We start from the raw sequence: 45,168 nt of genomic DNA, 5'->3' as shown, positions 1-45,168 counted from the left end.
CAAACTCTCAAATATAATTTAAAAAGTTGTCCATCGCTCAGCTAATCATTATCTGAATATCTGGCTTGGTTGTTTGTGTTTAATTCTTTTAAAAAGAATTTTTATAATTAACCTACTGTTTAATTTTCAAAGTTCTTGTCTGCTCTCTTGAGCACATATATAATAATATCATCCTTATTTTCATAAGTCAACACTTTTTTATTTTTTTTATTAATCCATTAAATCCAATTTATACCTTTCTATTAAATCCACTAATATATCTGCATATATAGCTTCTCCAGATTCGTTCTTTTTAGTACTATACCCTGCATTTTCCAACGATTGAGCTTGTTCTTTATAATCATCACTTAAAAACAAACCACCTTCTTCGTATCTTTTGTTTTCTTTTAAAAACTTAGCATGATCTTTTATCGAATCCTCTAAAGAGTTGTATTTTCTAAATTTCGCAACAACCTTATCGCTATAATTTTCTGTTGTTATGACTTCTGTAACTTTACCATCCCAACTATCATCTGCTTTTATTCCAAATAAATTATTACTCTCCTTTGTTAATTCTGACTGCCCCCATCCAGATTCAAGTATAGCCTGTGCTACAGTTATCGATGGCAGTACTCCATATTTTTTATAACTTATTCTAGCTCCTTTTTCAATTTGCTTTATAAATTGAAATTTTTCTTCTTCCATTTTTACATCTTCTCTAGTTATAATTTCATATTCATATTTATTATCATCAACACAAATATATAGACCTAATAAAATGCATGACACTATAATTATTATTTTAGAATTTTTAGCTATTTTCTTTTTTGTCTTCGCTTTAATTCTGAATTTTTTTCTAAATTTTTTCCTTATTTTCCTCGCCATAGTTACCTCCTTTTCGTAATTCATATTATATATAATTGATTATATATTTTAAAATCAAAGGTTTGCTATATTTATTTTATAATATACACTTAATTTATTATATTATATGAAAAAGCTCATTTTAATATTAAAATGAGCTTTTTCATATATTTTTATTTAGATTTTAACTGTATCCATGCTTCATCGTATAATCTTATTTTATCTCCTAAATCCCTAAAAGTCTCAGTCTTATTCATTACATCTTTTGATGGATATGCAACTTGATTTTTAGTTACTTCTGGATCTAATAATTCAAGAGCTCCTATATTAGGTGTGGAATATCCAATATATTCAGCATTTATTTTTGCAATTTCTGGATCTAATAAGAAGTTTATAAACATCTCAGCTTCTTTTTTATTCTGAGCTGTTTTAGGTATTGCCATGGCATCTACCCATTTATTAGTACCTTCTTTAGGTATTGCATATGCTAAATTAGGATTTTGCTCCATTAAAGTAACAGCATCTCCTGAGTATATTATACCCATAGCAGCTTCTTCTCCTAAAAGTCTGTCCTTACCTTCATCATTCACATATGCTAATACTAAATCCTTTTGCTTCATTAATTCTTTCATAGCTTCTTGAATTTCTTTAGGGTTAGTTGTGTTCATACTATAACCAAGTTTTTTCAAGGCTATTCCTATAGTATCTCTAACAGAATCAAACATCATTATATTACCTTCATACTTTGGATTCCATAATATATCCCAACTATCTACTTTTTCATGTACCATTTTTTTATTATATAAAATACCAAATGTTCCCCACATGTAAGGAACACTATATGCACTCTCTTTATCATACACAGGGCTCATGAAACTTTTGTCTATATACTTTATATTAGGTATATTTTTAAAATCTATTTTTTGAAGTAAGTTTTCCTTCTTCATTTTTTCTACCATATAGTCAGATGGAAATATTAAATCATAATTAGTACTTCCACTTTTAACTTTTTGGTACATCATTTCATTTGTATCATAAGTTTCATATTGAACATCTATACCTGTTCTTTTTTCAAATATAGGTATAAGACTTTCATCTATATAATCTCCGACATTATATACATTTAAAACTTTTTTTGAATCTGTTGCTCCACAACCTGTAAGCATAGATGAAACCAAAGCTCCTATAGTAATTAGTACTGATATTTTTTTAAATTTCATATTATTCATCGCCCCTTACTATAGATTGTTTTTTGTTTGATATTAATAATAATATCAATACCACAGTAAACATTATAGTAGATAATGCATTTATTTCTGGTTTTATACCTCTTCTTGCCATTCCATATATTTCTATTGAAAGGTTACTAACTCCATTTCCTGTATTAAAGAAACTTATTATAAAGTCATCAATCGACATAGTAAACGCAATTAAAAATCCAGATATTATACCTGGCTTTATTTGAGGTAATACAACTTTTCTCAATGCATACATAGGTGTTGCACCTAAATCCATAGCAGCTTCTTCTATATTTTGAGGAAGCTGTTTTATTTTTGGAAGCACTGATAGTATTACATAAGGTATACTAAACATTATATGAGATAATAGCATTGTCATAAATCCAAATTCTAAGTTTAAGAAAACAAATAAACTCATTAAAGCTACAGCTGTAACTATATCTGGATTTAATACAGGTAAGTAATTTATGTTTAATATTAGCTTTCTTTTTTTACCTCTCATTTTGTGTATTCCAATAGCACTTATTGTACCTACAATAGTTGCTACTATAGAAGATATTATAGCAACCACTATTGTATAGTATAGCGCATTCATTATGCTATCATTATGAATAAGTTGTTGATACCATTTAAATGTAAATCCACCCCAGTGGGCCATAGATTTAGAATCATTAAATGAAAATACTGCTAACGCCATTATCGGTGCATATAAAAACAAAAAAACTAGCGTTAAATATATATTAGATATTAACTTCTTTAAAATAATAACCCACCGCCTTCTTTATCACTGTCATCCTCAAATCTAGACATAACAGCCATAGATATTAATATTACAATCATCATAAATATCGATATCGCTGATCCAAAATTCCAATCTCCAACTACTGTAAATTGTTGTTCTATTAAGTCTCCTAATAACATGAATTTACCACCACCTAGTAATCTAGATATAGCAAATGTAGTTACCGCTGGCATAAACACCATAGTTATTCCTGATATAACACCCGGTACACTTAATGGAAATATAACTTTAGTGAATACCTGGAAGCTATTTGCCCCTAAGTCTTTTGCTGCATTTATTAAGTCATTATCCATTTTAGATAATGATGTATATATAGGTAATACCATAAATGGTAGGAAGTTATATACCATTCCAAGTAATATTGCAAAATTTGTATAAAGTAATGTTACAGGTTCTACACCAAATAAACCTAAGAAAGAATTTAATATCCCATTTTTACCTAAAATAGCAACCCATGCATAAGTTCTTAAAAGAAAATTCATCCACATAGGAAGTATAAATAATAATATTAAAGTATTTCTTTTGCTTATATGAGCTTTCGAAATTATATATGCAACCGGATAACCCACTAATAAGCATATAACTGTTGATGTTCCAGCTAGTATTATAGATCTTAAAAATACCTTTAAATAAATAGGATTAATTAATCGTTGGTAATTCTCTAAAGAAAACACCATTTTATTTCCATCTTCAATTGTAAAACTGAAAAACAATACAAGTATCAGAGGTATAACTATAAATAATGCACTCCATATAATATATGGGTACGCAAGAAAGGATTTATTTTTTTTCATATTTATTCACTCACTTTTCTCATTATATGAATATCTTCTGGGTATATATCTAGTCCTAGCTCTTTTCCTATTTGTGCACTTTGTGTGTTGTGTAGTATCCAAACTCTTCCATTTTCATTCACTTCAATTTCATAATGAACGCCCTTGAATAGCACAGATGTAACTTTCCCTTTTAACATTCCTTTATCAGGTTCTACCATTTTTATATCTTCTGGTCTTATTACAACTTCAATATCTTCATTTTTATCAAAGTCTTTATCTACACACTTAAATATCCTTCCACAAAATTCAACTAAGTAATCTTCTAACATAACTCCATCAAATATATTGCTTTCTCCTATAAACCTAGCTACAAATGAATTTTCAGGTTCATTATATATATCTTGTGGAGTACCCATTTGCTGAATTTTACCTTTATTCATTACTATTATCTTATCAGACATAGTAAGAGCCTCTTCTTGATCATGAGTTACAAATATAAATGTTATTCCTAGCTTCTTTTGTATCTTTTTAAGTTCCATTTGCATTTCTTTTCTTAGTTTTAAATCTAGTGCTCCTAACGGTTCATCTAATAATAAAACTTTAGGTTCATTAACTAAAGCTCTAGCTATAGCTACCCTTTGTTGTTGTCCTCCACTTAAAGAATCCACTTGTCTTTTTTCAAATCCCTCAAGCGCAACTAATTTTAGCATTTCTTTTACTTTCTTATCTATTTCGTCTTTCGGTAGTTTTTTAATTTTCAATCCAAAAGCTATATTTTCATATATATTCATATGAGGAAATAAAGCATATTTTTGGAATACTGTATTTATTTGCCTTTCATACGGTGGTATATCTGTAATATTATTCTCTTCAAATAATACCTTTCCATCATCCGCATATTCAAATCCTGCTATTATTTTTAGTGTTGTAGTTTTACCACATCCACTTGGTCCTAATAATGTTAAAAATTCATTCTTTTTTATATCTAAACTTAAGTTATCTAAAACTTGATTATCATCATAACTTTTAGATAAGTTTTTTAGCTCTATTATATTTTCTAACAAATATATCACCTCTTTCTTTTAAAATGACGGTGGAGTACTCACCCAAATAACTTTCGCTTCTGTTTTTCCTGCATTTGATATATAATGATTCGCTCTAGGTTTAAAATAGAAACTTTCACCTTTTCTAACTTTATTTTTCTTATCTCCTATGTGTAAGTAAATAGAACCAGCTAACACATATCCAAATTCTTCACCTTCATGTGGTTTCTCTTCTTTGTACTGTCCGCCTGGAGATAAAGTTATTATTATTGGTTCCATCTCATTTTTTTGAGAATTTGGAACTAACCATTTAAATGTATATTTTAATTCTTCATCTTCAGTCTCAAACATATCTTCTTTAGTGAAGCAAATTTTTTCATTATCCATTTCATTAAAAAACTCTTTAAGATTAGTTCCTAAAATTTCTAATATATCTATAAGCGTAGCAATGGATGGTGATGTTAAATTGTTTTCTAATTGAGATATAAATCCTTTAGAAAGTTCACACCTATTGGCTAACTCTTCTTGCGTTAACTGCTTTTCAATTCTTAATCGTTTTATTTTTTCACCTATATCCATGGTCCACCTCCTAATTTCACTCATTTTTACTAAACCTTTTGTTTAAAATTTCTAAACAACAAATCATATTATATAAAATTCAAGCATATATTTCAATAGTTTTTAAAATTTTTTTCACTATTTATATAAGTAAAGAAACTAGTATTTCAAACCTTTTGTAGATTTAATGTTTTTTTACTGTTTATATTAATATTTATAAAGTTTAGTATGCCTAATTATAGTTTTTCATTCGTATTTTACTATTTTATTCCTTTTATAAAATTTAAATAAAATAAAAAACCTGTCTAACAACAGGCTTTTCATCTTTAAATTATATAAATTTATAGTCTTTTTTATCTAACTTACTTGCCGCTTCTTCATCTAGAATCAATACAACATCGGAGTGAAACTGAAGTATAGAAGACGGTACTTCTGGAGTGACAGGTCCATGTACTGTATTATATATGGCATCAGCTTTACCTTCACCTGAGGCTAAAAGCATTATTTTTTTAGCTGAAAATATTGAACCTATCCCCATAGTTACAGCTTTTTTAGGAACATCATCTATTGAGTCAAAAAATCTCGCATTCGCTTTTATTGTAGATTCTTTTAAATCTACTAAATTAGTATATCTTGCAAATGCATCTGATGGTTCATTAAAACCTATGTGTGCATTGTTTCCTATTCCTAAAACTTGTATATCTACACCATCTATATTTTTTATAGCTTGATCATAGTTTCTACATTCATCTTCTACATCTTCATTCATTCCATTAGGTATATTTATATTTTCTTCTTTTACATTTATATAATTAAATAAGTTTTCATGCATAAAGCAATAATAGCTTTGATTATTATCTCTTGGAAGTTTATAATATTCATCTAAGTTGAAAGTTTTAACATCAGAAAAATCTAATTCCCCATTGTTATACATATTAACTAAATTTTTATACATTCCTATAGGCGTACTCCCTGTAGCTAATCCTAATATAGAATCGGACTTTAATATTACTTGACTTGCTATCATTTGAGCTGCTCTTTTACTCATTTCGTCATAATTTTTACAAACTAATATTCTCATATTCATCCTCCACCATCTATTATATATTTATTTAAATATTATTTCTCCATTTGATATACTCATAGTGCAGTTTAAATCATTATCAAATATAGCTATATCTGCATCTTTTCCTATATCTAAACTACCTTTTTTATTATCTATACCTAATGATTTAGCTGGATTAAGTGATGCTAAATGTACCGCCTCATTTATATTTAAATTAGTATTTTCATAAAAATTCTTTACCATTGAATTTAAACTTGAGACACTACCTGCTAAAGAACCACTTTCTAGTCTAGCTGCTCCATCTTTAACTATAACAGCTTGCCCTCCCAAGCTATAAGTGCCATTTTCTAATCCTCCAGCTTCCATTGAGTCAGTTATTAAGATGATTTTTTCTTTACCTTTACTATCTAATATAAATTGGAATAGATCCTTTGTTATATGGATAGTATCACATATAAATTCACAATAGGCATCTGTAGTTAATGCTACCCCTACAACCCCTGGATCTCTGTGATTTAAACCTGTCATTCCATTAAATGTGTGAGTTATATTACTTGCTCCTAATCTTATAGCGTCTCTTGCTTGTATAAATGTTGCCGCACTATGACCTATAGATAATACTATGTTTGTATTTTCTTTTATATCCTTAGTAAATTTAAAATCTATATCTTCTTCTGGAGCATATGTTATAACCTTAATTACATCCTCGTATTTTTTTACAAATTCATAACTTGGATTAACTATATAATTTCCATTTTGAGCACCTTTATATATTTTGTTTATAAAAGGACCTTCTAAGTGAGCTCCCAAAACTTTAGCTCCATCTATTTCTCTACTCATACCTCTTTTTATTGAATTAAGAGCCTCTTCAATTGATAATTCATCCATAGTCATAGTCGTTGGTAAATAAGAAGTTACCCCATGTCTAGATATGGATTTTGATATTATATCTATCGCTTCATCGCTACCTTCCATAGTATCTTTACCCATATTACCGTGTATGTGTATATCGATTAATCCTGGTGACACTAATTTTCCACTTGCATCTATAATTTCACAATCTTTTGGTGCTTGATCTGTTATATCTATTATTTTTTTATCAAATACAAGTACTTTATTTTCTAAAATCTCATTTCTTAAAAGAATCTTTCCATTTATTATAGCTTTCATTCTTATCTCCCCCCTATGCATTTAGTAATATTTCATATTGATATTTATCACTTCTAAATATAGATATCGTATACTCAACTGGTATATCTCCATCTATATATGAAGTTCTTTTTAACTTTAAAGCTAATGTTCCTATATCCTGTTGTAATAATTCAGCTTCTTGATTTGATAATATAATAGGCTCTATTATTTGTTCAGCCCTTTTCATTTTATAGCTGTAATTTTCACTCAGTATAGAATATAGCGAATTGTTGTTTTTTAAATCTGATTTTAAATTCAAACATATACTCTTTGGTATATAACTTATTTCTATTCCAAATGGTTCATCCTCTATATACCTTAACCTTTCTACTCTATATATCTTTTGATTCTCATCTTCTATTTTTAATTCTTTCCTTATATATTCATCGTTATTATCTTCCTCAAAAGATAATATATCTGTTTTTATATGAATTCCTTTTTCTTTCATAACTTCAGTAAATCCCTTCATGCTAGAAAACCTATTCCTTTGTTTCGCAGCTGATACGAAAGTACCTTTTCCCTGTACTCTATATAAAAAACCTTCATTTACTAAATTCACTATAGCTTTATTAACTGTCATCCTGCTTACATTTTGAATATTACAAAGTTCTCTCTCAGGCATTATTGAGTCTTCAGCCTTAAGTTCACCCGAGCTAATCATATCTCTTATTATATTCATAAGTTGTATATGTAAGGGAATTTGACTATTTTTATCTACTAACTTCAATTTTATTCACCACTCTTTTCATTATGGTATATACCAATTTTGGTATATACCAATTATACTATCATTTATATTTTACTTCAATACTTTCTATTTATTTGTTATAAAAATTTACTTATATTACAATTTATTTATAAGATACCCATAAATATGGTATTATAATAGAATATATAATTTGAAATATTAAACAAAGAGGTGAATAAAATTGATAAAAATAGGTGATTTCAATAAATTAACAATAGCTAGAAAAGCTGAATTTGGTTTCTTTTTAGATGCTAAAACAGGAAATACTAAAGATGATATTTTCATGCATAGAAAATTTACTAATTATGAAGTTTTAATACCAGGAGATGAAGTTAATGTATTCGTATATAGAGACTCTAAAGATAAACTAGCAGCTACTTTAAATGCTCCTTTAGCTAAAATAAATGAAGTGGGATATTTCGAAGTTGTAGATGCTACTAACATTGGTTACTTCATAAATATAGGTTTAGAAAAAGATATATTAGTACCTTTTAGTTCTAAACACTACGATATCAAAAAAGGTGGTAAATATTTATTCTACTTATACTTAGATAAGTCAGATAGAATAGCAGCTACTACTAAAGTAGATGAGCATTTAACTACTGATCATGAGTATAACATTGGAGATAATGTTAAAGGTGTTGTTTACGGCTTCCAAACAAACGATAGTGCTATGATTTGTATAGATAATAAATATGCAGGAGTTATACTTAATAATGAATATTTCACTGAGCTTAATATAGGCGATCAGTTAAATTTAAATGTTATTAAGATTTATGAAGATGGTAAATTAGGCCTTACTCCAAGACAAGGAAGAGAGCAAGAATTAAATGAACTTGAAGAAAAAATAATAAACCATTTAAATAATGCATCTAGAGGATTTATGCCTTATAACGATAAGTCAGATCCTGCTGATATAGCATCTTTATTTAACTGTAGTAAGAAAAACTTTAAACGTACTTTAGGTGTACTTATGAAAAAGGGATTAATTACACAAAATGAAGAAGGAACTCGTTTAGTTTAATAATAAAACAAAAAATATTACCTTTAAAATAAACCCTAGAAAGTTGACACTAGAAAAAGAGTGTTTACTTGCTATAGGGTTTATTTTTGTATAAATATATATAAAGGAGCTGATCACTCTTTTTTATTTATTTTCTACAATTTCACCGCTATATATATTTATTTTATGAATACCCATACTTTGATTATGTTCATGTTTTTCATTTTGATGAATATCTTCTTCATCTTCTATTTTTATATGTACATCTACTAAATATTCATCTCCAACTAATTTTATATCTTCTTCAGTATTAGATACGCCATCTCCATATTTGGATTTTAATACTCTTAATGCATTTTCCTTTGATATAGGTTCCATATTTTCCTTATTATAGTTATTTTCTTTAATATATTTATATTCATTATCAACCTTATCTTTAAATTTAAATATAAAGAATGATGCTAATAAAATAATTATAAACACTAATATAAAATATATTTTTTTCATATAAATTCTCCAAATCCTAATAAATGCTAAATATTATTTTTTAATAATTATATCATATATGTAACTAATTGCTCTAAATTTATAATTATATTTTGATATATAAAAACACCCCAATTGTTAGATTTTAGTCCAACAATTGGGGTTTAGTACACATTTCTAACTCTCTTTTTATTTATTATAATCCATAAAAGTTTAATTCATCTTTATAAATATTAATTTAAATTTTTTTAAATTGAGGTAAATATTCCTTATGAGCTTCCATCATCTCATCTAATATTATTTTAGCTAAATCATCTGATGGTATTAATGGATTTATGCAAAGTGCAAGATATGCAGCATCATAATCTCCATATACAGCAGCTTTAGCAGCCAATAATTCAAATGATTTAATTTGACTTACTAATCCATCTACAGCATCTGGTAAATACCCTATCGATAATGGTTTAGGTCCATTCTTAGTTATAACACTACTAACTTCAACCCCTTGATTATCTCTAAAGTTTCTTATAGCTCCATTATTCAATGTATTAACAACTTGAATATCCTGTTTATCATTATATATAGAACTTATTAAGTTACATGCCGCATCACTATAATATGCTCCTCCTCTTTTTTCTAATTGAGGTGGTTTTATATCTAAATTTTCATCTTTATATAATTCAAATAACTGGTCTTCTAATTCTTTAACTACCTGACCTCTAGCTTTTCCTTTTGCAAATTCTCCTAGCTCTTCTTGTAACATTTCTTTAGTTTTATAATAATATCTGTGATATGGACAAGGAACCAGCCCTAAATCTTTAATAAACTCAGCATTAAATTCTATAGCCTTTATATTTTGTACTGTTAATTTGGAATGTACAAATTTATCTATAGCCTCTTCAGTAACATCTACTCCATCTAAAGATACATTTAATCCATAAACCATATGATTAAGACCAGCAAAGTCCATTTTTATTCTATCATTTTCAACTTCAAATAATTTAGCTATTCCATTTCTCATGCCTATAGGTACATTACACAAGCCTATATAGTTTTTAAAATTTGTGTATCTAAATACTGCTTCAGTTATTATTCCCGTAGGATTAGTAAAGTTTACTATCCAAGCTTTAGGACATAACTCCTCGACATCTTTTATTATATCAAGTACTACAGGAACAGTTCTTAATGCTTTAAATAATCCACCTGCTCCATTAGTTTCTTGACCTATAACTCCATGTGATAAAGGTATCCTTTCATCTTTAATTCTAGCTTCTAATAATCCCACTCTTAACTGAGTAGTTACAAAATCAGCATCCTTTAAAGCTTCTCTTCTATCTAAAGTTAGGTGAATCTCCATATCTACTCCAGCTTTTTTTACCATTCTTTTAGCTAGATTGCCCACTGTCTCCAACTTATCTTTCCCTTGCTCTATATCAACCAACCATAATTCTTTTACTGGAAGTTCTTCATATCTTTTTATAAATCCTTCTACAAGCTCTGGAGTATAACTAGAACCTCCACCTATAGTTACTATTTTTAGTCCTTTTTTCATAATTTGAGTCTCCTATCGTGTCTTATAATTCTAAATCGTCAAAACTAAAGTCATCATCATTTCCCTGAGCTGGAACTAAAGTTCCTTTTCTTTTCTCTATTTTTTCTGATGCTATTACAAACGGTATATAAATTACTATTGATATTAATAGATTAACAGCTGCTAAAGCTCCTCCACTCCAGTGACCTGTAGCCATTACTCCCCCAATTATCGGAGGTGTAACCCATGGTATTTTAGGCATTATTACCGGCATGACCCATCCAATTTTTATAGCCATATAAGCAACTGCCGAACATATAACCGGAGCTAATACGAAAGGTATCATATATATTGGATTTAATACTATTGGTAATCCAAATATAACTGGTTCACTTATATTGAAACATGATGGTGCTAACCCTAAAGCTATCATATCTTTACGTCTTCTACCTGCTATTATTAAAGCTATTATTAATCCAAGTATCATACCTGATCCACCTAAATATACAAATGCATCAAGGAATGACCCTGCAAATACATGATACCCATGTGTAGCTCCAGCTTGAGCTAAAGCCGCATTTTCTGCCCCTAAATCCATTAATAAAGTTTCAGTTACAGGCATTGCTATATTTGCCCCATGAAGCCCGATAGTCCATAATGCATGTATAAAGAAAGTTATTAACATTGTTGATCCAAGTGAATCTGCTACTCCTTTAAGTGGTGCTGCTAAATATGTTGTTAGTAAATCATTTAAGAATAATCCACCTGTAAATTTCTTGATTAGAACTCCTATAATTCCAAATACTGCTATTGTTAACATACCTGGTATAAGCTTAGCAAAAGATTTCGCTACTGCCGGTGGTACACCATCAGGCATTTTTATAGTCATTTTCTTTATTCTAGATAATCTAACAAATAATTCGGTTGAAAGTAATCCGATTACTATAGCTGAAAATAACGCTGAGTTAGATACATATCCAGAGGGGATAAATCCACCTGCAGTAATCAATTCTCCAGCATCTGTTTTTATATTGGCAACTTGTGGAGCCATTATAAAGAAAATAGCTAAAGCTATAAGTCCTGCTTGTAGTCCATCTTCATCATAAGATTTAGCAAGATTATATGCTATAGATACAACTAAGAATAACGCCATAGTGGCAATTGATCCCCACCATAAATCTCCACCTAGCATAGTCCAGTTTTCACCAAATATTTTTGCCATAAAGTTTTTATAAGCATCTACTGGTAAATTATTTACTAATGTAGCTACAGCTCCTATCATAGTTATAGGTATCATCGCTACGAAACCATCTCTTACAGCTACCAAATGTCTTTGTGCACCTAATTTTCCTGCTACTGGGATAACATACTTATCCATAAATTTCATTATTGCTCCCATAATAATCCTCCTTTTAAATATTTTTAAATTCTCTAAAACGTTTTCTTTAGATTTGTAATTTTATTATTTAGTTATTATTCCTTATATATAAACCCTATTTAAATTTGATTCATATATATGTTATTTGTATTGTTATATATATTATAATTTAAATGTATATACATTTCAACACCTTTGTAAAAACATTTTCCTAGTTTTTTCGTAAAATAAAACTGCACCTGATTATTCAGATACAGCACTTAAAGTTAATGTATATCCATAATGATATGTATGAGAATATTCAAACACTTCACTACTTTGTAGTTTACAGATCTGACTTATATAAAGTAATGCCTCTGGCTTTGTCAAATCTAATAAATTTATTAATTCATCATTAGCTAAAACTGAACTAACTTCTCGTTCCGACATAGCAATTTTATATCCACAAATTTTCTCAACATAATTGTATAAGGAACTTTCACAATGAGATTTTTTTAAATTTGGAAATAATTTTACTGGCATATAAGTTTCCATATAAGAAAGTTTTATATTATTAGCTAATCTTATTCTCTTTATTTCCCACACATTTTCTTTTTCTGTAATATTTAACTTTTTCATAAGTTCTTCATCAGCTTCTACAATATTAAGTTCTACTAGTATGTTAGAAACTTCATATCCCTTACTTTTCATTTCCTCTGTAAATCCACTTACAGCAGAAATATTATCATAGACCTTATTCGCTAAAACAATACTCCCTACACCTCTTTGTCTAGTTATATATCCATCTTTGACTAAATTATTCAACGCTGATCTTACAGTCATTCTAGTAACATTAAACTCTTCACTTAACTGTTTTTCCGATGGAATCAGTTCACCCTGCTTTAAAGTTTTAGATTGTATTAAATTTTTAATATAGCTCTCTATTTGTTTATAAATAGGTTCATTCATTTACATTGCCCCTTTAAATTTTTCATTTGTATATATATTATATACTAATGAATATATATTTAATTATAATATATATATATATATCCTTTTTTCTATTATATCTAAAAAAGGATATCTGTTAAGATATCCTTTACAGTTTCTATCAAAGATTATATTCTGGCTACACCTGATTTTATTGCTGCTGTTTTTATAGCTTCTGCCACATTTTTTGCTACATCTCTATCAAAAGCTTTAGGTAATATATTCTCTGAGTTTAAATCTTCTTCATTTATAGAGTTTGCTATTGCATGTGCTGCTGCTATCTTCATTTCTTCATTTATTTCACTAGCTCTAACATCTAATGCTCCTCTAAATATTCCAGGGAAAGCCAATACATTGTTTACTTGATTTGGGAAATCACTTCTACCAGTTCCAACTATGTACGCTCCACCTTCTTTTGCTATATCCGGCATTATCTCTGGTGTTGGGTTAGCCATTGCTAATATTATAGATTTCTCATTCATTGATTCTACCATTTCTTTTGTAACACAATTAGGTCCTGAAACTCCTATGAATACATCCTTATTTTTTATAACATCAGCTAATAATCCTTTTTCATTATGAATATTAGTAACATCTAGCATTTCTCTTTGAGCCCAATTTAAATCTTCCATGTTTTCTTCTAAAGCTCCATTTAATCCACATAAGACTACATTTTTAACTCCCATACTAAGAAGCATCTTAGTTATAGCAAGTCCAGCTGCTCCTGGCCCATTTATAACTATTTCTAAATCCTCAACTTTTTTGTTTATTAATTTTAGTGAGTTTATTATAGCTGCTGATAAAACTATAGCTGTACCATGTTGGTCATCATGAAATACAGGTATATTCAATTCTTTTTTTAACTTTTCTTCTATTTCAAAACATCTAGGAGCACTTATATCTTCTAAGTTTATTCCTCCAAATACCGGTTCCATCAATTTCACAGCATGTACTATTTCATCTACATCTTTAGTTTTTAAACAAATCGGAAATGCATCCACATCTGCAAACTCTTTAAATAATATAGCCTTCCCTTCCATTACAGGTATAGATGCACTAGCACCTATATCCCCTAGTCCTAACACAGCAGTTCCATCACTTACTACCCCAACCATATTTCCTTTTGAAGTGTATTTATATACTAAATCTTCATCTTTAGATATTTCAACACATGGAGCTGCAACTCCTGGAGTATATGCTATTGATAAATCATCTTTATCTTCAACTTTAACTTTACTACAAACAGTTATTTTACCTTTGTTTTCTTCATGTACTTTTAATGCTAATTCTGAATAGTTTTTACTCATAAGTTCGACCTCTTTCATATAGTGATTTTTAATTATCTATTTAATTCATAAATATTATTACCATTACAATCTATCGCTACTATTACCAACAAATCTTCAACCTCTAATCTTCTAATTGCCTCAGCGCCTAAATCTTCGTATGCAATTACCTCAGCTCTTTTTATAGAATTTGATATATAAGCACCTGCACCACCTATTGCAGCTAAATATGCACAAGTATTTTTTTTCATAGAATCTATAACAGTTTTATTTCTTTTTCCTTTTCCTATCATTAACTTCAATCCTCTATCTAATAAAGGTGTTGTTAAATCATCCATTCTATAACTTGTTGTTGGTCCAGCTGATCCAATAACTTCGCCTTCTTTATTCGGAGTTGGTCCTACATAATATATAGCTTGTCCTTTTAAATCAAAAGGTAAGTCTTTACCTTCATTTATACATTTTATAAGTCTTTGATGAGCTGCATCTCTCGCAGTGTAAATTACACCACTCAAACTAATCATTTCTCCACATTTAAGTGCTTTTATAACGTCATGGTTTATTGGAAGAGTTATTTTTTTCATTGTATATATCCCCCTTATATTATAACTTTTTTATGTCTTGATGCATGACAATTTATATTTACTACTACAGGAAGTCCAGCTATATGAGTTGGAAATGTTTCTATATTTACAGCAAGTGCTGTAGTATTTCCACCTAAACCTTGTGGTCCTATACCTAATTTGTTTACCTCTTGTAAAATTTCCATTTCTAATTCTTTTATTTTTTTATCTTCATTATGTTTACCTATATCTCTTAACAATGATTTTTTTGCTATTTGAGCACATTTTTCAACAGTTCCTCCAATACCAACACCTACAACTATAGGAGGACACGGATTCGGTCCCGCTTCTCTCACTGTTTCTATTATAAATTCTTTAATACCATTAATTCCATCTGATGGCTTTAACATTTTTAATTTACTCATATTCTCACTACCAAAACCTTTTGGTGCGAATTCTATAATTATATTTTCTCCTTCAACTATATCATAGTGTATTATAGCTGGAGTGTTATCTTTCGTATTGATTCTATCTATTGGACTTACTACAGATTTCCTTAAATATCCTTCAGTATATCCTTGTCTTACCCCTTCGTTTATAGCATCAGTTATATTTTGTCCTTCTACATGAACATCTTGTCCTATTTTTATAAAAAATACAGCCATACCTGTATCTTGACATATAGGCATCTGCTTTTCCTCTGCTACTTCACAGTTTTTAATTAATATATTCAATATGTTTTTTCCTAATTCATTGTTTTCTTTTGTCTCATATTCTCTTATAGATTTTTTTACATCTTCACCTAAATATATATTTGCTTTTATACAAATTTCTTTTATTACTTCAGTAATTTGTGATGATTTTATAATTCTCACGAACTTAACCTCTACTTTCATATTTAATATTCGACTATATATAAACTTTATCATTTTTTATTTGTTTTAACAATAAAAAAGCATATACTGTCCGTAAGTATATGCTTTATTGGGGATATATGAGTTTTATGGTTGTAAGAGATATTTTAAGTTTTGGGGGAGATTAATTACCTCTTATATTATAAGTATTTACCATTTTTTGATTTATATACATATTTTAAAAATTATTTTTTAGATATATACTTGTTATCTTTTATGTAATATCTCCATAAATAATCTTTAGCTTCCTGAGCATAATCAATATTCACACGCTTACTTTCTATAATTTCAATTTTTTCATCATTGTCGTATCCATTAAGGCTATCTACAATATATAATTCATCACCCAATATACTTTTTAAATTCAAGTCTTTTTCAATTTTAAGAGCTTTGCATAACTTGCCAGGACCATTGCATATATTCTTTTTTTGATACATAGTTAAATCCACATAATTTTTAGAATATCTATTTTGTGAAATGTTATCAATATTACTTATAGGTTCTACCGCTCTAATTAATACACACTGTGGTATATCTTCAATACTAGCTGAAATGTTTAAACAATAATACATCCCATATATTAAGTAAACATATATATGACCGCCATCTTGATATAAAGGTTTTGTTCTTTCTGTTCTTTTATCTCCAAAAACATGGGCAGCTTTATCTTCGATTCCCATATATGCTTCAGTTTCAACTATTTTAGTAATAATTTCTTTATCATCGTATCTTCTAACCAAATATTTTCCAAGTAATTCTCTCGCAACAGTTATCGCATCTCTTCTAAAAAATTCAATGTTCATATTATCACGTCTTTCTATATTTTGTAAGTAATTTATATTATATCTTCAAATTCACAATTTATAATTTTTTGTAAGTCGACAGGACTTATTTCAACCTGATATCCTATTTTTCCTGCGCTTACTATTATATCATCTAAGTTTTCAGCCGTTTTATTTATAAAAGTTTTATATAATTTTTTCATACCTATAGGAGAACATCCTCCTCTAATATACCCGGTTAATTTATTAATGTCACTTACATGTATCATCTCGATTTTTTTTTCATCTGCAACCTTTGCAGCTTTTTTTAAATCCAAATTTTCATGTACAGGAATTACATAAACATAAATATTTTTGCTAGTTCCATGTGTAACTAATGTTTTATAAACTTCATTGACATCTTTTCCTATTTTGTTTGCAACTGAAATACCATCTACATGATCATCTGATATATCATATGAAAATATATTATACTTAACTTTCTTAGAATCTAGTATTCTCATTGCATTTGTTTTTACCGCTTTAGCCATAATTTATCACTCCCTAATTCGTTACTATACTTAATTATACCCTTAGTATAAATTTTTTTTCTAGATTTATTTGTGTATATTAAAAATCTAGTTAAGATATTTTCTTAACTAGATTTTAATAGCAATTGCTTATTCTAATTTAATATTATTTCCAAATAACTATTTTTAAATTTTAATCTATATATCTAGTATAATTTTTCAACCAAATTTTCTCATCTACATTTAAGTATGGTGATAATTCATTATAAACCATTTCATGGTATTCATTTAAATATTTAATTTCATCTATATTCATGTATTTAGGATTTATGGCATCTAGATCTATAGGTGCAAATGTAATTGGTTCAAAGTACATAAATTGTCCATACTCATTTTTATTACCTTTCTTAGTTACCATTTCATTTTCGATTCTTATACCATGTGACCCTTCAACATATATCCCTGGTTCATTTGTTGTTACCATACCTTCTTCTAGAATAGGATTTTTAATTTTATCTTCTCCTATTTTCCAATAAAAACTATTAGGTCCTTCATGTACATTTAATAAAAATCCTATTCCATGCCCTGTTCCACATTTATAGTCCATGTCACACTCCCAAAGTGGTCCTCTAGCTAAAACATCTAGATTTACACCTCTTGTTCCATATAAAAACTTAGCCTTCGATAAGCAAATCATACCTCTAACCACAGCTGTAAACTGTTGTTTTAATAGTTCGCTTATTTCACCTAATGCTATAGTTCTAGTTATATCTGTAGTTCCATCATAATATTGTCCTCCAGAATCTACTAAAAATAAACCTTCTTGTTCTAATTTATATTGACTCTCTGAAGTAGCACTATAATGCATCATAGCTGCATGATCTTTATACCCAGCTATAGTATTAAAACTCGGCTCTATAAACCCAACTTGCTCTCTTCTTAAACTTTCTAATTTTTCACTTGCACTTAGTTCTGTTATCTCAATTTTTCCAATATTATTTTTTAGCCAATACATAAATTTTGTAACTGCTACTCCATCTTTTATATGGCTATTTCTAATATTTTTAAGTTCTATTTCATTTTTTATGCATTTCATATATGTAGTAGGATTAGAATTTTCTATTTTATTTGTATCTTTAGGTATATTCTTATATATTAAATAGTTAATTTTAAATGAATCTATAAGTACAGATTCTTCGGATTTAATTTCTTTAATAAATTGGTAAACTTCTTCATATTTTTTTATATTTATATTCACCTCATTTAATTCATTTAAAACATCTTTATTTAATTTATTTTCATCTATAAATAAATATATTTTGTCTAAGGTAATAACTAAATATGATAAAACTACAGGATTATACTCCACATCTCGTCCCCTTATATTTAATAACCAAGCAATATCATCTAAGCTAGTTATAATATGCACTGTGGATTTTAATTCTTTCATTTTTTCTCTAATCCTACTTAATTTATCAGCAAAACTTTCTCCACTATACTTAATATCTATTAAAAAGGCTTTTTCTTTTGACATGCAAGGTCTTTCATTATAAATTTCATCAACCAAATCAAATTCATATACAATTTCTATATCTTTAGAAATTAACTTATCACTTAAGTTTTTGCCTTGATTTGCAGATACTACCCTTCCATCAAAACCTAGTTTACTCCCCTTTGGCATTTTCTTTTCTAAATATTGCGGAATTGTTAATACTCCATTTTCAAACATTTTAAAAAGCTTAATTTGGCTATTTTCTAATTCTTTTTCTGCTTGTATAAAATATCTTCCATCTGTCCAAAGCCCACATTCTTCCATAGTTACGATTAATGTACCTGCTGAACCTGTAAACCCAGACATGTATTCTCTTAATTTAAAAAAATCACCTACATACTCACTCTGATGATAATCTGATGATGGTATCATATATGCAAATATGTCCTTTTCTTTCATAAGACTTCTTAGTTTATCTAGCCTTTTATTAATCATGATATTCTACTTATCCCCCTTAAGTAATTTTATATTATATAAATTTTATAATATCTTCTTTAATTACCTCTTTTAAATTTTCAAAAGTTCTTTTAATTTGAACTGGTCTTTCACCTAAAATAAATATTTTATCTGCTAAAAATAAAGCTTCTTCTATATCGTGCGTTACAAATACAACTGTTTTTAACTCAATGTTAAAAATTGATTTTAATTTAATCATTATCTCATTTTTTATTTTTACATCTATTGATTTAAACGGTTCATCCATAATTATATAATTTGATGGTTTAATAAAAGCCCTAGCTATATTTGCCCTTTGTCTTATTCCCCCACTAAGCATTTGTGGGTATACATTTTTATATTTTTCTATTTCAACTAAACTTAAATATCTATTAACTACTAAATTTAATTCCTCTTTATCATAAAATTTCATTCCTACTAGTTTCATGTTTTCTTCTAACGTAAGCCACTCTATCAACCTATCTTCTTGAAATACATAACTAACTTCACTTTTAGGTAATATGTTAAACTTTTCATCATCACTTTCACTGATTCCAGTAATTAAATTTAACAAAGTGCTTTTACCACACCCCGATTTACCTATAATGCAATTAACTTTATTTTTATTAAAATCCACGTTAAAATCTTTATATATAACTTTATCTTCATAATGTTTATTTAAATTTTCTATTGATAAAATCATTTTTTTCTCCATTTGTAATTTATTTTAACAATATGTTTTTGCATATAATTTAATAGTATTGATATCATTCCAATTACTATAATCCATGCAAAAATTGCCGCAGTATTAAAATTTATTTTTTCAACTTGTATTATAGTTCCTATTCCATAAGCTGGTTGCCCATATATTTCACCTGCAATTACCACTTTGAACACTAATGAAAATGTAGAAATCAAAATAGGCACTAAGCTCATTTTTATAGAAGGTATATATATTTTTTTTATTTTTTCAATTAATTTAATATCATATATATATACCATTTCAATTATATTTTTATCTATATTATTTAAAGCTCCTAAAACAGCTTCATATAAAATCGGTAATACTATAGAAATACCAATTATAAAAGGTGCTTGTTCCTTGTCAAACCATATTAAAATTAGCACTACTAAAATCATAGTGGGTATAGATTGAAATATATTATTTAATGGTATTATCATGTTTTTAAACGTAGAATTTAAGTACGATAATGATCCTATTAATACGGCTCCACAACATGCTATTATAAAACTTATACATGACCTAACTATAGTTAACGACACATTTAAATAAAAACTCTTGGTTTTTATAATTTCACATAAAATCATTAAAACCTTACCTATAGTTGGCAAGTATATGTCATTATCTATTTTTAAAGCTACCACTTCCCATATTATAAGAAATACTATATAAGACATAAATATCTCTATGTTATTTTTCAATGTATATTTTTTCATCTGGCAACTTTCCACCTAATGTTTTGATATCGTATTCTGATAACACCTTGTAATAATCTTCATATTCTTTTATAGCATCTTCTGATTTAATAAACTTTAAATTTGCTTTTTCTATAGATTTACTTATCATATCTTTTTTAGTAGTAACTCCAATTTTTTGCGCAAATTCTCCAGCCTTCTCAGGATTTGAATTTACGAAATCAATACTTTCACTAACCTCATCTAAAAATCTATTTACAAATTCCTTATTATTTTTAACAAAATTTGATTTTATAATTATAGTAGCTTGTGGATATCCGAATTCAGACCCAGTTATATCCTTATATTCCTGATTTAAATTTTTTATTATTTTAAAATCAGGGTTTATACTCATTAATGCACTTAAAGCTGGTTCTGGAACTATAGCATTATCTACTTTTTTACTTGAAACCATAGTAACTAATTCACTTGCAGAACTTACATATGTAAAATTTATATCTTCACTATTAATACCATTCTCTTTAAGTACAAATTTAGTAATTATATCTGGAGTTAATCCTTTACCGATATTAGCTACTTCTTCTCCCTTTAATTGTCTCATTTCATTTATATCCTCAGTGGATACAAGGTAAAATGACCCTAAGCCTGTAGTACCCCCAATTTTATAATTGCCAGTTTTATTATAAGCAATAGCTGCCATGTTAGATGGTACTATTGCTATATCTACATCTTGTTTCATTACAGTTGTTGAAAGTGCATCTGGCGTCTTTTCTATACTATATTCTACATCATATCCATCTTTTATATTTGTTTTTTCAGCTATAATTTTAGATATAGATACAGCCGGTAAACCATCAGGAACACTAACTTTAACTTTTTTACTTTGTTTATCTTCTTGCTCGATTTGTTTTGTATTACTACAACCTACTATAAAGCTACTACTCATTAAAATAAATAAAATTATACTTACTATTTTTTTCAATGAACTCACCCCTTAAATGTATTATCGCTATAATAGTAGCATATTAGCTTTGCTAATTCAGTATTTTACTGTAAATTCAGATAATTATGATTTTAACAAATAAAAAAAGTTACAACGTAAGTATATTGTAACTTACGTTGTAACTTTTTTATTTATATACTATATAAATGGATTATAGAATCTACTTCCATTACTAAATGTTATATATAATGATGCAATTAAAATAGTTATAGCTAAAATTATAACTATATAATCACTACTTTTGAACTTTTTAGCATTATACCAAGTACGCTTCCTCTTATTCCCAAATCCTCTAAGTTCCATAGCACAGCTTATAACTTCTATTCTATCTAAACTAGAAAAAATTAAAGGCATCAATATTGACGATATGTTTTTAAGACGCTTCGTAAGTCTTTCTTTATTAGACATATCTATACCTCTAGCTTGTTGTGCATAAGATATATCATGGTAATCTCTTTGAATATCTGGTATATATCTTAAAGCTATTGCAACTGCATATGCAATTTTATAGTTTAAACCTAGTTTGTTTAAAGATGAAGCAAATTCACTAGGGTCAGTAGTCACTATAAATAATAATGCCATAGGTATAGTTGCTAATATCTTCAAGTTAAAGTTTAATTGATAAAATAATTGTTCAGAAGTTATTGTATATGGCCCTATCAATTTTAATAAATCTGTTCTAGTTCCATATATTTCAACACCTTGATATGGTCCTAATATAAATATAGCAATATTATTTAATAACATAAAAAATAAAATAAAGTATACTATAAAAGCTACATCTCTAAATTTTATTTTAGATATTTTAAATGTAATAATACTAAAAATCAACATAGCAACTAGGACTCTAGTATCATAAGTTATCATAGATGCAATAGACCAAGCTATAAAAAATATTAATTTTGTTGCACCTGTTAATTTATGGATAGGTGAATTTTCTTTTATATATGATAGCATCGTTGTCTTCATACTTGTCTAATCCTCCTATCATAATCAATAAATTTATTTACAAAGCTACGAGGATTATCTAATCCACATTTAACAGCCAATTCATAAACTGATGTTTCCTTTAAATTAGCTTCTTTAATAACTTCTTTATTAGTTAATATATTAGCAGCAGTATCATCATCTAACTTCATTCCATCAGATAAAACAATAGCTCTATTCGTATATTCAAGCATTAAATGCATATCATGTGTAATCATTATGATTGTTACACCTTTTTTATTTAAATCTAATAAAAACTCCATTATCTCATTATAATGTTTAAAATCTTGACCTGCAGTTGGTTCATCAAGAATTATTATTTCTGGATTTAATACTAATATAGAAGCTATTGTAACACGTTTTTTTTGACCATAACTAAGAGCTGATATCGGCCAGTTTCTATATTCATATAATCCACAAACCTTTAACGTATCATATACTCTCTCTTTTATTTTTTCTTCTTTAATTCCTCTAAATCTAAGACCCATTGCAACTTCATCAAATATCATAGTTTTAGATATCATTTGATTAGGATTTTGCATAACTATCCCAATTTTTTCTGCACGTTCTTTTATAGAATCATTGGTAATTTCTCTATTATTTAAAAGTATTTGTCCATTTGTTTGTTTGTAAAAACCACAAATCAACTTAGAAACAGTAGACTTCCCTGCTCCATTTTTACCTACTATACTTACCATTTCACCTTTATGGATTTTAAAAGATACATCTTTTAAAATCGGCTTTTTCTTTTCATAGTGGAAGGATATATTTTTAAGTTCTAATAATAAATCACTATCATTATCATTTTTATATAAATCCTGATCTTCATCCCATTTTTCAAGAATTTTTTTACAATCAGTTACTTGGATTGTGTCTATTCTCCCAGGTTTCATTTCTTTATTTATCTTTACTCCTGCATATTTAAGTGCTGTAATATATAGAGGTTCACGAATACCATTTTTATTTAATAAATCTGATGAAATTAATTCATCTGAATTCATATCAGCTACTATTTCGCCTTCATTCATAACTATTATTCTATCTACATCACAATGTAGAACATCTTCTAGTCTATGTTCTATTATAATTATTGTTTTCTTGGTTTCATTCTTTATTCTATCAATAAGTTCTATAGCACTTTTCCCAGTCGCAGGATCTAAACTAGCTAATGGCTCATCAAATAATAATATATCTATATCATCCACAGTAACTCCAGCAAGGGTTACCCTTTGTTTCTGACCTCCAGATAAGCTATATGGCGAAGAATCAAGTTGATTTTCTATTCCAACTAATTTTGATACCTTATCTACCATAGACTTCATTTTCTTTTGAAGTGTACAGTCATTTTCTAGCTTAAAAGCTATATCTTCAGCAACTGTTAATCCTATAAACTGGCTATCTGGATCTTGAAGTACCGTACCTACAACTTTTGATATTTCAAAAATACTCATATCCTTTGTTTCTTTTCCCATTATTTTCAAACTACCTTCACTAGTTCCTTGATAATAAAATGGTGTTAGTCCATTTATACAATGAGCCAATGTACTTTTTCCAGAACCAGATGGTCCTACTATCAAAATTTTTTCACCTTCATGTATTGTAAGATTTATATTCTTTAAAGTAGGTTTAGCTTGAACTCTATATTTAAAAGTAAAATCTTTGAATTCTATTATTTTCTTCTTCATCTGTATCTCCTTTTATAGTTCTCTATCTAAACTTCCTGTAGGTATCTTCGTTTTAGCATAACTTTTAATTATAGCAGTTCCTAAAATAGCTACCGTTAGTATATTTCCTGTTCCACCTAAAAAACCTTGTAAGTATACTTTAGATGCAGGCTCTGCATAAATTACTATATCCAGCGTTGGAGCTACTACAAACCAAGCAAGAGCATTTGCTATAATTTGAGTTATATTAAATAAAATTATGTCTTTTTTGTTAAACTCTCCACCACTGATATTAATTTTTTTAGATATAAGACCTATTACTAAACCAACTACTGCCGATGCTATAACCCAACTAAACCATGGTGACCCATAGAAAATGGCATCTTTTAAACAATGGCCTATAAGACCTATCAAAAATCCTGCTAAAGGGCCATACATTAGTGCCATTAATGCTAAAAATGCATATGCAGTTTCTATATTTGTATTTGGAATCCCTGTAGGTATAGAACCAAAACGACCAAGTATCATAAATACTGCAGATCCAATTCCAATTGCAACTATAGTTTTTATAGTAAGTTTATTTCCCATGCACTCCTCCTCCTTTTCTTTTTTAATATATATTTATATCGATTTAAAAGGAATTTTTATACTTATTATATTGTATAATATTCCCTATAATTTTAATTTTTTTCGATTTTTGTCATAAGTTTTATTATAAGTAATTTATCGAAACTTGTCAATTTGACTACAAACAATAAAAGAACCTGCTTAATTTTAATTAAACAGGTTCTTTATCTATCTTTTCTTTCTTTTTGGTTTACTTGAATTATTGTTTCTACCACTTTTTTCAGTTCTAGAATTATTGTCTCTAGAACTTTGGCTTCCACGCTTTCCTTTATTATCTTCTTTTCTCTTTCCTCTAGAAGATTTATTTGATGAAGCTTTATTTTTATTGCCGTAATTATTATTTCTTGGATATTCACCTTTTGGTTTTATTAAACATCTTGGTCCAAATCCGATTAAGTCTTCTCTTCCAGCTTCCACTAAAGCTGCATGAACTAAATCATAATTTCTTGGAGCTCTATACTGAAGCAATGCTCTTTGCATAGCTTTTTCATGTTTAGATTTTGGAGTATATACAGGCTTCATAGTTAATGGATCTATTCCTGTATAAAACATTGTTGTTGATAATGTTCCTGGTGTTGGGTAAAAATCTTGCACTTGCTCTGGTTGATACTTTGTATCTCTTAGATATTCAGCAAGTTCTATAGCCGAATTTAATGTTGACCCTGGATGCGAAGACATTAAATACGGAATTATATATTGCTTTTTACCAACTTTTTCACTTAATCTAAAGAATTTATCTCTAAACTTATCATATGTGTTTCCTGCTGGTTTTTGCATATGTTCTAGTACTTCTTCCGCAATATGTTCTGGTGCAACCTTTAATTGTCCACTTACATGATGTTCAACAAGTTCCTTAAAGAACTTATCATTTTTATCCGCCATTACATAATCGTATCTTATACCTGAACGTACAAATACTTTTTTAACTTTAGGTAAACTTCTTACTTTTCTTAAAAGTTCTAAGAAATCTGTATGATCTACTTTTAAGTTTTTGCAAGGTTCTGGATGTAAACATTGTTTGTTTTTACAAGCACCTTTAGTTATTTGCTTTTTACAAGCTGCATCTCTAAAATTGGCTGTAGGTCCACCTACATCATGTATATATCCTTTGAAATCCTCTAATTCAGTTATATATTTAGCTTCTTCTAATATAGATTCATGACTTCTACTTTGTACAGCTCTTCCTTGGTGGAATGTTATCGCACAGAATGAACAACTTCCAAAGCATCCTCTTGAACTTACTATACCAAACTTAACTTCGTCTATTGCTGGTATTCCACCCATAGCTTTATACATTGGATGATAATCCTTCGCATAAGGAAGTGCATAAACTTCATCTAATTCTGCTCTATTTAGTGGCGGTTCTGGCTTATTTTGAACTAAATATTTATCTCCATGTCTTTGGATTATAGCTTTTCCTCTATATGGATCTTGTTCATCATATTGAACTTTAAAAGCTTTCGCATACTCTTCTTTACTTGAAGAAACTTCTTTAAATGATGGTATCTCTACATAATCTTCATATATCTCATCTTTGCTATCTGCTATATAACAAGTACCATTTATATGTCTTATATACTTTGGTTCAAATCCATCATTTAATGCATTTGCTACTTCTACTATTTGTCTTTCACTCATACCATAAACTAACAAATCAGCTTGACTATCTACTAACATAGATTTTCTTACTCTATCACTCCAATAATCATAATGAGCAAATCTTCTTAAACTGGCTTCTATTCCACCTATTACTATTTTTGCATCTTTATAAGCTTCTCTTATTTTGTTACAGTAAACTATAACTGCTCTATCTGGTCTAAGACCCATTTTAGCTCCTGGAGAATACATATCTTTATCTCTATGCTTTTTACTTACTGAGTAATGATTAACCATAGAGTCCATATTTCCAGAGTTAACTAAAAATCCTAATCTTGGTTCACCTAACTTCATAAAATCATCAGTACTCTTCCAATCAGGTTGTGCTATTATACCAACCTTATATCCTGCATTTTCTAAAACTCTAGATATTATTGCAGTTCCGAAACTATGATGGTCTACATACGCATCTCCTGTTACTAAAACGAAGTCTACCTGTTCCCAGCCTCTATCAATCATATCCTGTTTGCAAACTGGTAAAAATTTATTCGTCATTCAATCACCTACTTATATGTCATTTATATTTATTATTAACTAGTTTTAATAAGTCAAATCAGTTTTACTATCTAAGTTTCTATTATACCATTAACTTAGTAACTATATATATGATTTTTTATTTCCAAATTAAAAAGTGCTAATTCTTTTAATTAGCACTTAACTTAGAATTTTATCTTAAAACCGTTTTAGGTTTAACATTATGTTCTGAGCTTTTATAAAGTTTATTAGTTTTTAATAAATATAAATAAACGCCTATTAATAATAAGCCTTTAATCACACTTGATATACTTATACTCCACCAAACTCCACTTAATCCTAAAATCTCTGGTCTTGATAAAAAATATGCCATTGGAACTCTTGCTCCAGTTAATATAGTCAGTATTATTGATGGTATATAAGTTCTACCTATCCCTTTAAATGCTCCTGATGTTATTATTTCTACACACATAAATAATTGTGAATATCCTAATATTTTAAGATAACTTGCACCTTCATTTATTGTTTCAGCTTCATTTATAAATACTGTAAATATCTGTTTTCCTCCCAAAATTAAAATTAAGGTTGTAACTATCCCTAATGCAGTACCTATTGCTAGTGTTATTTTAAAACCTTTATTTATTCTATCATACTTACTCGCTCCATAATTTTGACCCACAAAACTACTAAGAGCCACTGCAATTCCATCAGCTGTCATCCATGAAATTGCTTCTATTTGAGCCCCTACTTTTTGTGCAGCTATTGCAACTGGTCCCCAGGATGCTACAACTACACCAAGTAGCATTGCAAATATAGTAAACATGCCACCTTGTATAGCCACAGGAAGCCCCAATCTACCTAAAGACTTATAATAATTTAGCTCTATATTCTTAAATAATTTTAATTTAAAGTGTTCATCTTTTCTCTTTATAATCATCAATATAAAACAAATCGTTACGACAAACTGAGAAAACACTGTGGCTATAGCAGCCCCAGCTACACCAAGTTTGGGAACTGGACCTATTCCAAGTATTAATATCGGATCTAATATTATATTGGTTATAAGTCCTATAGTATTTATTCTAAATGGGGTTTTGCTATTTCCCATACCATTAAATATAGCTGTTAAAACTGGATTTATAAAATAAAATATCATTCCTATTGCAACTATAATTAAGTATTCCTTAGCCATTCTTATGACATCTACATCTCCTAAGTTGAAAAATCCAATTAGACCTTTATTAAATATTAAAAGGACTAAAGTATACATTAAAGCTAAAATAATATTTACTTCTATCGCAGCTTTTATATATGACTTAGTTTCTTTTATATCATTTTTTCCCATACTTTGGGCTACCTTAACTTCTCCACCAACTCTAGATATAGCTATAAATGCCATACCTAACCATGGAAAAAATCCAGCTGTTCCAACAGCTGCTACTGCGTTACTTCCTGCTTTTCCTACCCATATCATATCAATCATATTGTAAGCCATTTGTATAAATGACGTTCCCATTATAGGTAGTGACAATTTTATTAATTTTTCTGTAATTCTACCTTCTGTTAAGTCGACTCTCCCCTGCAAACTTGCCACCTCTCTCTTTATAGAATTTTCTGAAATTTCTCATTTACTATATTAATAATAGCTATATGTCATAAATTTTTCCATATTTATTTTTAATTTTATTTCATTGTGTAAATCTTACTATTATGGGAATAAATATATTATTAGATTTCTTATTTTTTAATGGAGATGAGTTTATGGGCAGTATTATTATATTTATACTAGCAGGTATTTTAGCCGGTATAGGAATAGGGTTAGTAGGACTATCAGCTGCATCAATTATTACACCTATGCTAGTAGCTATTTTAGGATTTGATGCATATAAGGCTATAGGTATAGCTCTAGCTTCAGACGTATTAGCCGCTGGTTCTTCCTCAGTTACATATTTCAAAAATAAAAATATAGATATAAAAAATGGAATCATAATGATGATATCTACTATGATTTTTACATATATATTTAGTTATTTTGCTAAGTATATTCCAAGTAATACGCTTGGTTCGTCATCTATGATAATGACTATATTACTAGGTATAAAATTTTTAACAAAACCTATAGTAGCTTCTAATAAAAAAATACAAACAATTAAAAATCCTAAAAAACAAATAGTTCTATCTATATTTTGGGGTGCATTAGTTGGAATAGTATGTGGTATATTGGGTGCCGGTGCCGGAGTTATGCTCCTTTTGGTTCTAACTAGCATACTAGGATATGATTTAAAATCAGCAGTAGGAACTAGTGTATTTATAATGGCGTTTACTGCTTTTACCGGAGCATTTGCACATATTATACATGGAGGAACTAACTTTAAAGCATTAATCATATGTAGTATATGTGCTTTAATTTCATCTAAAAGTGCCTCTAAATTTGCTAACAAAACAAATAATGAAAAACTTAATAAAACTTCAGGTGTATTTTTAATAGCATTTGGTGTAATCTTACTTCTAATAAAATTTTTATAATAAATCTTATTTAAAAATAGGTATTATTTAAATAGATAAAACTACTTAAATAATACCTAAAATTTTTATAGAGATTTATATAATTTATCAAGTCTATTATTTATAACCTTATATTCACTAACCATTTCATTTAAATGTTGGAAAATACTTTTATCTAAATTTTCATTTTTATATGAATTAATCATATTATTACCACCTTCTATCCCCATATCTACGGCACTTATAGCATGCTCTAAAACTTCTTTATCACTATCTATAAACATATCTTTTAGTTTTTCAAACATACTAGCCATTTCACCTGCTATCCCTAGTGAGTCAGCTGGTTCTCCACCAAGCTTTTTTATATATGAACTTACTTTTTCATCTTGTTCTCTAAATATAAACATAATACGACTTAATTCATTTTTAACTTCCTGACTTTTAGCTTTATCTTGATACACTCTAAAAGTATCTGCTCCCATATGGATTCCTCTTAAAAATTTGTTTAACTCCATTATCAATTCTTTATTTTTATCCATTCAAATCACCTCATCATTAGTTTCCTTCTAAATGCTAACTTTATTCATTTATATTAGAATATATTACGCTCAAATTTTCTACATCTATTAATCATAAATTCCATAGTATTTAAAAACTCATCAACCTCATCACATGTATTATAAAGTCCGAAACTTGCCCTAACCATTCCTGCAGCTTTACAATCACGAGTTAATAAATCTTGAGCCGCTTGATCTGTTATACCTAATAGTCTTCTAACATACGTATGAGCACAAAATGCACCTTGCCTAACAGCTATACCTCTAATATACGATAGTCTATCTGCGACAACATCAAAATTTATTCCATCTATATTAAAAGGAACTACTCCTAATCGTTCTGTACAATTAGAATTTCCGTATAAAACTACCCTATCTATATCTTCTAAACCCTTTATTAACCTGTTTTTCAAAATTTCTTCATGTTGTTTAATATTCTCTAATCCTATCTCCTTTAATTTGTTCATGGCAGTATATAAAGCTACAACGCCTAAATAATTAGGTGTTCCTGCTTCAAATTTAGCTGGCAAATCACTCCAATATACATCATAATCAAAAACTAAGTCTACAGCTCCTCCACCTTTTAAAAATGGATCCTTATTCTCTAATCCATCTTTAAGCCCTATAACCAATCCACTTCCATATGGAGCATACATCTTATGTCCCGATAATGCTAAATAATCTATAGAGTCACCATCTCCAGTTCCTTTCATATTTATCTCTCTATGAGCAGCTAATTGAGCAGCATCTACAATAATTTTAGCGCCATATTTATGTGCCGTTTTTGCTATTTCATTTATAGGATTTAGATATCCAGTAACATTCGATGCACCTGTAATTGCAACAAATTTAACCTCTCCATTATGTTTTATTAATTCTTTCTCTATATCTTCTACTTTAAGTTTTCCTTCTTCATCAACTTCTATATATATTAAATTTGCATTATATCTCCAAGGTAAATCATTAGCATGATGTTCCATTCTAGTAGTTATTACTTTATCATACTTACTATTTAACAGTGTGTTTGCTAATAAGTTTATTCCTTCTGTTGTATTTTTAGTGAATATAACTGTGTATCGCTCATCATTATCTAAATTGAAAAATTCTTTTACATAGTCTCTACATTTTTCATACACTCTAGTTGAATACTCTGATTTTGGTCCTTTTCCTCTTCCTATTGATCCATACATTTGCATATGCTTAAAAATTTCTTTATCAACACATTTTAATGGAGGTGTAGTTGCTCCATTATCAAAACATATAGGAGTTACATAAGCTCCATCTGCTAATTTTATAGTCAAATCTACCCCATCAAACATATTTCTATAATTCATTTGATTTATAGCCATTTTTATTCCCCCTATATAAAAAGTTTATAAATATAAAAATAGTCATTATTATTCTTTTATATTTATATTCGAATTTATATTATAATGTTCATTTAAATATTTTTTGAAAATCTACATATAATAATAATGCATCTTATTTCCCTCTCATTTTCCTAGTTTAAAAGCAATAAAAAAAATCCGTATACTTTAATATACGGATTTTTTTATTATCTATTTTAAATTTTTAAATTTTTCTTTGAATAATTCACCTAAAGATCCTAACGAATCTTCAGTTTCTAAAAATTCAGAGTAATCTTCTTCTGGCTCTTTTGTAGCTTCTTTTAATGAGACTACCATTCTCTTATCTTTATTTTTTATATCTATTATCATAACATCTATTTCATCTCCAACGTTTATAACATTAGATACTTTCATAACTCTTTCTTCACTTAACTCAGATATTGGTAAGAAAGCTTCCACTCCAAGTTTAACTTCAACAAAAGCTCCTCTTTCTATAAGTTTTAACACTTTAACATTTACTATATCCCCAACTTGCATCTCTTCTCTTACAGAATTCCATGGATCATTATTTATATCTTTTATCGCTAATCCTATTTTTTTATTTTCTTCATCTATCTTTATAATATATACATCTACTTCTTGACCTTCTTTAACTATATCTTCAACTGAATCTACTCTATGCCAAGCTAGTTCATTTATATGTGCTAGACCTTCTATTCCACCTAAATCTATAAATGCTCCATAACTCATTATTTTACTTACTTTCCCAGTTCTCTTTTGACCTACTTCAAGTGATTCAAATAAATCTTCTTTAGCTTTCTTTATTCTTGCTCTCTCTGCTTCTTTTTCTACTTTAGCTTTAGCTCTTTGTTCTGCTTTTTCTGCATTTACTCTTTCTTGTGCTACTTCTCTGTGAGATGCTACTATTCTATTTCTTCTTAAATCAATTTCTATCATATAAACTTCTAAATCACGGCCTACGTATGCAGATGTATTATTTACAAATGTAACGTCTATCTGAGATAATGGTATAAATACAGTTTCAGTTTTATATTTTGCGAATAATCCTTTATCTATACTTCTCTCTATATTCATCGTTAATATGGTATGATTATCTAAGGCTTCTTTAAGTTCTTTTCTAGTAGCTTCTACTACTGCTTTCTTTGCTGATAGATATATAGTTCCATCTTTACGCTGTACCTTAGTTATTTCACCACTTATTTCTTGTCCTATTTGATATTTATCTTTTATCTCTTCATTTTTAGCTAGTACAAGTTCAGAAGCTGGTATAACCCCATCAAATCCATGATCTAATTCTACTCGAATCTCATCATATAATACTTTAGTTATTTTACCAGTTGTAATTTGCCCGATCTTTAAACTGTTCATTTCTTTTTCTTGTTGTTCTAAAAGTTCTTGCATAGTTTGATTGTTATCCATTATTTTCCATCCCTTCCTATGTAAACGTTTATACAAAATTTGTATTTAATCACCTATTATTATATCACTAACATTTAATTGTTTATATTAATAATTAAGCTTCTTATTTAAAAAATATTTCTTTTATATGTTCTTCGTTAAAATTCACCACTAAATTTCCTGGGAAATCTACTTCTTTCAATATTTTCTCGCAATTTGTAAAATCTCCAACTTGATAATAAATATGAGCATCACTTCCTAAAATAACTTTAACCTCATGTATCTTACATAACTCAAGCATTTTTTTTGCGTTTTCAATAGCCCCCACTCTAAAACTATTAGCTCTTAATGATGAATTATTTATTTCTAATAAAACATTTGTTTTTTTTGCTTTTTTTACTACTTTTTCATAATCTACAGGATATCTACTATCATCTAAATGACCAATTATTTTCACTTCATCATTATCCATTACATTTAAAATAGCTTTAGTATTAAGTTCTTTGCATCCTGATGTTATACAAGGTGGATGAAAACTAGCAATTACATAATCTAATTTACCTATAATATCTTTTGGTATATCTAAATTGCCTTCAAAATCCATAATATTTGCTTCTATACCTTTTAACATCTTCACTCCATTTATTTCTTCCTTTATAACACCTAAGTTTCCAAAATAATATGGATGTGTACTTCCAGGCATCTCTGGCGCATGATCTGAAACTCCTAAATACTTTAATCCTTTTTCTTTAGCTTCATCTATATTTTCTTTTAAAGAACTATATGCATGTCCACTTGCTATAGTATGACAATGCAAATCTATAATTGCTTTCATATCTAAGCCTCCTAATATGTAACTTTTACTTTCATTACATTATATAATAGTTTTGTATTTTTTACCAAAATATATATATTAAAAAAGCTATGATAATAAATATACTTTATTATCATAGCTTAATTTAAAATTTTTTATTCTTTAGTTTGACTCATTTCAAGATTTAATTGCCCTGAATGACTACCTGATAATGTCTTTTTATAGAAAATACTAAAGCATACTATAGTCGTAAGAGCTGCAAGTATATCTGCTATAGGTTCTGCTGTTAATACTCCTTGTAACTTATTATCAAAGAACATAGGTAGTATGAAAATTAACGGTATTAATAAAATTATTTTTCTAAGCAAAGCTAATATCATAGATATTTTTGCTTGCCCCAAAGCAAGAAATGTCTGTTGACATGCTATTTGTGCTCCAAATATAAATATTCCTGCAAAGTAAATTCTCATACTCCATACCGTTATTTCTACAAGTTGAGGATTACTATTAAATATAGATACATATACTTGAGGGAAAAACATAACCGTTCCCCACATTACTGTTGTATAAGTTATACAACTTATTATTAATAACTTAAACGTCTTTTTAACTCTATCTAAGTTACCAGATCCATAGTTAAAACTTATTATAGGTTGAGCTCCTTGAGTTAAACCTGTCATAGGAAGAATTATAATTTGCATAATACTACTCATTATAGTCATAGCTCCTATAGCTAAGTCTCCTCCATATTTAGCAAGATTATTGTTCATAGATATAATAACTAAACTTTCTGTTGATTGCATTATAAAAGGAGATATCCCTAAAAGTAATACAGGACCTACTACCTTCATGCTAGGTACTAAATATTTTTTTCTTATTTTAAGAACACTCTTCTTTCCACTTAAAAATAATAATACCCATATAGCTGAAACAAACTGAGCTGTGATAGTAGCTAATGCAGCTCCTTTTACGCCCATTCCTAGTCCAAATATAAAAATAGGATCTAGTACTATATTAATCACTGCTCCTATCATTACTGTTAACATTCCTGTTTTTGCAAATCCCTGTGTATTTATGAATGGATTAAGCCCTAATCCTATTTGTACAAATACAGTTCCGACAAGGTATATTCCTATATAATCATTTGCATATCCTATTGTCTGCTCACTAGCCCCGAATGCCCAAAGTATATCTTCCTTAAATATTAAAAATGATACCGTTAAAATAATCGATATTATTAATAGAGTAGAAAAACTGTTAGTCATTATTTTCTCTGCTCCGTCATTATCCTTTTCTCCCATTTTTATAGCTGCTAGCGGAGCTCCCCCCATACCAACTAAAGCACTAAAAGCTGATACTAACATTATTATTGGAAATGCAACTCCAACTCCAGCCATAGCAATCTCTCCACTTGGCATTCTTCCTATAAAGATTCTATCTACTATGTTATATAATACATTTACTAACTGTGCTATTATAGCAGGTAAAGCTAATTGAAATAACAGCTTTCCAACACTGCCTTTCCCTAAATCTGTAGCTTGTTTTGCCATATATTAACCTCCATATCAAATTATATTAGTTTATATAATATCATATTTATAATAAAATATAAACATTTTAATTTAAAATATTTATATTATTTAATAATAAATTATAATTTATCAAATAGGGATAAATTCATGTAATTCTCTTGCCCTATATCTAATAAATTCGATATAGTAACACCTATTAACCTTATTTGTTTATCCTTATTTTTAATTTTTTCTATAAGCATATTTGTATTCGATAATACATCATCATACGTATATATAGGTTCTTTCAAAGTATATCTTTTAGTTATTTGCTGAAAGTCTTCATACTTAACTTTAATAGTTATAGTTTTCCCACACTTATTTATAGAACATAATCGTTTACATACATCTTTTACAACTTCATTTATATGTTCATTTAATTCATCTGAGTCAAAACTCACATTAGAAATAAATGTACTTTCTGCACCTACAGACTTTCGTTCTCTACTCATTTGTACTGGTCTATAGTCAATTCCTCTAGCGAAATTATACATGTCGTAACCTCTTTTTTTGAAAACTGTTTCTAATTGCATTAGGTCCATATGTCTTAAATCATACCCGTTGTTTATTCCCATCAGCTTTAAAGTCTTTTCAGTTACTTTACCTATACCAAAAAACTTTTTTATAGGCAATTTGTCTATAAAATCTTGAGCTTTTTCTGGCGTTATTACAGTTAATCCATTTGGCTTTTTATAATCTGATGCAATTTTAGCTAAAAATTTATTATATGAAACTCCCGCTGATGAAGTTATTCCTATTTCCTTATATATTTCATATTTAATTTTTTTAGCAATTGTAGTTGCAAATTCTATATTCTGCTTGTTTTTAGTAACATCTAAATAAGCTTCATCTAAAGATAAAGGTTCAATTATATCTGTATATCTTTTAAAAATGTTTCTGATATCATGTGAAACCTTATGATAAACATCAAATCTAGGAGGTACAAATATAGCATGTGGACATCTTACATAAGCAACGTTAGATGGCATCGCTGAATGTATTCCAAATTTTCTAGCTTCATATGAACAAGTAGCAACTACTCCTCTACCTTCTGGACTACCTCCAACTATAACCGGCTTTCCTCTTAGATCTTTATTATCTCTTTGCTCTACAGATGCATAAAAAGCATCCATATCTATATGTATTATCTTTCTATTAATGTCCAATGTACTCCTCCTCATTTTGTATAAATTTAAAAACCGTATTGCAAAATATTTTACAATACGGTTTTATTATCTATTAATTTTGATATAAATTAGCTGATGGATATTCTGGGTCACACGTTGTATCCATACCTAATTTTCTAAATGTTTGCTCATCATTTACATTTAACATAGTAGTTGCATGAGCTTGAGCTCCTTTAAGCATTGGTAATTTTTCCATCGCTGCTTGAGCTGTTGGATTTGTAACTGCGCATATACTTAATGCAGTTAATACCTCTTCACAACTTAACGCAACATTTCTATTCCCTAAAGTATTAGCTTTTAAATTTATAATTGGTTCTAAAACAACTGGAGATATTAAATGCATATCATCATTTATATCTGCAAAATGTTTTACTGCATTTAATACTGCAGCTGCTGTTGCATTCATATTTTCAGAAGCTTTCCCTGTAAGTATAGTTCCATCACAAAGTTCTAAAGCAACTACTGGACATATATCATTAGGTGTATTAGAAGCTTCTTTTAACTTAGCACTGTAATTTCTAGCAGGTATAACTACCTTTCTATCTTCAGGCTTTAAGTTTAATTCTTCCATTATTAATTTAATTCTATCGTAAGCTCCTTTATCAACTTGTCCTTTTTTATATTCACAAGCTGTTTTAAAGTATCTTCTTATTATCTCTTGTCTTGAAGCTTCTTGAACTACTTCATCATCAACTATTCCATATCCAACTCTATTAACACCCATATCTGTTGGAGATTGATATACTGATTCTTTTCCTGTTATCTTTTCTATTATTTTCTTTAAAACAGGGAATAGTTCTAAATCACGATTATAGTTAACTGACATTTTTCCATATTTTTCAAGGTGGAATGAGTCTATCATATTAACATCTTTTAAATCTACTGTTGCAGCTTCATATGCTATATTTAAAGGATGCTTTAATGGCACATTCCATACTGGGAATGTTTCAAATTTAGAGTATCCCACTTCATTTCCTCTTTTGTTCTCATGGTAAAGTTGACTTAAGCAAGTTCCTAACTTACCACTATTTGGTCCTGGTGCTGTTACTACTACTATAGGCTTAGTTGTTTCGATATATGGATTAGCTCCATACCCTTCATCACTTACTATAGTATCAACATCACTTGGATATCCTTTTGTTGGCGCATGCTTGTATACTTTTATACCTCTACGCTCTAATTTATTTATAAATACTGTTGTTGCAGGTTGTCCTTCAAATCTTGTTATAACAACACTGTTAACATCTAGTTCATATGCTCTTAAATCATCTATAAGTCTTAAAACTTCCATATCGTAAGTGATACCGAAATCTCCTCTTATTTTATTTCTCTCTATATCGCCTGCATAAACACATATTACAACTTCCAGTTTATCTTTTAAATTTTGTAATACTTTTATTTTTGCATTTTCATAAAATCCTGGTAAAACTCTTTTAGCATGAAGATCAAACATTAACTTCCCACCAAATTCTAAGTATAACTTGTCATAGTTGTTAACTCTCTCTAAGATGTACTTAGATTGTTCTTCTAAATATTTTTTGTGGTCAAATCCTATTTTCATTGTAATTCCTCCTAGATAAAATCTTAAATTTAGTAGATATTTCTTCAAAAATAAATTAAAATTAAATTAAATAAAAAATAAATAGATTACAGCAATTACATATACGATAACTCATATCATAATTCATATAACTATAACCCAATTTAAAGTAAAATAATATCATAAATTTTTATATTTTTCTAGTGTATTTTCAAAATCAGTACAAAAAAAAACTAACTCAATGAGTTAGCGTAATAGAAATATCTACTAAATATTTAATCTATTTATCTTAGGACTTATTATTCTAAATCATTTAAAGACTATTTGCAATATATTTTTTTAATTTCTATTCAATTTTCAGTATATTTTTTCCAGTTTAATTTAATACTATATTTATTTATTATTCGGAGGTGTTTTTTTGGTTAAGTGTTTAGCTACAAACTGTACTTTTAATAATTCTGGGATATGCAATGCATCTGTAATCAATATGGAAGGTTTTGATGCAAATATTACCCCAGAAACTTATTGTAAAACTTTTATAGACAATTCTAATCAATCTACAATATCAAACTCACTACATAATCCTGAAGCTTCATCTAAAAATATAATATGCGGTGCATCTAATTGCATGTATAACTTTAATGGAGCATGTAAATCTTCAGAAGTTCAAGTTAATTCACTAAATAATACTTGTGAAACTTTTATACAAAGAGATTATAGTCATTACGAATATTAAATAAAAGGCACCTTATATGGGTGCCTTTTATTTATTCTAGTAACTAATTTGTCCTCATTCTAATAATATATACTAACTACATCATTAGAATAGGAGGAAATATATTGTTAGAATCATTAATTTTAGTTTCTTCTTTATGCATAGATACCTTTGTGGCTAGTATTGCTTATGGAACAGATAGAATTAAAATTCCATTTGCTTCAAATATTGTAATAAATATGGTTTGTTCTTTATTCTTAGCTATATCTTTGTCTTTAGGTTCTATTTTAAAGGAATTCTTATCACCTGAAGTAGCTTCTACACTTAGTTTCACTTTATTATTTACATTAGGAATATTGAGATTATTTGAGTCATTTTTTAAAACCTATGTTCAAAATTTTTCTACTTTGGGAGCTCCTTTAACATTTAAGTTATTTGATTTTAAATTTGTATTGGAAATTTATGCAAATGAGACTAAAGCTGACTATGACAAATCAAAAAACCTTACACTAAAAGAATCTATCTATCTAGCTGTTGCACTTTCTTTAGATAGTATAGCTGTTGGATTTGGTAGTAGCCTAGTTAGTATAAATTTTTTTCAAATTTTAATTTTATCTTTTTTAATAGGTGTACTATCTTTGTTTTTAGGTGTCTATATAGGTAAAAAATTCATAGAAAAGATTGATATAAATCTCTCATGGTTATCTGGATCTATGCTTATTTTATTAGCTATATTAAGATTTATATAAAATAAAAAGAAGTTTGTAATAATTACAAACTTCTTTTTATTTAAATTAATTCTAAATCATCAAAACCTAGATCATCATCTGAATTATTTTCTTCTAACTCCTTTTTTATCAAGTTACTCTCATATACTTTAAAAAATGGATAATATGTTACTATGCTTATAAGTACTAAGATACATACAAATATTACATTTCTTATATCCATAGATGATAAATATGCTTGTGCAAAGAAAGGTGTAAAAGATGGATCAACTATATATCCACAAGTTATAAAACCTATCTTTTGAGCAAAATAAGTAAGTGTTACAGTTATAATAGGAGTTACTATAAATGGTATAGCTAATATAGGATTAAATACTATAGGTCCTCCAAAAATTATAGGTTCATTAATTCCACAAATCCCAGGAACTATCGATAATCTTCCAAGAGACTTTAAGTGTGTAGATTTACTTTTCGCCATTAATAATGCTAGCCCTAAAGTATTTCCTGCTCCTCCTAATATTGCAATTCTAAACATTTGTAAATTCATTATAACATTAGCATCTTGTCCCGCTGCAACTAAATCTGAGTTTATCCCTGTATTACTAAGTCCTAAAGCAAAAGCTATTGGAAATATTATAGATGTCCCATTTACCCCAAATAGCCATAATACATTTCCAAAAGTTATAAGTAACAAATACCCCCATAAATTATCCGCTATATTAAGTGCAGGTGTAAGTATATTCATAATTGATTGTGGCAAACTATCCCCAGTATTAGCCATTACTATTACATTTAATCCATATAAAATTACTATATTTAAAAGTAATGGTACCAATGTGTTTATAAAAGATGCTACAGCTGATGGAACTGAACTTGGTAAATTAAATTTCCATTCCATTTTATCAACAAATCTTGTTATCTCAACTGATGATATCCCTATTATAATAGCTACAAATAACCCATCTGCTCCTAAAAATGACATAGGTATATTACCTTCATTACTTGGTGCACATATCATAAAAAATAGTGAAGTTGATATAAGTCCTGACATAGCAGCATTCATTTTATAATCGCTCGCTAATGTATATGCTATCGCAAAAGCTGACATCAACCCTAATAATCCCATAGTCATATCAAATGGAGCTGTTATAGTAGTATAGTTTTCAACCGCAAATTCTTTCCATGATAATAAGAACTTAACAAATATATTTGCATTGTTAGGATCAACTAATTCTGGATTTATAGGAGGATTTGCTATTATTAAAAATAAAGATCCAACTACGATAAGTGGTAGCGTCATCATCATACCAGCCGATATAGCATTTAGATGTCTCTGACTTCCAATTTTAGCTCCAATAGGTGATAACACTTTATCTAGTTTTTCTAAAAATTTATTTTGTCCCATTTTAATATAATCTCCCTTTATTATATTTTACACCTTAGTTTATATGTATTACTCTTGCCAAGGATTATATTTAAAAGCACTTTCTACCGAATCCTCTGGCTTATAAACTTCTAATATCTTTCCATATCGTTCCTTATAATCATTATCAACTTTCATTTGTGGTATAACTTTGCTTGCTTCATTTAAGAAATGGAATGAATCTCTTCCCATCTCAGCCCCTCTAACCGTATGCTTATCAAGAGCGTAATCAGGTATTTCCGGAACTCGACCCATAGCAAATCCTTTTATTACTATATTTTTTAATAAGTCGCTTGAACGATCTTTTTCACAATTACATAAGTATCTTATTGCATGTATAAAATATATAGGTCTATCTCCATCCGCATAAGAAAATTGTTTTCTCATTTCATATAAATTATTAACTATTATACATGCTGTTGGATCACCCATACCTATATCCTCTACAGTCATAGTTAAAAGTCTTCTCCATAATTTTTCTTCCATCTGAGGAGATGTTATATACATTTCGTAAGCAAATTCACAAGCTTGTTCTTCAAGTCCTCTTCTTATAGATTTTTGAAGTGCTGATATAACCTCATCTCCATTTAATCCATTACGAGTTTTTATTCTTGCCCAAGGATCTTTTACAAATTTTTCAGCCATGGTGACTACCTCCATACAATTTTTATTTATATTTTATATAAATTCATATATAATAACCTTTGAGGTGGTTTAATATGAATTTTGAATATCTTTGTGATAAATATCAACTATCTAATATAGAACAAAACATACTACAATATTTATATAATAATATTGATAACTTAAAAAAAATTGGTATACGTAAGGTTGCTAAAGATAATTTCACTTCTACAACCATTATATATAAACTATGTAAGAAGCTAGGATTTGAAGGCTATTCTGATATGATTTATAATATATCTTACTCAAGAAAACCAGAAGATTTAGATTCTTCTATTGATATATTTACAAATGCTTCAAATCAAATAGATTTAAATTTAGCTCCGTTATCTAATATACTTAAAAAATCAAAAAATAAATTAATTATGCTCCTTGGAGTTGGTTATTCTCAAATGATTGCAAACTATATGAGTGAGCGATTTGTCATAAATGGATTTAAATGTATTGCAAATACTCACTTGCAATTATTAAGTACTTCCCATAAAGATGATGTCTTATTAATTGTAATATCAAATTCTGGAGAAAGTTCAAGCATATTAGAAGTTGTAGCAACTGCTAAAAGTAATGGAATTCAAATACTTAGCTTCGTAGGAAATGAAAATTCAACACTTGCTAAAATTTCAGATTTCCCTGTAATTTTAAAAGGCTATGAAAATTTTCCTAGTTTAAAAAATACACCCAATACATTTTTCTCTGAAGTTTTGTTATTATTTGAATGTTTTATAAGTAATATAGATTAATGTTCTATTAATGTAATCATAATATTTTTCTAATTTAATTAAAATACATTTGCTTATTTTAGAAAAAAGTTTTCAAATAAAAAACATTTTACAAAAAAGCTCCTTTTAGGAGCTTTTTTTATTACTTATATATTAAAATAGTCTTCTTGCTTTTATATATTGCTTACTATAATATCCCTCTAATTTTGAGATAATAACTTTCATAGTTGTCCCTGAAGCAGCATGTATAAATTCATTATTTCCTATATACATACCTACATGAGATACATTAAAATCATTTATTCCTTCAGTATCAAAAAAAATTAAATCTCCTGGTTTTAATTTATCTCTATCTACTAATTTTCCATAATTACTTTGATCTTTAGATACTCTCGGAACATTTATTTCTAACTGTTTTTTAAATATATAGTATATAAATCCTGAGCAATCAAAAACATTTGGTCCATCAGCTCCCCAACTATATTTACAATTTAATTTTGACTTTGCTATATCTATAGCTTTTTTTATGCTATCACTTATCGCTGTATCATCAATACTTTTGTCGTCTAAATATTTACTTGCTACATATCCCTGTTTATTTTCATGAATTATATTTGACCATCCATTATTTTCATTTATAAATTCAACCTCTTGTCCCTTTGTTAAAACTTTTATTATGCTATAGTTTATATTTGGGCCTTTTCTGAAATTTAATCCATCTACATTTACTACTTTTATTTTTTTCTTTTCTTCCTTTTCTTCAATTAAATATTTACTCGCTACATATCCATTCTCATTTTTATATATTATATTTGACCATCCATATAGGTCATTTACTACATCTACTTTTTCGCCCTTTGCTAAAACTCTTATTATATTATGATTCATTGTTGGCCCTTTTCTAAAATTCAACCCTTCTACATTCACAGTCTTTATCATAAAAAACACCTCTTAAATATTATTATCTTTATAATTTATGAATTATTTAAAATCTCGGTTACAAAAATATGATTTTAAATAATATATTGTATATATATTATTTAAATATTGTTAATAATTAATAATATAATTAGTATTAATACAGTTATTATGATATTATTAATTAAGTTGTCCGTAATTAAATTAGCGATATTTTGAGAGGTAAATAATATGAATTTTAAAGAATTAGGAATCAATGATAATACAATAGAAACCCTAAAAAAAATGGGAATAACTACACCTACACCTATACAAGAAGAAAGTATAGAATTAATAAAATCAGGAACAGATGTAATAGCTGAGGCTCAAACAGGAACAGGGAAAACATTAGCGTTTTTACTTCCAATATTTGAGAATATATCAACAGATCTTAACCATGTTCAAGCACTTATAATATCACCAACTAGAGAGCTTGCAATTCAAATAACTAAAGAAGCTGAAAAACTTAGTGAAAATACAGATATTAACTTATTGGCTATGTATGGTGGAAAGGATATAGGTGCTCAACTAAAAAAATTAAAAAGAAATATACATTTAGTTATAGCTACTCCTGGAAGATTACTAGATCATATAGAAAGAGAAACTATAAATCTTAGTAAATTAAAAGTTATAGTATTAGATGAAGCAGATCAAATGCTTTTCATGGGATTTAGAAATGAAGTAGAAACTATACTTAGACAAACACCTAAGAATCGACAAGTATTATGTTTTTCTGCAACTATGGACTCTGCAGTTAAAAAATTAGCGTATAGATATATGAATAATCCATCAGTAGTAAGTGTAGAAAAAGAAGAAATAACACTAACTAATATAAAGCAAAACGTAGTTGAAACTACAGATAGAAGAAAACAAGATGCACTATGCTCTGTACTAGACAAAGACAATCCTTTTATGGGAATAATATTTTGTAGAACTAAAGCTAGAGTTGATAAACTAGAAGAAGGTTTACATAGAAAAAAATATAACTGTGCTAAACTTCATAGTGATATAAAACAGTCACATAGAGAAAGAATAATGAAGTCATTTAGAAACGCAGATATACAATATCTAATAGCAACGGATGTTGCATCAAGAGGACTAGATATAAGCGGAGTATCTCATGTGTATAACTACGATATCCCTGAAAATGCAGAAACTTACATCCATAGAATAGGAAGAACAGGAAGAGCCGGAGAAGAAGGTTACACATGCATGTTCGTAGACCCAAAAGACCACAATACATTAAAAGAAATAGAAGATGCTATTGAAATGGAAATTCCAAGAAGAGAAGTATAAAAAAAGAAGTGCAAAAGCACTTCTTTTTTATTTATCTTTTATTTTTTTTTATTTCATACTATACCGCATAATATTTTATTGATTTTACAGAACTAGGTGATTAGTTATATTTGCAGTGCAGAAGTCATTTAAAACATCTTCTCAGTTTTATGACTCCAAACGCAAATATAACTAATCACCGCC

Annotated in this window: 43 protein-coding genes; 6 read left to right on the top strand and 37 right to left on the bottom strand. The window is 28.3% G+C overall.

Annotation, left to right across the window (positions count from 1 at the left end):
- Positions 1-210: 210 nt before the first annotated feature.
- From ACRCYC_RS17060 to ACRCYC_RS17020, 9 genes are all read right to left on the bottom strand, one after another.
- Positions 211-864 carry a glycoside hydrolase family 73 protein gene (locus tag ACRCYC_RS17060; RefSeq protein WP_438620300.1) on the bottom strand — a complete coding sequence of 218 codons (654 nt, stop codon included), beginning with the start codon at positions 862-864 and terminating at the stop codon, positions 211-213.
- Positions 865-1,016: 152 nt separating this feature from the next.
- A complete protein-coding gene (locus ACRCYC_RS17055) occupies positions 1,017-2,072 on the bottom strand; it encodes an ABC transporter substrate-binding protein (protein WP_438620299.1) in 1,056 nt (351 codons plus the stop codon).
- Positions 2,065-2,739, bottom strand: coding sequence for an ABC transporter permease (locus ACRCYC_RS17050; RefSeq protein ID WP_438620301.1), 675 nt, complete (start codon positions 2,737-2,739; stop codon positions 2,065-2,067). Before ACRCYC_RS17050 ends, ACRCYC_RS17055 begins: the two co-directional genes overlap by 8 nt.
- Before the next feature lie 98 nt (positions 2,740-2,837).
- Positions 2,838-3,677: an ABC transporter permease gene (locus ACRCYC_RS17045; protein WP_332587061.1), complete on the bottom strand. Its 840-nt coding sequence runs from the start codon at positions 3,675-3,677 to the stop codon at positions 2,838-2,840.
- Between the two features lie 2 nt (positions 3,678-3,679).
- Positions 3,680-4,723: a spermidine/putrescine ABC transporter ATP-binding protein gene (potA, locus tag ACRCYC_RS17040; RefSeq protein ID WP_438620298.1), complete on the bottom strand. Its 1,044-nt coding sequence runs from the start codon at positions 4,721-4,723 to the stop codon at positions 3,680-3,682.
- 18 nt (positions 4,724-4,741) lie between these two features.
- Positions 4,742-5,281, bottom strand: coding sequence for a helix-turn-helix domain-containing protein (locus ACRCYC_RS17035; RefSeq protein WP_438620297.1), 540 nt, complete (start codon positions 5,279-5,281; stop codon positions 4,742-4,744).
- A gap of 310 nt (positions 5,282-5,591) precedes the next feature.
- Positions 5,592-6,341 (bottom strand): glucosamine-6-phosphate deaminase, encoded by a 750-nt coding sequence (nagB, locus tag ACRCYC_RS17030; protein WP_438620296.1) that lies wholly within the window; start codon positions 6,339-6,341, stop codon positions 5,592-5,594.
- 27 nt (positions 6,342-6,368) lie between these two features.
- A complete protein-coding gene (gene nagA / locus ACRCYC_RS17025) occupies positions 6,369-7,496 on the bottom strand; it encodes an N-acetylglucosamine-6-phosphate deacetylase (protein WP_438620295.1) in 1,128 nt (375 codons plus the stop codon).
- 13 nt (positions 7,497-7,509) lie between these two features.
- The gene (locus ACRCYC_RS17020; RefSeq protein ID WP_438620294.1) at positions 7,510-8,196 is read right to left on the bottom strand and encodes a GntR family transcriptional regulator; all 687 of its coding nucleotides are present in this window, start codon (positions 8,194-8,196) and stop codon (positions 7,510-7,512) included.
- 250 nt (positions 8,197-8,446) lie between these two features.
- Between ACRCYC_RS17020 and ACRCYC_RS17015 the strand changes: the two genes are divergently transcribed.
- Positions 8,447-9,289 (top strand): CvfB family protein, encoded by an 843-nt coding sequence (locus ACRCYC_RS17015; protein ID WP_438620293.1) that lies wholly within the window; start codon positions 8,447-8,449, stop codon positions 9,287-9,289.
- Between the two features lie 123 nt (positions 9,290-9,412).
- Here the strand turns inward: ACRCYC_RS17015 and ACRCYC_RS17010 are convergent, their stop codons facing one another.
- The 18 genes from ACRCYC_RS17010 to ACRCYC_RS16925 form a co-directional block, all read right to left on the bottom strand.
- Positions 9,413-9,775: a hypothetical protein gene (locus ACRCYC_RS17010; protein WP_438620292.1), complete on the bottom strand. Its 363-nt coding sequence runs from the start codon at positions 9,773-9,775 to the stop codon at positions 9,413-9,415.
- Between the two features lie 217 nt (positions 9,776-9,992).
- Positions 9,993-11,306: a 6-phospho-beta-glucosidase gene (locus ACRCYC_RS17005; protein ID WP_438620291.1), complete on the bottom strand. Its 1,314-nt coding sequence runs from the start codon at positions 11,304-11,306 to the stop codon at positions 9,993-9,995.
- A gap of 22 nt (positions 11,307-11,328) precedes the next feature.
- A complete protein-coding gene (locus tag ACRCYC_RS17000; protein ID WP_438620290.1) occupies positions 11,329-12,684 on the bottom strand; it encodes a PTS sugar transporter subunit IIC in 1,356 nt (451 codons plus the stop codon).
- A 222-nt stretch (positions 12,685-12,906) separates the two neighbouring features.
- The gene (locus ACRCYC_RS16995) at positions 12,907-13,611 is read right to left on the bottom strand and encodes a GntR family transcriptional regulator (protein WP_438620289.1); all 705 of its coding nucleotides are present in this window, start codon (positions 13,609-13,611) and stop codon (positions 12,907-12,909) included.
- 149 nt (positions 13,612-13,760) lie between these two features.
- The gene (locus ACRCYC_RS16990; RefSeq protein ID WP_438620288.1) at positions 13,761-14,939 is read right to left on the bottom strand and encodes an NAD(P)-dependent malic enzyme; all 1,179 of its coding nucleotides are present in this window, start codon (positions 14,937-14,939) and stop codon (positions 13,761-13,763) included.
- Positions 14,940-14,971: 32 nt separating this feature from the next.
- A complete protein-coding gene (locus tag ACRCYC_RS16985; protein ID WP_438620287.1) occupies positions 14,972-15,502 on the bottom strand; it encodes a Fe-S-containing hydro-lyase in 531 nt (176 codons plus the stop codon).
- Positions 15,503-15,516: 14 nt separating this feature from the next.
- Entirely contained in the window at positions 15,517-16,356 is an 840-nt protein-coding gene (locus tag ACRCYC_RS16980) for a fumarate hydratase (RefSeq protein ID WP_438620286.1), read from the bottom strand.
- A gap of 224 nt (positions 16,357-16,580) precedes the next feature.
- Entirely contained in the window at positions 16,581-17,198 is a 618-nt protein-coding gene (locus ACRCYC_RS16975; RefSeq protein ID WP_438620285.1) for a DNA-3-methyladenine glycosylase, read from the bottom strand.
- Positions 17,199-17,230: 32 nt separating this feature from the next.
- Complete coding sequence (gene ybaK, locus ACRCYC_RS16970; RefSeq protein WP_438620284.1) at positions 17,231-17,707, bottom strand: Cys-tRNA(Pro) deacylase; 477 nt, start codon at positions 17,705-17,707, stop codon at positions 17,231-17,233.
- Positions 17,708-17,879: 172 nt separating this feature from the next.
- On the bottom strand, positions 17,880-19,673 hold the full coding sequence (locus ACRCYC_RS16965; RefSeq protein ID WP_438620283.1) for an aminopeptidase P family protein: 1,794 nt from the start codon (positions 19,671-19,673) through the stop codon (positions 17,880-17,882).
- Between the two features lie 34 nt (positions 19,674-19,707).
- Positions 19,708-20,376, bottom strand: coding sequence for an ABC transporter ATP-binding protein (locus ACRCYC_RS16960; protein ID WP_438620282.1), 669 nt, complete (start codon positions 20,374-20,376; stop codon positions 19,708-19,710).
- Entirely contained in the window at positions 20,373-21,131 is a 759-nt protein-coding gene (locus ACRCYC_RS16955) for an ABC transporter permease (protein WP_438620281.1), read from the bottom strand. Before ACRCYC_RS16955 ends, ACRCYC_RS16960 begins: the two co-directional genes overlap by 4 nt.
- Positions 21,106-22,101: an ABC transporter substrate-binding protein gene (locus ACRCYC_RS16950; protein WP_438620280.1), complete on the bottom strand. Its 996-nt coding sequence runs from the start codon at positions 22,099-22,101 to the stop codon at positions 21,106-21,108. Before ACRCYC_RS16950 ends, ACRCYC_RS16955 begins: the two co-directional genes overlap by 26 nt.
- A 150-nt stretch (positions 22,102-22,251) precedes the next feature.
- Positions 22,252-23,082: an energy-coupling factor transporter transmembrane component T family protein gene (locus ACRCYC_RS16945; RefSeq protein ID WP_438620279.1), complete on the bottom strand. Its 831-nt coding sequence runs from the start codon at positions 23,080-23,082 to the stop codon at positions 22,252-22,254.
- A complete protein-coding gene (locus tag ACRCYC_RS16940; RefSeq protein WP_438620278.1) occupies positions 23,079-24,785 on the bottom strand; it encodes an ABC transporter ATP-binding protein in 1,707 nt (568 codons plus the stop codon). Before ACRCYC_RS16940 ends, ACRCYC_RS16945 begins: the two co-directional genes overlap by 4 nt.
- 12 nt (positions 24,786-24,797) lie before the next feature.
- The gene (locus tag ACRCYC_RS16935) at positions 24,798-25,352 is read right to left on the bottom strand and encodes an ECF-type riboflavin transporter substrate-binding protein (RefSeq protein ID WP_438620277.1); all 555 of its coding nucleotides are present in this window, start codon (positions 25,350-25,352) and stop codon (positions 24,798-24,800) included.
- Between the two features lie 207 nt (positions 25,353-25,559).
- Positions 25,560-27,542, bottom strand: coding sequence for a YgiQ family radical SAM protein (locus ACRCYC_RS16930; RefSeq protein ID WP_438620276.1), 1,983 nt, complete (start codon positions 27,540-27,542; stop codon positions 25,560-25,562).
- 172 nt (positions 27,543-27,714) lie between these two features.
- On the bottom strand, positions 27,715-29,106 hold the full coding sequence (locus ACRCYC_RS16925) for an MATE family efflux transporter (RefSeq protein ID WP_438620275.1): 1,392 nt from the start codon (positions 29,104-29,106) through the stop codon (positions 27,715-27,717).
- A 176-nt stretch (positions 29,107-29,282) separates the two neighbouring features.
- On the opposite strand from ACRCYC_RS16925, the gene ACRCYC_RS16920 reads away from it, so the two are divergent.
- Positions 29,283-30,047 (top strand): sulfite exporter TauE/SafE family protein, encoded by a 765-nt coding sequence (locus ACRCYC_RS16920; RefSeq protein WP_438620274.1) that lies wholly within the window; start codon positions 29,283-29,285, stop codon positions 30,045-30,047.
- Between the two features lie 65 nt (positions 30,048-30,112).
- Here the strand turns inward: ACRCYC_RS16920 and ACRCYC_RS16915 are convergent, their stop codons facing one another.
- From ACRCYC_RS16915 to ACRCYC_RS16885, 7 genes are all read right to left on the bottom strand, one after another.
- Positions 30,113-30,565, bottom strand: coding sequence for a DUF2383 domain-containing protein (locus ACRCYC_RS16915; protein ID WP_438620273.1), 453 nt, complete (start codon positions 30,563-30,565; stop codon positions 30,113-30,115).
- 53 nt (positions 30,566-30,618) lie between these two features.
- The gene (locus ACRCYC_RS16910) at positions 30,619-31,932 is read right to left on the bottom strand and encodes an aminotransferase class V-fold PLP-dependent enzyme (RefSeq protein ID WP_438620272.1); all 1,314 of its coding nucleotides are present in this window, start codon (positions 31,930-31,932) and stop codon (positions 30,619-30,621) included.
- 210 nt (positions 31,933-32,142) lie between these two features.
- The gene (locus ACRCYC_RS16905) at positions 32,143-33,372 is read right to left on the bottom strand and encodes a 30S ribosomal protein S1 (RefSeq protein ID WP_438620271.1); all 1,230 of its coding nucleotides are present in this window, start codon (positions 33,370-33,372) and stop codon (positions 32,143-32,145) included.
- A gap of 103 nt (positions 33,373-33,475) precedes the next feature.
- Positions 33,476-34,186, bottom strand: coding sequence for a phosphatase (locus ACRCYC_RS16900; RefSeq protein WP_438620270.1), 711 nt, complete (start codon positions 34,184-34,186; stop codon positions 33,476-33,478).
- Between the two features lie 134 nt (positions 34,187-34,320).
- On the bottom strand, positions 34,321-35,715 hold the full coding sequence (locus tag ACRCYC_RS16895) for an MATE family efflux transporter (protein ID WP_438620269.1): 1,395 nt from the start codon (positions 35,713-35,715) through the stop codon (positions 34,321-34,323).
- Between the two features lie 101 nt (positions 35,716-35,816).
- A complete protein-coding gene (dinB, locus tag ACRCYC_RS16890) occupies positions 35,817-36,902 on the bottom strand; it encodes a DNA polymerase IV (protein ID WP_438620268.1) in 1,086 nt (361 codons plus the stop codon).
- Positions 36,903-36,975: 73 nt separating this feature from the next.
- Positions 36,976-38,484, bottom strand: coding sequence for a DUF1846 domain-containing protein (locus ACRCYC_RS16885; protein WP_438620267.1), 1,509 nt, complete (start codon positions 38,482-38,484; stop codon positions 36,976-36,978).
- 397 nt (positions 38,485-38,881) lie between these two features.
- Here ACRCYC_RS16885 and ACRCYC_RS16880 point away from each other — a divergent pair, with 397 nt between their 5' ends.
- Together ACRCYC_RS16880 and ytaF are read left to right on the top strand one after the other, a co-directional pair.
- Positions 38,882-39,199 (top strand): DUF1540 domain-containing protein, encoded by a 318-nt coding sequence (locus tag ACRCYC_RS16880; protein WP_438620266.1) that lies wholly within the window; start codon positions 38,882-38,884, stop codon positions 39,197-39,199.
- Positions 39,200-39,303: 104 nt separating this feature from the next.
- Positions 39,304-39,927, top strand: coding sequence for a sporulation membrane protein YtaF (gene ytaF / locus ACRCYC_RS16875; protein ID WP_438620265.1), 624 nt, complete (start codon positions 39,304-39,306; stop codon positions 39,925-39,927).
- A gap of 40 nt (positions 39,928-39,967) precedes the next feature.
- Here the strand turns inward: ytaF and ACRCYC_RS16870 are convergent, their stop codons facing one another.
- Both ACRCYC_RS16870 and ACRCYC_RS16865 read right to left on the bottom strand, forming a co-directional pair.
- Positions 39,968-41,311: a PTS sugar transporter subunit IIC gene (locus ACRCYC_RS16870; RefSeq protein WP_438620264.1), complete on the bottom strand. Its 1,344-nt coding sequence runs from the start codon at positions 41,309-41,311 to the stop codon at positions 39,968-39,970.
- A 48-nt stretch (positions 41,312-41,359) separates the two neighbouring features.
- The gene (locus ACRCYC_RS16865; protein WP_438620263.1) at positions 41,360-41,974 is read right to left on the bottom strand and encodes a hypothetical protein; all 615 of its coding nucleotides are present in this window, start codon (positions 41,972-41,974) and stop codon (positions 41,360-41,362) included.
- Positions 41,975-42,048: 74 nt separating this feature from the next.
- Here ACRCYC_RS16865 and ACRCYC_RS16860 point away from each other — a divergent pair, with 74 nt between their 5' ends.
- On the top strand, positions 42,049-42,753 hold the full coding sequence (locus tag ACRCYC_RS16860) for a MurR/RpiR family transcriptional regulator (RefSeq protein WP_438620262.1): 705 nt from the start codon (positions 42,049-42,051) through the stop codon (positions 42,751-42,753).
- A gap of 132 nt (positions 42,754-42,885) precedes the next feature.
- On the opposite strand, the gene ACRCYC_RS16855 is transcribed toward ACRCYC_RS16860, so the two are convergent.
- Positions 42,886-43,671 carry a C40 family peptidase gene (locus ACRCYC_RS16855; RefSeq protein ID WP_438620261.1) on the bottom strand — a complete coding sequence of 262 codons (786 nt, stop codon included), beginning with the start codon at positions 43,669-43,671 and terminating at the stop codon, positions 42,886-42,888.
- Positions 43,672-43,881: 210 nt separating this feature from the next.
- On the opposite strand from ACRCYC_RS16855, the gene ACRCYC_RS16850 reads away from it, so the two are divergent.
- On the top strand, positions 43,882-44,985 hold the full coding sequence (locus tag ACRCYC_RS16850) for a DEAD/DEAH box helicase (RefSeq protein ID WP_438620260.1): 1,104 nt from the start codon (positions 43,882-43,884) through the stop codon (positions 44,983-44,985).
- Positions 44,986-45,168: the final 183 nt, after the last annotated feature.

The sequence above is a fragment of the Paraclostridium sp. genome (assembly GCF_051657365.1).
GTDB lineage: Bacteria > Bacillota > Clostridia > Peptostreptococcales > Peptostreptococcaceae > Paraclostridium.
The sequence above is the reverse complement of the archived record's forward strand: the minus strand, read 5'-3'. Positions and strand labels throughout refer to the sequence as shown.

Bases quoted from the DNA above. Each gene is read 5' to 3' on its own strand.
- ACRCYC_RS17060 (WP_438620300.1), bottom strand. From the start codon at position 864: ATGGCGAGGAAAATAAGGAAAAAATTTAGAAAAAAATTCAGAATTAAA.
- ACRCYC_RS17055 (WP_438620299.1), bottom strand. From the start codon at position 2,072: ATGAATAATATGAAATTTAAAAAAATATCAGTACTAATTACTATAGGA.
- ACRCYC_RS17050 (WP_438620301.1), bottom strand. From the start codon at position 2,739: ATGGCCCACTGGGGTGGATTTACATTTAAATGGTATCAACAACTTATT.
- ACRCYC_RS17045 (WP_332587061.1), bottom strand. From the start codon at position 3,677: ATGAAAAAAAATAAATCCTTTCTTGCGTACCCATATATTATATGGAGT.
- ACRCYC_RS17035 (WP_438620297.1), bottom strand. From the start codon at position 5,281: ATGGATATAGGTGAAAAAATAAAACGATTAAGAATTGAAAAGCAGTTA.
- nagB (WP_438620296.1), bottom strand. From the start codon at position 6,341: ATGAGAATATTAGTTTGTAAAAATTATGACGAAATGAGTAAAAGAGCA.
- nagA (WP_438620295.1), bottom strand. From the start codon at position 7,496: ATGAAAGCTATAATAAATGGAAAGATTCTTTTAAGAAATGAGATTTTA.
- ACRCYC_RS17020 (WP_438620294.1), bottom strand. From the start codon at position 8,196: ATGAATATAATAAGAGATATGATTAGCTCGGGTGAACTTAAGGCTGAA.
- ACRCYC_RS17010 (WP_438620292.1), bottom strand. From the start codon at position 9,775: ATGAAAAAAATATATTTTATATTAGTGTTTATAATTATTTTATTAGCA.
- ACRCYC_RS17005 (WP_438620291.1), bottom strand. From the start codon at position 11,306: ATGAAAAAAGGACTAAAAATAGTAACTATAGGTGGAGGTTCTAGTTAT.
- ACRCYC_RS17000 (WP_438620290.1), bottom strand. From the start codon at position 12,684: ATGGGAGCAATAATGAAATTTATGGATAAGTATGTTATCCCAGTAGCA.
- ACRCYC_RS16995 (WP_438620289.1), bottom strand. From the start codon at position 13,611: ATGAATGAACCTATTTATAAACAAATAGAGAGCTATATTAAAAATTTA.
- ACRCYC_RS16990 (WP_438620288.1), bottom strand. From the start codon at position 14,939: ATGAGTAAAAACTATTCAGAATTAGCATTAAAAGTACATGAAGAAAAC.
- ACRCYC_RS16985 (WP_438620287.1), bottom strand. From the start codon at position 15,502: ATGAAAAAAATAACTCTTCCAATAAACCATGACGTTATAAAAGCACTT.
- ACRCYC_RS16975 (WP_438620285.1), bottom strand. From the start codon at position 17,198: ATGAACATTGAATTTTTTAGAAGAGATGCGATAACTGTTGCGAGAGAA.
- ybaK (WP_438620284.1), bottom strand. From the start codon at position 17,707: ATGGCTAAAGCGGTAAAAACAAATGCAATGAGAATACTAGATTCTAAG.
- ACRCYC_RS16965 (WP_438620283.1), bottom strand. From the start codon at position 19,673: ATGATTAATAAAAGGCTAGATAAACTAAGAAGTCTTATGAAAGAAAAG.
- ACRCYC_RS16960 (WP_438620282.1), bottom strand. From the start codon at position 20,376: ATGATTTTATCAATAGAAAATTTAAATAAACATTATGAAGATAAAGTT.
- ACRCYC_RS16955 (WP_438620281.1), bottom strand. From the start codon at position 21,131: ATGAAAAAATATACATTGAAAAATAACATAGAGATATTTATGTCTTAT.
- ACRCYC_RS16945 (WP_438620279.1), bottom strand. From the start codon at position 23,082: ATGAAGACAACGATGCTATCATATATAAAAGAAAATTCACCTATCCAT.
- ACRCYC_RS16940 (WP_438620278.1), bottom strand. From the start codon at position 24,785: ATGAAGAAGAAAATAATAGAATTCAAAGATTTTACTTTTAAATATAGA.
- ACRCYC_RS16935 (WP_438620277.1), bottom strand. From the start codon at position 25,352: ATGGGAAATAAACTTACTATAAAAACTATAGTTGCAATTGGAATTGGA.
- ACRCYC_RS16930 (WP_438620276.1), bottom strand. From the start codon at position 27,542: ATGACGAATAAATTTTTACCAGTTTGCAAACAGGATATGATTGATAGA.
- ACRCYC_RS16920 (WP_438620274.1), top strand. From the start codon at position 29,283: ATGGGCAGTATTATTATATTTATACTAGCAGGTATTTTAGCCGGTATA.
- ACRCYC_RS16915 (WP_438620273.1), bottom strand. From the start codon at position 30,565: ATGGATAAAAATAAAGAATTGATAATGGAGTTAAACAAATTTTTAAGA.
- ACRCYC_RS16910 (WP_438620272.1), bottom strand. From the start codon at position 31,932: ATGGCTATAAATCAAATGAATTATAGAAATATGTTTGATGGGGTAGAT.
- ACRCYC_RS16905 (WP_438620271.1), bottom strand. From the start codon at position 33,372: ATGGATAACAATCAAACTATGCAAGAACTTTTAGAACAACAAGAAAAA.
- ACRCYC_RS16900 (WP_438620270.1), bottom strand. From the start codon at position 34,186: ATGAAAGCAATTATAGATTTGCATTGTCATACTATAGCAAGTGGACAT.
- ACRCYC_RS16895 (WP_438620269.1), bottom strand. From the start codon at position 35,715: ATGGCAAAACAAGCTACAGATTTAGGGAAAGGCAGTGTTGGAAAGCTG.
- ACRCYC_RS16885 (WP_438620267.1), bottom strand. From the start codon at position 38,484: ATGAAAATAGGATTTGACCACAAAAAATATTTAGAAGAACAATCTAAG.
- ACRCYC_RS16870 (WP_438620264.1), bottom strand. From the start codon at position 41,311: ATGGGACAAAATAAATTTTTAGAAAAACTAGATAAAGTGTTATCACCT.
- ACRCYC_RS16865 (WP_438620263.1), bottom strand. From the start codon at position 41,974: ATGGCTGAAAAATTTGTAAAAGATCCTTGGGCAAGAATAAAAACTCGT.
- ACRCYC_RS16860 (WP_438620262.1), top strand. From the start codon at position 42,049: ATGAATTTTGAATATCTTTGTGATAAATATCAACTATCTAATATAGAA.
- ACRCYC_RS16855 (WP_438620261.1), bottom strand. From the start codon at position 43,671: ATGATAAAGACTGTGAATGTAGAAGGGTTGAATTTTAGAAAAGGGCCA.
- ACRCYC_RS16850 (WP_438620260.1), top strand. From the start codon at position 43,882: ATGAATTTTAAAGAATTAGGAATCAATGATAATACAATAGAAACCCTA.